Consider the following 50853-nt stretch of genomic DNA (forward strand, 5'->3'; position numbering starts at 1 on the left):
GGCGGCGCTCGCGGAGCGGCTCGGCGTGGTGGCCGACGCGGTGCTGCTGGCGTGCTGGCAGGTGCTGCTCGCGCGCCTGGCCGGCCAGCCGGAGCTCACCCTGGGCGCCGCCTGCGACGGCCGGCTCTACGAGGGGCTGGACCGGGCGATCGGCCCGTTCGCGCGGACCCTCCCGCTCGCCTGCCGCGTCGACGGCGCGCGGTCCTTCTCGGCCCTCTGCGCCGACGCGGCCGCCGCGGCGGCCGACCTCCACGAGTGGCAGGACTACTTCTACCAGGAGCCGGCCGGCGCGCCGCCGCGCCCCGGCTTCTACGCCGTGGGCTTCGAGTGGCGGACGCGGCCCTCTCCCGAGCCCGCGGGGGACGTGGTCTTCACGCTGGACGACGTCCACGCCTGCGCCGACCGCTTCTCGCTCCGCCTCTGCTGCGTGGGGGGAGCGGGGGAGACGCGGCTCGACTTCGAGTACGACGCCGGCGCGGTCGATCGGGACGAGGTGGAGCGGATCGCCGCGCGCTTCGCCGTCCTGCTGGAACGCGCCCTCGCCGCGCCCGACGCGCCGGTGGGGGAGCTCGACCTCCTCCCGGACGACGAGCGCGCGCGCGTCCTCGCCGTGCTCACGGGTCCGCCCGCCGACTTCGACGCGGAGCTCACGCTGCACGGGGCGTTCGAGCGCCAGGCGGAGCGCACGCCGGAGCGCGCCGCCGTCGTCCTGGGCGGGCGCGCGCTGAGCTTCGCCGAGCTGAACGGACGCGCCAACCGGCTGGCCCACGCCCTCCGGGCGGAGGGCGTGGGCCCGGAGGACCGCGTCGGCGTCCTGCTGGAGCGCTCGCCCGAGCTGCTGGTGGCGATCCTGGGCGTGCTGAAGGCCGGCGGCGCGTACCTCCCCATGGACCCGGCGTACCCGGCCGAGCGGCTGGCGCACATGGCGGCCGCCTCGGGGCTCCGCGCGCTGGTCACGCAGGCGTCGCTGGCGGACCGCCTCCCCGGCGCGCCCGCGACCCTCCGCCTGGACGCGGACGCGGAGCGGCTCGGCGCGCTGCCGGCGGAGAATCCCCGGGTGCCCGTCTCCCCCGAGGGCCTCGCGTACGTGATCCACACCTCGGGCTCCACCGGGCGGCCCAAGGGGGTGATGGTGCAGCACCGCTCGGCCGTGCACCTGGCCGAGGCGCTGGGGCGCTCGGTCTACGCGGGCCGGGACGCGCCGCTGCGGGTGGCGATGAACGCCCCGGCGGCGTTCGACGCGTCGGTCAAGCAGTGGATCCAGCTGCTCCGCGGCCACACGCTGTGCATCGTCCCGGAGGAGGACCGGCTGGACGCGCGCCGGCTGGCGGCGCGCATCGGCGAGTGGGGGATCGACGTGCTGGACTGCACCCCCACGCAGCTGCGCGCCCTCCTGGCCGCGGGGCTCGGCTCGGAGGGCGTCCCGGCGCCGCGGGTGATCCTGGTGGGCGGCGAGGCGGTCGACCCCGCGCTCTGGTCGCGGCTGGGCGAGCTGCCCCACACCGCCGTGTTCGACGTCTACGGGCCCACGGAGGCGACGGTGGACGCGACGGCCGGACGGGTGGAGGCGGGGAGCGGGCCGGCGCTCGGCCGGCCGCTGCCGAACGTCGCCCTCCGGCTGCTGGACGGCGCGCTCCGGCCGGTGCCGGTCGGCGCGGCGGGGGAGATCTGCATCGCCGGGCCCGGGGTGGCGCGCGGGTACCTGGGAGAGCCGGCGCGGACGGCGGAGCGCTTCGTCCCCGACCCCTTCGGCGGGCCGGGGGGGCGGATGTACCGCACCGGCGACCGCGCGCGGCTGTGGGCGGACGGCCGGCTGGAGTACCTGGGCCGCGCGGACGACCAGGTGAAGGTGCGCGGGGTCCGGCTGGAGCTGGGGGAGGTGGAGGCCGTGCTCATGGAGCACCCCGGCGTGGCGGCGGCGGCCGCCGCCGTGCGCGACCTGGGACGGGGCGACGCGGAGCTGGTCGCCTACTACGTCCCGCGCCCGGGCGCGGAAGGCGGGCTCCCCACGGAGCTGCGCGCCGCGCTGCGGGCCCGCCTCCCCGAGTTCCTGGTCCCCTCGCTGGTGGTCTCCCTCCCCGAGCTGCCGCGCACCACGAGCGGCAAGGTGGACCGCCGCGCCCTCCCCGACCCGCGCCCGCTGGCGGCCGTGCCGTCGGCCGCGCACGTGGCGCCGCGCGGCGAGCTGGAGCAGGCGCTCGCCGAGATCTGGCGCGAGGTGCTGGGGGTGGAGCGGGTGGGGATCCACGACCGCTTCTTCGACCTGGGGGGCAACTCGCTCCTCATCGTGCAGGTCTACGACCGGGTCACGGCGCGGCTGGGCGAGCGCATCTCCCTGGTCGAGCTCTTCCAGTATCCCACCATCGCCGCCCTGGCCGAGCGCCTGGGAGAGGGCGGCGCCCCGGCCGGCGGCGCCGAGGCGCCCTCCGCCGCCGTCGACGAGGCGGAGGCGCGCGCCGCGCGCCAGCGCGAGGCGATGGCGGCCCGCCGCCCGCCGGCCCTCGCCGGCGAAGCCTGAGCCGCACCGGAGCGAAAGAGAGCATGGACGCGATCGCCATCGTGGGGATGGCCGGGCGCTTTCCCGGCGCGGACGGCGTGGACGCCTTCTGGGCGAACCTCCGCGCGGGGGTGGAGTCGATCCGCCGCTTCCGCGACGACGAGCTGGAGCGCGCGGTGGACCCGGCGGAGCGCGCCGACCCGGCGTACGTCCCGGCCCGCGGCGTGGTGGAGGGGGTGGAGCTCTTCGACGCCCCCTTCTTCGGCTTCACCCCGCGCGAGGCGGAGCTCACCGATCCCCAGCACCGCCTGCTCCTGGAGGTGGCGTGGGAGGCGCTGGAGCACGCGGGGCTGCGGCCGCGCGGCTACGCCGGGTCCGTGGGCGTCTTCGCCGGGGCGGGGGGGAACAGCTACCTGGTCAACCACCTGGTCCCCGCCGGGCGGCTGGCGGGGACGGCCGGCGCCTTCCAGGCCTCGATCCACAACAAGAACGACCACCTCAGCACCCGCATCGCCTACAAGCTGGACCTGCGCGGCCCCGCCGTGACGGTGCAGACGGCGTGCTCCACCTCGCTGGTCGCCGTGGCGACGGCGTGCCAGGCGCTGGCCGACTGGCAGTGCGACGCGGCGCTGGCCGGCGGCTCCAACGTGGTGGTGCCGCAGCGCGCCGGGTACCTGTACCACGAGCACGGGATCGGCTCGCCCGACGGGCACTGCCGCGCCTTCGACGCCCGGGCGCGCGGGACGGTGGCGGGGAACGGGGCGGGGATGGTGGTCCTCAAGCGGCTCTCCGACGCCCTGGCCGACGGAGACACGGTGCACGCGGTGATCCGCGGGTGGGCGGTGAACAACGACGGGGCGGCGAAGGTGGGGTACACCGCGCCCGGGGTGGACGGCCAGGCCGCGGTGGTGGCCGCCGCGCAGGCGCTGGCCGGCGTCGCGCCCGAGACCATCACGTACGTGGAGGCGCACGGGACGGGGACGGCGCTGGGCGACCCGATCGAGGTGCGGGCGCTCACCCGCGCCTTCCGCCGCGCCACCCGGAAGACGGGCTTCTGCGCGCTGGGGTCGGTGAAGACCAACATCGGCCACCTGGACGCCGCCGCCGGGGTCGCCGGGCTGATCAAGACCGTCCTGGCGCTGGCGCACCGCGAGATCCCGCCGTCGCTGCACTTCACCTCTCCCAACCCGGAGATCGACTTCGCCGCCGGGCCCTTCCGCGTGGCCGCGGAGCTCGTGCCCTGGGAGGCCGACGGCGCGCCGCGGCGGGCCGGCGTCAGCTCGTTCGGGCTGGGCGGGACCAACGCGCACGTGGTGTTGGAAGAGGCGCCCGCGCCCCCGCCCGCCGCCCCGGCGCGCCCGCGCCAGCTCCTGGTCCTCTCCGCGCAGTCGGAGGGGGCGCTGGAGGAGGCGACCGGGCGGCTGGCGGCGTACCTCCGCGCCAACCCCGACGTCCCGCTGGCGGACGTCGCCTACACGCTGCAGGCCGGGCGCGAGCCCTTCGAGAACCGCCGCGTCCTGGTCTGCGCCGGCCGCGACGACGCCCTGGCCGCGCTGGAGACGCTCGCGCCGGAGCGGGTGCTGACCCGCGCGCAGAAGGCGGTCCGCCGCCCCGTCTTCTTCCTCTTCCCCGGCCAGGGGGCGCAGCACGCGGGAATGGCGCGCGAGCTCTACGAGGTGGAGCCGGTCTTCCGCGCCGCGCTGGACCGCGGGCTGGAGCTGGCCGCCCCGCACGTCGCGGCCGACCTGCGCGCCCTCCTCTTCCCGTCTCCCGACCGCGTGGAGGAGGCGGACGAGGCGCTGCGGCGGACCGAGAACGCGCAACCGGCGCTCTTCCTGGTGGAGCACGCGCTCGCGCTGCTCTGGCGCTCGTGGGGGATCGAGCCGGCGGGGATGCTGGGGCACAGCATCGGCGAGTACACGGCAGCCTGCCTGGCCGGGGTGATGGAGCTCGGCGACGCGGTGCGGCTGGTGGCGGCGCGCGGCCGGCTGATGGGGTCCGTCCCGCCGGGCGCCATGCTCTCCGTCCCCCTCCCCGAGGCCGAGGTGGCGGCGCTGCTGGGCGGCGAGCTGTCGCTGGCGGCGGTGAACGGCCCGGAGCTGTGCGTGGTCTCCGGCCCGCACGCGGCGGTGGAGCGGCTGAAGGAAGCGCTCGATGCCCGCGGCGTGGCCGCGCGAGGCTTGCGCACCTCGCACGCCTTCCACTCGTGGATGATGGACCCCGTGCTGGACGCCTTCCGCGCCGAGGCCGCCCGCACCCCGCTCCACCCTCCGCGCATCCGCTACCTCTCCAACCTCACCGGCCGGTGGATCACCGACGGCGAGGCCACCGATCCCGGCTACTGGGTGGAGCACCTGCGCCGCACCGTCCGCTTCGGCGACGGGGTGGAGGCGCTCCTCGCCGATCCCGACGCGGTCCTCTTGGAGGTCGGCCCCGGGCGCGCGCTGCGGAGCATGGCGCGCTGGCACCCGCGCAAGCTCCCCGGCCAGGTGATGGCCGCCTCGCTCCCCGCCCCCCGCGACGCCGCGGGCGACCACGAGTCGATGCTGCACGCCGTGGGACAGCTCTGGCTGGCGGGCGTCGAGCCGGACTGGGCGAAGCTGCACGGCGGGCCGCGCCGGAAGATCCCCCTGCCGGCGTATCCCTTCCAGCGCAGGCGCCACTGGGTGGACGCGCCCGTCGACGGCGCGCGCCCGGCCCCGGCCCGCCGCGCCTCCGGGGAGCGGGCGGAGCTGGCCGACTGGTTCCATCTCCCCACCTGGAAGGAGTCGGTGGGGCCCGCGGCGGCGCCGGACGCGGCCGCGCTGTGCGAGGCGGGCCCCTGGCTGGTGCTGGCGCCGGAGGACGGGGTGGGCGACCGGCTGGCGTGGCGGCTCCAGACCGCCGGCGCGGACGTCGTCCGGGTGCGCCCGGGCGACGCCTTCGCCCGGCTGGGCGACGACGTTTGGGCGGTGGACCCCCGGTCGGCCGAGGACTACGGGCGGCTCCTGGAGGAGCTGGCGGCGTCCGGCCGGCGGCCCCGGCGCGTGGCGCACCTCTGGGGCGTCGAGGAGACGGGGATCGACGCGGAGGACGGCGGGCTGGGCGCCCTCCTGGCGCTGGTCCGCGCGCTCGGCGCGGGGGGCGGCGGGGAGCTCGACCTCTGCCTGGTGACCGCGGGGGCGCAGGAGGTGGCGGGCGGCGGGGTGGAGCGGCCGGAGCGGGCGATGCTGGCCGGCGCGGCGCCGGTGGTGGCGCGCGAGCACCCGTCGATCCGCTGCCGCTCGGTGGACGTCGCCCTGCCGGGCGCCGACTTCGAGGCGGCGCGGCTGGTGGAGCGCCTGGCGTGGGAGATGACGGCCGGCGGCGGTGAGCCGCTGGTGGCGTACCGCGGCGGCCGCCGCTGGGTGCGCGCCTTCGAGCCGGTGGCGCTCCCGGCGCCGGCGCCCGGGCTCGCCGCGCCGCTCCGCCAGGGCGGCGTCTACCTGGTCACCGGCGGGCTGGGGGGGATCGGGCTGGAGCTGGCGGCGCACCTGGCGCGGACGGCGCGGGCGCGGCTGGTGCTGGTCGGGCGCTCCCTCTTCCCCGACGCGGCGGACTGGGACGCCTGGGTGCGCGGCCACGACGCGGCCGACCCCGTGCGGCGCACCATCGAGCGGCTGCGGGAGATCGAGGCCGCCGGCGGCGAGGTCCTGGTCCACCGCGCCGACGCGGCCGACCCGGGGGCCATGCGCGGCGCCGTCGCGGCGGCCGAGGCGCGCTTCGGGGCGGTGCACGGGGTGGTCCACGCGGCCGGCGTCCCCGGCGGCGGGCTGATCCGCACGCGCGCGGCGAAGGACGTGGCCGCGGTGCTGGCGCCCAAGGTGGGCGGCGCGCGGGTGATCGGGGAGCTCTTCCCCGAGCCCGGGCTGGACTTCGTGGCGCTCTGCTCGTCGCGGATGGCGGTGGCGGGGCGCGCGGGGCAGGCGGACTACGCGGCGGCCAACGCCTTCCTGGGCGCCTTCGCCCGCGCGTACCGGGCGCGGACGGGGACGCTTACGGTGGCCATCGACTGGCCGGCGTGGGAGCGGGTGGGGATGGCGGCGCGCGCGCGCGGCGGAGCGCCGGCGGCGCCCGTGCGCGTGGTGGGCCACCCGCTGGTGGACGCGTGCGTGGCGGAGGGCGCGACGCGCTCGGAGTTCGCCACCGCGATGTCGCCCGCGAGCCGCTGGGTGGTGGACGAGCACCGCATCGCCGGGCACGCGGTGGTCCCCGGCGTGGCGTACATCGAGATGGTGCGCGCGGCGCTGGGCGGCGGGCGCGGCCGGCCGGTCCGCTTCCGCGACGTCTTCTTCCTCACCCCGCTGCGCGTGCGCGACGGCGAGGTGCGCGAGGAGCGGCTGGAGCTGGAGCGCGAGGGCGACGGCTTCCGCTTCGCCGCGTGGAGCGGCGAGGGCGCCGCGCGGCGCGACCACGCGCTGGGCCGCGTCTTCCCGGGCGAGCCCGCCGCGCCGCCTCGTCTCGACCTGGGCGCCATCCGCGCCCGCTGCGGCGAGGAGCGCGCCGACGCCCGCGAGGACGACCGCGAGGACGACCTGGGCCCGCGCTGGCGGAGCATCCGCGGGCTGCGCCTGGGCGAGCGCGAGCTCCTCCTGGAGCTGGAGCTTCCCGCGGCGTTCGAGGCGGACCTGGAGGAGATGGACTTCCATCCCGCGCTCCTCGACCGGACGCAGGGGATCGCCAAGAACTTCCTGGCGGGGGCGGGCTACTGGCTCCCCTTCGGCTACCGGCGGCTGGACGTGCACGCGCCGATGACGCGCCACGTCTTCGCCTGGGCGCGCCTGCGCGACGGGGACGGCGGCGGCGAGACCATCACCTTCGACTTCACGCTGGCGAGCCCTGCCGGCGAGGTGCTGGTGGAGGTCGACGGCTTCGTGCAGAAGCGGATGAAGGACCCCGGCGCCGAGCTGCGCGCCCTGGCCGAGGAGGACGCCCGGGCCGCCGCGCCCGCGCCGGCTCCCGCGGGCTTCGGCATCCAGCCGGAGGAGGGGGTGGAGGCGTTCGCGCGCATCCTGGCCGCGGGGCTGGAGGGGGAGGTGGTCGTCTCGCCGGAGGACTTCGAGGCGTGGCGCGCCGGCTCCGCGGACGCGGCCGCCGCCGGCCCGGCCTCCGCCGCGAGCGACGCGGAGCCGGCTCCCGCGCGGGCGGCCGCTCCCGCGGCGGCGGGCGACGTCGAGCAGCGGCTGATCGAGGTCTGGCGGGAGGTGCTGGGGGTCGAGCGCGTGGGCGTGCACGACAACTACTTCGAGCTGGGGGGCGACTCGGTGCAGGCGATCCAGATCATCCACCAGGCGAAGCGGTGGGGGATCGAGCTCACCCCCGAGCAGTTCTTCCGGCACGAGACCGTCGCCGGGCTCGCCGCCGCCGTCCGCGCCGCCGCCGCCCCGCCGGCCGACGGCGCCGCCGCGGAGGAGCCCGCCGCCGCGCCCGAGCCCGCCGCGCCCGCCGTCGTCGCGCCCGCGGCGATCAGCGCGGCGGACCTGGACCGGCTCTCCGCGCTCATCCGCCGCGCCGACGAGCGCCGCGACGCCGATCCGCCGGTCCCCCATCCCGTCTGATCATCGCATCCGACCGCGATCAGCCAGACCGATCCTCCCCGACCCCGGATCGAAGCCGTCCGGGCGAATCGCCGAGTCCGCACCGACCTTCCCCACGACCCGAATCGTCACGCCCCCGCCGTCCCGGATGGAAAACGTAGAAAGCGTCTACCCGCTCGCGCCGATGCAGCAGGCCATCCTGCTGCACCGGCTCGAGTCTCCCGACCGCGACCAGTACGTCGAGCAGATCACCTTCGACCTGCACGGCGACCTGGACGCGGGGGCGCTGGAGCGCGCCTGGCGGCACGTGATCGCCCGGCACCCGGCGGCGCGGACGGCGTTCTTCTGGGAGGGGCTGGAGCAGCCGCTGCAGGTGGTCCGCCGCCAGGTGGAGACGTCCGTCGATCTGCGCGACTGGCGCGGCCTCCCCGCAGACGAGCGCGAGGCGCGCTTCCGCCGGCTGGTGGACGACGAGCGGCGGCGCGGCTTCGACGTGGCGCTCGCGCCGCTGATGCGGCTGGCGGGGGCGCGGGTGGCGGACGGGGCGTACCGCTTCGCGTGGAGCTGCCACCACCTGGCGCTGGACGGCTGGTCGGCCTCGCTCTTCCTGGGCGAGCTCTTCGCCGCCTATGAGGCCTTCGCCCGCGGCGGCGAGCCGGGGCTCCCCCCCGCGCCGCGCTTCGAGGCGTACGTGGCCTGGCTCCGCGGCCAGGACTTCGCCGAGGCCGAGGCGTACTGGCGCGCGGCGCTGGCCGGCGCCGAGCCGCGGCGGCTGGCGCTGGACGGCCCCGTCCCCCCGCCGGCGCAGCCCGACGGGCGGTACGGGATGATCTCGACCGTCCTCCCGGCCGAGGCGGCGGACCGGCTGCGCGAGGCCGCGCGGCGGCACCGGCTCGCGCTCAACACCGTCTTCCAGGGCGCCTGGGCGCTCGCGCTGGCCGACTACGGCGCCGGGCGCGACGTGGTCTTCGGCGCCACCGCCTCCGGGCGCCCCGCCGCCGTCCCCGGCGCCGAGGCCATGCTGGGCGTCTTCATGACCGTCGTCCCCGTGCGCGCGGCCGTCGACCGGGGCGCGCGCGCGGCGGAGTGGCTGCGGGCCCTGCAGGAGGCGCAGGGGCGCGCGCGGCCGCACGAGCACTGCTCCCCCGTCCAGCTGCAGCGGTGGAGCGGCCTCGCCCCCGGCGAGCCGCTGCTGGACACCATGCTCACCTTCCAGAACCTCCCCGGCGTGGGCACGCGCGCGCTGCGGGTGGGCCCGGTGGAGGTCCGCGCCTTCGCGAAGGTGCGCGAGGAGGAGGGCTTCGGCTACGGGCTGGTGCTGGAGGCGGTGCCGGGGGAGGAGGTCGAGCTGTACCTGACCTACGCCGAGGAGCGCTTCGGGCGCGAGTCGGCGGAGCACCTGGCCGAGCACTTCCGCGACCTGCTGGAGGAGATCGCCGCCGACGCCGGCCGCCCGCTCTCGGCGCTGCCGCGGATGACGGCGGCCGAGCGGCGGCGGGTGCTGGTGGAGTGGAACGAGCCCGGCCGCGCCGCCCCCGAGGCGCCTCGCACCCTGCACGGGCTGATCGAGGCGCGGGCCGCGCGCGACCCCGGCGCCCTCGCCGTGGCCTGCGACGGGCGGACGCTCGCCTACGCCGAGCTGGACGCGCGGGCGGACCGGCTGGCGCGCGCGCTCCGGGCGCGCGGCGCGGGGCCCGAGGTGCTGGTCGGCGTCTGCCTGGACCGCTCGGTGGAGTGCATCGTGGCGCTCCTGGGCGTGCTGAAGTCCGGCGGCGCCTACCTCCCGCTCGATCCGGGCTATCCCCGCGAGCGGCTCCGCTACCTCCTGGAAGACTCCGGCGCCCGCGTGGTGGTGACCGACTCCGCCGTGCGCGCCCGCGTCGTCGACCCGCTGGGGATCGCCCCCCAGGCCGTGCTGGAGATCGACGGGCTCGACGTCGAGAGCGACGGCGAAGGCGGCGGCGACGGCTCCGCGGCGGGCGGGGCGGGCCCGGGGCACCTGGCGTACGTGATCTACACCTCCGGCTCCACCGGGCGGCCGAAGGGGGTGATGGTGGAGCACGGACCCGCCGCCTCGCACTCCCTCCTCTTCGCCGAGCTGTACGGCATCGGCCCGGGCGACCGCTTCCTGCAGTTCGCCGCGATGGGCTTCGACGCGTCGCTGGAGCAGATCCTCCCGCCGCTCGCGGCCGGCGCCGCCGTGGCCATGCGCGGCGGCGAGCCGTGGCACGCGGGCGAGTTCTTCGCGCGCGCGGCGGAGCTCGGCGTGACCGTGGCGGACCTGACGGCGGCGTACTGGCGGCGCGTGGTGCAGGAGTGCGACGGCCGCCCCGCCCGCCCCGGCCCCCTGCGGCTGGTCACGGTGGGCGGCGAGGCCTTCCCGGCCGAGGCGGCGCCGGCGTGGGAGGAGGGAGCGTCGGTGCGCGTGGTGAACGCCTACGGCCCCACCGAGGCCGTGATCACCGCCACCGCGCACGACGTGGACCCCGGGGCGGACGCCGCCGGGCGCCTGGTGCCGATCGGCGGGCCGATCCCGCGGCGCTCCGTCTACGTCCTGGACGACGAGGGCGAGCCGGTGCCGCCGGGCGTGGTGGGCGAGCTGTACGTGGGCGGCCGGCTCCTGGCGCGCGGCTACCGCGGCCGGCCGGCGCTCTCCGCCAGCCGCTTCGTCCCCGACCCCTTCTCGGCCGAGCCGGGCGGCCGGATGTACCGCACCGGCGACCGCGCGCGCTGGAGCCCTCGCGGCGAGCTGGAGTTCCTGGGCCGCGTGGACGAGCAGGTGAAGATCCGCGGCCACCGCATCGAGCCGGGCGAGGTGGAGGGCGCGCTCCTGGAGCACGAGGGGGTGGCCGAGGCCGCCGTGGTGGCGCACCCGGACGCGCGCGGCGAGAACCGCCTGGTCGCCTACGTGGTGGCGGCCGACGGGGCGCCGGTCCCGCCGCGCGAGCTGCGCGCCTTCCTGCGCGAGCGGCTCCCGGAGACGATGGTGCCGGCCGTCTTCGTCCCCCTGGACGCCCTCCCGCTCACCCCCAACGGCAAGGTGGACCGCAAGGCGCTCCCCGCGCCCGCCGGAGAGGCGCAGCCGGCCGGGACGTACGTGGCGCCGCGCCGCGCCGCCGAGGGGGTGCTGGCGGGGATCTGGTGCGAGGTGCTGGGGGTGGAGCGCGTGGGCGCGGAGGACAACTTCTTCGAGCTGGGCGGCCACTCGCTGGTGGCCACGCGCGTGATCTCCCGCGTCCGCGAGGCGTTCGGGGTGGAGCTCCCGCTGCGCACCCTCTTCGAGTCGCAGACGGTGCGGTCGCTGGCGGCGCGCATCCAGGCGCTGGCGCGCGCCGGCGGCGGCGCCGAGCCGCCGGCCGTGGTCCCCGTCCCGCGCGAGGGCGAGCTCCCCCTCTCCTTCGCCCAGGAGCGGCTCTGGCTGGTCGACCAGCTGGACCCCGGGAGCTCCGCCTACAACGTGGCCGCGGGGCTGCGCATGCGCGGCGCGCTGGACGCCGCCGCCCTCGCCCGCGCGCTGGGCGAGGTGGTGCGCCGCCACGAGGTGCTGCGCACCACCTACCGCACCGGCGAGGACGGCCGCCCCTTCCAGGTGATCGGCCCGCCGCACGCCGTTCCCCTCCCGGTCGTCGACCTCTCGGAGATCGACGCGGAGGCGCGCGAGCCGCTGGCGCGGCGGCTGGCGCGCGAGGAGGCGCAGCGGCCCTTCTCGCTGTCGGCCGGCCCGCTGATGCGCTGCACGCTCGTGCGGCTGGGCGACGAGGAGGCGGTGGCGCTCTTCACCCTCCACCACATCGCCAGCGACGAGTGGTCGGCGGGGATCGTGGTGCACGAGGTGTCGGCGCTGTACGGCGCGTACCTCAGCGGCGAGCCGAGCCCGCTGGGCGATCCGCCGGCCGTGCAGTACGCCGACTACGCCGCCTGGCAGCGCGCCTGGCCGCGGGAGATGGTGGAGGCGCAGCTGGGGTGGTGGCGCGAGCGGCTGGCGGGGACGCCGCCCGCGCTGGCGCTCCCCTTCGACCGGCCGCGCCCGGCGCGCGTCCCCCACTGGGGGAAGCTGCGGACGCTCGACCTCCCCCCGGAGCTGGTGCGCGCGGTGAAGGCGCTCTGCCGCGCCGAGGGCGCCACGCTCTTCATGGCGACGACCGCGGCCTTCGCCGCGCTCCTGCGCCACCTGGCGGGGGAGGACGACCTGTGGATCGGCGCCAACGCCGCCAACCGCGCCCACGTCGAGACCGAGCGGCTGATCGGCTGCTTCGTCAACCAGGTGGTGCTGCGGGTGGACGCCTCGGGCGACCCCCCGCTCCGTGCGCTCCTGCGCCGCGTCCGCGAGGCCACGCTGGGCGCCTACGCGCACGAGGAGGTCCCCTTCGAGCAGGCGGCCGAGGCGGCGCACCCCGGGCGCTCCACGGCGCGCGACCCCCTCTTCCGCGTCAAGGTGGACTTCGTGGAGGAGCGCTCGCTGCGCGACCTGGACCTTCCCGGGGTGGCGCTCTCCCCGTTGGAGTCCGACGACACCCCCGTCCGCTACGACCTCCTCTTCGCCGCCGCCGACACCGGCGACGGGCTCGTCCTCTCGCTGAGCTACGCCCCCGTCCTCTTCGACGCCGCCACCGTCTCGCGCCTCCTGGACCACGTGGCCGCCGTCCTGGAGACGATGGCCGCGGAGCCCGACGCGCCGCTCAGCGCCGTCTCGGCGCGGCTGGCGGCCGACGAGGCGCGGGCGCGGGAAGCCAGCCAGGCGCGGCTGCGGACGGCGAGCCTGGAGCGGCTGGCGCTCAGGCGGGGCCGCACCCCTTCCCACCAACAGGCAGGCACGCCATGAGCGACAGCACCTCCCTCCCCGGGCGCGGCCCGGGCGGCCCCGGCAGCCTCCGCCGCAAGCCCGTGAGCGTGACGCAGGAAGCGCTGGTCCGCGCCGGGCGCCTGGACGGCTCCGGCGGCCCGCCGCTGCTGGTGACCCCCGCCGCCGAGCGGCTCCGGCTGGCCGAGTGGGCCGCCTCGGGGCGCGGCTGGATCGAGGAGCAGCTCCTGGCCCACGGCGCCCTTCTCTTCCGCGGCTTCACCGTGGGCGAGCTGGACGAGGTGGAGGCGTTCATGCGCGCGCTGACGGCCGACCTGCTGGCCTACACCTACCGCTCCACGCCCCGCACCCAGGTCAAGGGCTCGGTCTACACCTCCACCGAGTACCCGGCCGACCAGGTGATCCCCATACACAACGAGATGTCGTACACGCGCAGCTGGCCGATGAAGATCGCCTTCTACTGCGTGCAGGCGGCTCCGCGCGGGGGCGAGACGCCGATCGCCGACAGCCGGCGGGTGCTGGCGCGCCTGGACCCGGCGCTCGTCGAGCGCTTCGAGCGGCTGGGGGTCATGTACGTGCGCAACTACACGCGTCGGCTGGACCTCCCCTGGCAGGAGGTCTTCCAGACCGACTCGCGCTCGGAGGTGGAGGCGTTCTGCGCGCGCACCGGGATGAGCCACGAGTGGATCGCCGACGACCACCTGCGCACCTGGCAGGTGTGCCAGGCCACGGCGGTCCACCCCCGCACGGGCGAGGCGGTGTGGTTCAACCAGGCGCACCTCTTCCACGTCTCCAGCCTCCCGCCGGCGCTGCGCGACGCGCTCCTGGCCGAGTTCCCCGAGGAGGAGCTGCCGCGCAACACCTACTACGGCGACGGCTCCCCGATCGAGCCCGGGACGCTGGCGGCGATCCGCGCCGCGTGGGAGGCGGAGAGCGTGCGCTTCCCCTGGGAGGAGGGCGACGTCCTCCTGCTCGACAACATGATGTTCGCGCACGGCCGCGAGGCGTTCGAGGGCCCGCGCAAGGTGGTGGTGGTGATGGCCGAGGCCGGGGGCGAGCCCGCGGCGGCGGAGACAGCGGCGGCGGACGCGGCGGCGGGGGCGGTCTGAGCATGGACACGCAGCTCCAGGGATACCGCCTTTCGCCGCAGCAGCGGCGCCTGTTCGAGCGCTCGGCCGCGGACGGCGCCGGGGCGTTCCGGGTGCAGGCGTCGCTGCGGGTGGACGGCCCGCTGGACGAGGCGCGGCTGCGCGCCGCCGCGACGGACGCCGTGGCGCGGCACGAGGCGCTGCGCACCTCGTTCCAGCGCCTCCCCGGGATGGAGCTTCCGCTGCAGGTGGTGGGCGACGTCGTGGACCTCCCCTGGCCGCAGGCGGTGGAGCCGGCGCCGGGCGCGCCGGAGGATGAGGCGCTGGAGCGGCTGCTGGAGTCCGCGCGCCGGGCGCCCGCCGCGGCCGGCGTCGCGCCGCTGCGGCTGGACCTGGTCCGCTTCGGCCCGGAGCGGCACGCGCTCCTCCTCACCGCCCCGGCGGTGAGCGCGGACGCGGGGTCGCTGGACCTGCTCGCGCGCGAGATCGCCCGGGGGTACGCGGGCACCGCCGGAGAGGGGGACGATCCGCTGCAGTACGTGGACGCCTCCGAGTGGCTGAACGAGCTGCTGGAGTCCGCCGAGGCGGCCGAGGGGCGGCGCTACTGGGCGCAGCTGCGCGGCGCGGCGGCGGACGCGCGCCTGCCGTGGGAGAGGGCGGACGCGGAGGGCGCGCCCTTCGATCCGCGGGTGGTCCGCCTCGATCTCCCCGCCGCGCTCTCGGCGCGGATCGCGGACGCGGCGCGCGAGCGCGGCGTCCCGGCGGCGGCCTTCGTCCTCGCCGGCTGGCAGGTGCTCCTGGCGCGGCTCACCGGCGAGGCTTCGCCGGCGGCGGCGGTGGCGTACGACGGCCGGCACTACGCCGAACTGGCCGGCGCGGTGGGCCCCTTCGCCCGCTACGTCCCGTTCCCCTTCCGCCACGAGCCGGCGCGGCCGTTCTCCGCCGTGCTGGCGGAAGTCGCGGCGCGGTACGCGGAGCTGGAGACGTGGCAGGAATACTTCTCGTGGGACGACTTCGGCGCGGAGCGCGCCGCCGGGGAGCGCTTCTTCCCCTTCGCCTTCGAGGCCGCGCGCGGGCCGAGCTCCGTCGCCGCGGACGGGGGGCGGATCGACGTCGTCCCGGAGTTCTCCTGCACCGACCGCTCCGTCGCCCGGCTGCGGGTGGCCGACGCGGAGGGCGGGATGGCGGCGGAGCTGTACCACGACGCGTCGCGCCTGGCCGCGGGCGACGCGGAGCGGCTGGGGGATGCGCTCCTCGCTCTCCTCGCCGACGCGGCGGACGCGCCGGACCGCGCCGCGGGCGACCTGGAGATCGTCGGCGGGGCGGAGCGGCGGCGGCTGGAGGAGTGGGGCGGCACCGGGCGCCCGCTCCCGTCGGCCTCCGTCCCCGAGCGGATCGCGGCCCAGGCGGCGCGGACGCCGGACGCCGTGGCGGTGACGGGCGGCGGCCGGACGCTGACCTGCGCGGAGCTGGACGCGGCGGCGGAGCGGCTGGCGGTCCGCCTCCGCGCGGCGGGCGTGGGGCCGGAGGAGATCGTCGCCCTCCACCTGCCGCGCTCCCCCGACTTCGTGGTGGCGATCCTAGCCGCGTGGAAGGCCGGCGGCGCCTATCTCCCGCTCGATCCCGCCTGGCCCGCCGAGCGGGTGGCGGCGCTCCTCGCCTCCGCCCGCCCGCGCGCGGTCGTCACGGCGGGAGACGGCGCGGACGCGCTCGCCGGCGTCGCGTCCACGATCGTGCGCATCGACGCGGTGGACGCCGGGGAGGACCACGTCTCCGCCGGTCCCGCGCCGTCCGTGTCTCCCGAAAACCTCGCGTACGTCCTGTTCACCTCGGGCTCCACGGGCACGCCGAAAGCCGTCGCGGTCGAGCACCGGCAGCTGGCGGGCTACGTCGACGCCGCGGTCGCGGCGCTGGAGCTGGAGGAGGCCGAGAGCTTCGCGCTGGTCTCCACCTTCGCGGCGGACCTGGGGCACACGGCGCTCTTCCCCGCGCTCTGCCTGGGCCGCGCCCTCCACGTGGTCCCCGCCGACGCGGCGGCGGACCCGGGGGCGCTGGCGGCGGAGTTCGCGAAAGCGCCGGCGGGCGCGCTCAAGATCGTCCCGTCGCACCTGGGCGCGCTGCTGGCGGACCGCCGGGCGGCGATCCTCCCGCGCGCCCGGCTGGTGCTGGGCGGCGAGGCGCTTCCCTGGGGGCTGGTGGACGCCGTGCGCGCCCTCGCCCCCGGCTGCCGCATCTTCAACCACTACGGGCCCACGGAGACAACGGTCGGCGCCACCGTGTACCCGGTCGATCCGGACGCGCGGCCCGACGGCGCGGCGACGGTGCCGATCGGGCGGCCGCTGGGCGGCGCGCGCGTCCGGGTGCTGGACGAGCGGATGCGCGCCGTCCCCGCCGGCGTCCCGGGCGAGCTGTACATCGGCGGCGCCGGGGTGGCGCGCGGGTACCTGGGTCGGCCGGGGGCCACGGCGGAGCGCTTCGTCCCCGACCCGTCGGCGCCGGGCGCGCGGATGTACCGCACCGGCGACCGGGTGCGCTTCCTGGCCGGCGGCGCGCTGGAGTTCCTGGGGCGGCGCGACCACCAGGTGAAGGTGCGCGGCTTCCGGGTGGAGCCGGGGGAGGTCGAGGCCGCGCTGGAGGAGCATCCCGGCGTGGAGCGCGCCGTGGTGGTGCCGCTCGGCGAGGGGGGCGAGCTGCGCTTGGCCGCGTACGTGGTCCCCGGCGGCCCCGCCGCCGCCGTCCGCCGCTTCGCGCAGATGCGGCGCGCGCCGGCCACCCGGCGCCTGGCCTGGCACGAGCTGCCGAACGGGCTCACGGTCTTCCACCTCAATCCCGGCGAGACGGACTACCTCTACCGCGGGATCTTCGAGGAGCGGGAGTACTTCCGGCACGGGATCGCGCTCCCCGAGGACGCCACCGTCTTCGACGTGGGCGCCAACATCGGCCTCTTCTCGCTCCTGGCCGCGCGGCTCTCGCCGGGCGCGCGCATCTTCGCCGTGGAGCCGCTCCCCCCCATCGCCGAGATCCTGCGCGCCAACGCGCAGCTGCACGGGCTGAACGCCCGCGTGGTGGAGGCGGGGCTGGGGCGCGAGGAGGGGCGCGCCACCTTCGCCTTCTACCCGCACCTGAGCCTGGTCTCCGGGCGCTACCCCGACCGCGAGCGGGAGAAGGAGGTGGTGCGCGCCTTCGTCCGCGACCAGCTCCGCGCCGACGGGGGCGCCGGCCTCTCCGACGCCGCGCTCGAGGAGCTGCTGGACGAGCGCCTGGCCGCCCGCGACTACCCGGCGGAGATCCGCACCCTCTCCTCCCTCATCCGCGAGCACGGGGTGGAGAGGATCGACCTGCTGAAGGTGGACGTGCAGCGGAGCGAGCTGGAGGTGCTGGCGGGGATCGCCGACCATGACTGGCCGAAGATCCGCCGGGTGGTGATGGAGGTGCAGGACGTCGACGGCGAGGTGGAGCGGATCGCCTCCATCCTGCGCGGGCGCGGCTTCGGCGTCCGGGCCGAGCTGGCGTCGTCGCCCGAGGCGGCGCAGTACCTCCTGTACGCGGTGCGCGAGGGCGAGCCCGCCGTGGCCCCCGCGCGCGCGGCGGAGAACGGGCCAGAGTGGAGCCACCCGGAGGCGCTCGTGCGCGACGCCCGGCGCTTCCTGGCCGCGCGCCTCCCCGAGCACATGGTCCCGGCGCACCTGGTGGCGCTCGACGCGCTCCCGCTCACCGCCAACGGGAAGGTGGACCGCGCGGCGCTCCCCGCGCCCGAGCGCGAAGCGGGGCGCGCCGCCGTCCGCACGGCCCCGCGCACGGCGGCCGAGGAGGTGCTGGCGGCGATCTGGTGCGAGGTGCTGGGCACGGACGCGGTGGGGACGGACGAGGACTTCTTCGCGCTCGGCGGGCACTCGCTGATGGCCACGCGGGTGATCGCGCGGGTGCGCGAGGCGTTCGGGGCGGAGCTCCCGCTGCGCGCCTTCTTCGACGCGCCCACCGTGGCCGCGCTGGCCCGCGCGGTGGAGGCGCTGCGCGGGCCCGGCGCCGCGCCCGCCGCCCCGCCGGTGGTCCCCGTGCCCCGCGACGGCCCTCCGCCGCTGTCGTTCGCGCAGCGGCGGCTGTGGTTCATCGACCAGCAGGAGCCGGGGAGCGCCGTCTACAACGTCCCCGTGGCGCTCCGGCTGCGCGGGGAGCTCGACGACGCCGCGCTTGTCTGGGCGCTCGGCGAGGTGGTCCGTCGGCACGAGGTGCTGCGCACCACCTTCGGCGTGGACGCCGACGGCGAGCCGGTGCAGGTGATCGGCGAGGCGCGCCCGGTGCCGCTTCCCGTGGTCGACCTGTCGGCCGTGGAGGCGCCCGCCCGCGAGGCGCTCGCCGGGAGGCTGGCGCGCGAGGAGGCGGCGCGGCCGTTCGACCTGGCGCGGGGGCCGGTGCTGCGCTGCGCCCTGCTGCGGCTGGGCGCGGCGGACTCCGTCTTCCTCTTCACCATGCACCACTCCGCCAGCGACGACGCCTCGGCGGAGATCCTGGTGCGCGAGGTCTCCGCGCTCTACGGGGCGCGGGTGGCGGGCGGGAGCGCCGGCCTCCCCGACCTCCCCGTGCAGTACGCCGACTACGCGGTGTGGCAGCGCCGCTGGCTGGAGGGCGAGGCGCTGGAGCGGCAGATCGCCTACTGGCGGGGCCGGCTGGCCGGCGCGCCCACGGTCCTGGAGCTGCCGACGGACCGGCCGCGTCCGGCGGTGGCGGGCGACCGCGGCGGCGTCATCCGCTTCGCCGTCCCCGCCGCGGCCGCCGCGAAGCTGCGCGAGGTGGGGCGGCGCGAGGGCGCGACGCTCTTCATGACGCTGCTGGCCGCCTGGCAGGCGCTCCTGGCCCGCTACGGGGCGGGCGACGACGTGGTGGTGGGGACGCCGGTGGCCGGCCGCACGCGGCGGGAGACGGAGGGGCTGATCGGCTTCTTCGTCAACATGCTGATGATCCGCACCGGGGTGGAGGGAGACCCGGCGTTCCGCGAGCTCGTCGGGCGCGTCCGCGAAGGCGTGCTGGAGGCGCAGGCGCACCAGGACCTCCCCTTCGAGCGGCTGGTGGAGGCGATGGAGGTGGAGCGCTCGCTGGCGCACACCCCGCTCTTCCAGGTGGTGTTCACGCTGGAGAACCCGCGCGGCCCCGTCGGCCTGCCAGGGATCGAGGCCGAGCGGCTGGACGCCGGCGCCGCCACGACGACGTTCGACCTGGTGCTGCGCATGGCCGACGAGGGCGGGAGCCTCGCCGGCCACCTGACGTACCGGACGGACCTGTTCGACGCCGCCACCGCGGAGCGCGTGGCCGGGCACTTCGTCCGCCTCCTGGAGGGCGTCGCGGACGATCCCGGCCTGCGCCTCTCCGCCGTGGAGCTGATGGACGGCGCCGAGCGTCGGCGCGTGCTGGAGGAGTGGAACGCCACGGAGCGGGAGTACCCGCGCGACCTCTGCGTCCACCAGCTCTTCGAGGCGCAGGCCGCGCGCACGCCGCACGCGGCCGCGGTGGAGCTGGGCGGCGAGGTGCTGAGCTACGCGGAGCTGGAGGCGCAGGCCAACCGCCTGGCGCGCCGCCTCCGCCGCATGGGCGTGGGCCCGGAGACGGTCGTCGCCCTGTGCGTGGATCGCACGCCGGACCTGGTCGTCGGGATCCTGGGCATCCTCAAGGCGGGCGGCGCGTACCTCCCGCTCGACCCGGCGTATCCGCCCGAGCGGCTGCGCTACATGCGCGAGGACTCCGGCGCGCGGGTCCTCGTGGCGCAGCGCGCCCTGCTGGAGCGGGCCGGCGCGGAGGCGCTCGCCGACGACCGGTTGCTCCTTCTCGACGACGCTGGCCTCGCGGCCGAGGACGACTCGCGCGTCGCGACAGGGGTGCGGCCGGAGAACCTGGCGTACGTCGTCTACACCTCCGGGTCGACGGGCCAGCCCAAGGGCGCGGCGATTCGGCACGCCAGCCTCGTCAACTACCTCACCTGGTTCGGCGCCGAAGTGCTGGGCGGAGCCGCGTACGACCTGCCGCTGATCAGCCGCCTCTCCTTCGACGCGGCGGTGCGGCAGATCTACCCGCCGCTCCTCTCTGGCGGCCGGGTGCGGCTCCTCCCCGAAGCGGTGCTGCGGGAGCCCGTCGATCTCGCGAAGGCGCTGGACGGGCGCGAGCGCCTGGTCTTCGGCGGCGTGCCGTCGCTGTGGGCGATGCTGATGGAGCAGGTGGAGGCGGGGGACGCGGATCTCCCCGGGCTGGAGAAGGTGCTGCTGGGCGGCGAGGCGCTGAGCGAGGAGCTGGTGGCGCGGACGCTGGCGCGCTTCCCCGGCGTGGAGATCTGGAACCACTACGGACCGACGGAGGCGACGGTCAACACGACCGCGGCCCGGATCGACGGGACGCGGCCGATCGGCCTGGGGCGGCCGATCGCCAACGTGCGGCTGTACGTGGTGGACGGCGCGGGGCGGCCCGTGCCCGCCGGCGTTCCCGGCGAGCTCCTGGTGGGCGGCGAGGGGCTGGCGCGCGGCTACCTGGGGCGCCCGGGGCTGACGGCGGAGCGCTTCGTCCCCGATCCCTTCGGCGCGGAGCCGGGCGGGCGGCTGTACCGCTCGGGCGACCGGGTCCGCTGGACGGCGGACGGGGAGCTGGAGTTCGTGGGCCGCGTGGACGAGCAGGTGAAGGTGCGCGGCTACCGCGTGGAGCCGGGGGAGATCGAGGGCGCGCTGCGGCGGCACCCGGCCGTGCGCGAGGCCGCGGTGGTGGCGCGCGACGGCGGGCTCGTCGCCTACGTCGTGGCCGAGGGCGACTGGCCGGGCGCGGACGCGCTCAGGGCGCACCTCGCCGGGCGGCTTCCCGACTACATGGTGCCGGGCGCGTTCGTCGCCCTGGAGGCGCTCCCGCTCTCCCCGAACGGGAAGGTGGACCGGCGCGCCCTCCCCGCGCCCGTGCGCGACGCGACGGAGGACGGCGCGGACGCCGCCCCCCGCACTCCCGCCGAGGAGGTGCTGGCGGGGATCTGGTGCGAGGTGCTGGGGGTGGAGCGCATCGGCGCGGAGGAGAACTTCTTCGAGCTGGGCGGGCACTCGCTCTCGGCCACGCGCGTGGTCTCCCGCGCGCGGAAGGCCTTCGGGGTGGAGCTGCCGCTGCGCGCCCTCTTCGAGGAGCAGACGGTGCGGGCGCTGGCCGCGCGCGTGGACGCCCTGCGCGGCTCCGCCCCCGAGGCGGACGCGCCGCCGGTGGTCCCCGTCTCCCGCGACGGCGAGCTGCCGCTCTCCTTCGCGCAGCAGCGGCTCTGGTTCCTCCACCAGCTGGAGCCGGAGAGCGCGGCCTACAACGTCCCCGTGGCGCTCCGGATGCGCGGCCGGCTCGACGCCGGCGCGCTGTCGTGGGCGATCGCGGAGGTGGCGCGGCGCCACGAGGTGCTGCGCACCACCTTCCGCATGGGCGCCGACGGCGAGCCCGTGCAGGTGATCGGCGAGCCGGCGCCGGTGCCGCTGGCGGTGGTGGACCTGTCCGGCGTCGGCGCGGCGGAGCGGGAGGCGGAGGTGGAGCGGCGGATGCGCGAGGAGGCGGCGCGGCCGTTCGACCTTGCCCACGGCCCGGTGCTGCGCTGCACGCTCCTGCGGCTCGGCGCGGAGGAGGCGGTCGGCCTCTTCACCCTGCACCACATCGTGAGCGACGAGTGGTCGGCGGGGCTGCTGGTAGGCGAGATCTCCGCGCTGTACGCGGCGCGGGTGCGGGGGGAGGATGCGCGTCTCCCTGATCTCCCGGTGCAGTACGCGGACTACGCGGCGTGGCAGCGGGAACGGCTCCAGGGCGAGGTGCTGGAGCGGCAGCTGGGCTACTGGCGCGAGCGGCTGGCCGGCGCGCCCGCGGTCATCGACCTGCCGACGGACCGCCCGCGCCCGGCGGTGGCGAGCGAGCGGGGCGGCGCGTGGAGCTTCGCGGTGAGCCCGCGGCTGGCGGCGGCGCTGCGCGAGGTGGGCCGCCGCGAGGGCGCGACGCTGTTCATGACGCTGCTGGCGGCGTGGCAGGCGCTCCTGGCGCGCTACGGCGCGGGGGAGGACGTGGTCGTCGGGACGCCGGTGGCCGGGCGCACGCGGCTGGAGACGGAAGGGCTGATCGGCTTCTTCGTGAACATGCTGGTGATCCGCACCGGCGTGGAGCGGGATGCGACGTTCCGCGAGGTGCTCGGGCGGGTGCGCGAGAACGTGCTCGGGGCGCAGGCGCACCAGGAGCTTCCCTTCGAGCGGCTGATGGACGAGCTGGCGGTGGAGCGCACCCTGGCGCACACGCCGCTCTTCCAGGTGATGTTCGCCTTCCAGAGCCCGGTCACGGACCGGCTGGCGCTGGAGGGGCTGGAGCTCGAGCCGCTGCCGGCGGAGAGCGGGGCCACGCCCTACGACCTGTCGCTCGTGCTGGGCGAGGAGGGCGAGGGGCTGTCCGGCGCGCTGGAGTACCGCGCGGACCTCTTCGATCCGTCCACTGCGGAGCGGATGGCCGGCCACCTGGTGCGGCTGCTGGAGGCCGTGGCGGCCGATCCCGACGCGCGCCTCTGGGACGTCGACCTGCTCGACGAGGCGGAGCGGCGGCGGGTGGTGGAGGAGTGGAACGCGGCGGAGCCTCCCTCTCCCCGCGGCCGCTGCCTGCACGAGCTCTTCGAGCAGCAGGTCGCCCGCACGCGCGGCGCGGCGGCGGTGGTCTGGGAGGGCGGGAGCCTGACCTACCGCGAGCTGAACACGCGGGCCAACCGGATGGCGCGCTACCTCCGCCGCCTCGGAGTCGGCGCGGAGGTGGTGGTCGCGGTGTGCCTGGAGCGCTCGCCGGAGATGATCATCGCCATGCTGGCGGTGATGAAGGCCGGCGGCGCCTTCCTCCCGCTCGACCCCGCGTATCCCCGCGAGCGGCTGCTGTATCTCCTGGAGGACTCCGGCGCCCGCGTGCTGCTGACGGACACGGCGCTGCGCGAGCGGCTGGAGGACGGGATGGCGCCGCGGCGCACGATGGTGCTCTGCGTGGATGAGAAGCGGGAATCGATCGCGCGCCGCCCCGCGTGGAACCCCCACGGCCGCGTCGGCTCGCGCAACCTGGCGTACGTCATCTACACCTCCGGCTCCACCGGGCGGCCGAAGGGCGTGGCCGTCGAGCACGGGAGCGCGTCGGGCTACGCGGCGGAGATGGCGCGGCTGCTGGAGCTCGGGGAAGGGGAGCGGATGCTCCAGTTCGCCTCGCCCGGCTTCGACGTCGTGATCGAAGAGGTGTTCCCGGCGCTGGTGAGCGGCGCCGCCGTCGTCGTGAGCCGCGCGGAGCTGCTGCAGCCGGCGGAGCTGGCGCGGGTGATCGACGAAACATCCGTCAGCGTGATGGAGCTGCCGACCGCCTACTGGCACGAGTGGGTGCGCGCGATGGCGGAGGACGGGCTCCGTCTCCCGGCGACGCTGCGGCGGGTGCTGATGGGCGGCGAGCGCGTGCTCCCGGAGCGGCTGCGGCAGTGGCGGGAGATCGGCTGCGAGCTGGTCCACGTCTTCGGGCTGACGGAGACGACGGTCACCACCAGCATCCACCGCCTCCCGGCGGGCCAGGCGGGGGAGGGCGAGCTGCCGATCGGGCGGCCGATCGCGAGCCAGCGCGTCTACGTGCTGGACGAGGGGTTCCGGCCGGTGCCCGTCGGCGTTCCCGGGGAGATGTACATCGGCGGCGAGGGGGTGGCGCGCGGCTACCTGCGGCGCGCGGCGCTGACGGCGGACCGCTTCGTCCCCGATCCGTTCTCGGCCGACCGCGGCGCGCGGCTGTACCGCACGGGCGACCGGGCACGCTGGCGCGAGGACGGGGAGCTGGAGTTCCTGGGGCGCGTGGACGAGCAGGTGAAGGTGCGCGGCTACCGCATCGAGCCGGGGGAGATCGAGAGCGTTCTCGCCGGCCATCCCGCCGTGGGCGCGGCCGTCGTCGTGGCGCGCGAGGACGCGCCCGGCGATCGGCGGCTGGTGGCCTACGTGGTGGCGCGCGACGGCTCCGATCCCCGCGCCTCCGAACTGCGCGCCCACCTCTCCGGACGGCTCCCCGACTACATGGTCCCGGGCTCGTTCGTCGTCGTCGACCGCCTGCCGCTGACCCCCAACGGGAAGGTGGACCGCCGCGCGCTCCCCGCGCCCGAGCACGACCCGTCGCGCGACGAGGCGTACGTCGCCCCGCGCACCCCGGCGGAGGAGGTGCTGGCGGAGATCTGGGCGGAGGTGCTGGGGCTGGAGCGGGTGGGCGTGGAGGAGAACTTCTTCGCCCTGGGCGGCCACTCGCTCGTCGCCACGCGGGTGACGTCCCGCGCGCGGGAGGCGCTGGGCGTGGAGCTGCCGCTGCGGGCGCTCTTCGAGGCGCAGACGGTGGCCGGGCTCGCCGCGCGCGTGGATGCGCTGCGCGGCTCCGAAGCCGGGGTCGAGGCGCCGCCCATCGTCCCCGTCCCGCGCGACGGCGAGCTGCCGCTCTCGTTCGCGCAGCAGCGGCTGTGGTTCATCGACCAGCTGGAGCCGGGGAGCGCGGCCTACAACGTCTCCGTGGCGCTCAGGCTGCGCGGCGCGCTGGACGCGGAGGCGCTCGCCTGGGCGCTCTCCGAGGTGGTGCGGCGCCACGAGGTGCTGCGCACCACCTTCGCCACCGTGGACGGCCGCCCCGTGCAGGTGATCGGGCCGGCCGGGCCGGTGCGGCTCCCGGTGGCGGACCTGTCGAACCTGGGCCCCCGGGCGCGGGAGGCGGCGGTCGAGCGGCTGGCGCGGGCGGAGGCGGCGCGCCCGTTCGACCTGGCGCGCGGGCCGGTGCTGCGGTGCACGCTGCTGCGGCTGGCGCCGGCGGAGGCCGTCGGCCTCTTCACCCTGCACCACATCGTGAGCGACGAGTGGTCGGCGGGGCTGCTGGTGCGCGAGGTGTCCGCCCTCTACGCGGCGCGGGTGCGTGGGGAGGATGCCGATCTCCCCGACCTCCCCGTGCAGTACGCGGACTACGCGGCCTGGCAGCGCGACCGGCTGCGGAGCGACGTGCTCGACCGGCAGCTGGCCTACTGGCGCGAGCGGCTGGCGGGTGCGCCCGCGGTCATCGACCTGCCGACGGACCGGCCGCGCGCCGCCGTCGCCGGCGAGCGGGGCGCGAGGCACGCCTTCGCGCTCTCTCCGGAGCTGTCGCGCGCGCTCCGCGCGGTGGGCCGCCGCGAGGGGGCCACGCTCTTCATGACGCTCTTGGCCGCGTGGCAGGCGCTGCTGGCCCGCTACGGCGCGGGCGACGACATCGTCGTGGGCGCGCCGGTGGCCGGCCGCACGCGGCTGGAGACGGAGGGGCTGATCGGCTTCTTCGTCAACATGCTGGTGATCCGCACCGGCTTCGAGGGCGACCCCACCTTCCGCGAGGCGCTGGCGCGCGTGCGGGAGCGGGTGCTGGAGGCGCACGCGAACCAGGAGGTCCCCTTCGAGCGGCTGGTGGACGAGCTGGCGGCGGAGCGCAGCCTGGCGCACACGCCGCTCTTCCAGGTGGTGTTCTCGCTCGACCCCTCGGCCGGCGAGGAGGAGCTGCGGCTGGGCGCGGTGGAGATCGAGCCCCTGGAGTTGGAGGGCGGGACGGCCAAGTTCGACCTGGCCCTGGGCGTGGCCGAATCCGGCGGGCGGCTGCAGTGCTCGCTGAAGTACCGCACCGCCCTCTTCGACGCGTCCACCGTGGAGCGGATGAGCGGGCACCTGGTGCGCCTGCTGGAGGCCGTCGCGGCGGACCCCGACGCGCGCCTGTCGGGGGTGGAAGTGCTGGACGATGCGGAGCGGCGGCGGATGCTGGAGGAGTGGAACGCGACGGAGCGGGCGTATCCCCGCGACCTCTGCGTCCACCAGCTCTTCGAGGCGCAGGCCGCGCGCACGCCGCTCGCCGCCGCGGTGGAGCTGGGCGGCGAGGTGCTGAGCTACGGGGAGCTGGAGGCGCGGGCCAACCGCCTGGCGCGCCGCCTCCGCCGCATGGGCGTGGGCCCGGAGGCGGTCGTCGCGGTCTGCCTCGACCGCACGCCCGACCTCGTCGTGGCGGTCCTCGCCGTCCTCAAGGCGGGCGGCGCGTACCTCCCGCTCGACCCGGCGTATCCGCCCGAGCGGCTGCGCTACATGCGCGAGGACTCCGGCGCGCGCGTCCTCGTGGCCGAGCGCGCGCTGCTGGAGCGCGCCGGCGCGGAGGCGCTCGCGGACGACCGGGTGCTGCTCCTGGACGCGGACGACGCCGGCCTGGAAGCCGAGGACGATTCGCGCGTCGCGACCGGGGTGCGGCCGGAGAACCTGGCGTACGTGGTCTACACCTCCGGGTCCACGGGCCAGCCGAAGGGCGCGGCGATCCGGCACGGGAGCCTGGTGAACTACCTCACCTGGTTCGGCGCGGAGGTGCTGGGCGGTGGATCGTACGACCTGCCTCTGATCAGCCGCCTCTCCTTCGACGCGGCGGTGCGGCAGATCTACCCCCCGCTCCTCTCCGGCGGCCGGGTGCGGCTCCTCCCCGAAGAGGTGCTGCGGGAGCCCGCCGAGCTCGCGAAGGCGCTGGACGGGCGCGAGCGGCTGGTCTTCGGCGGCGTGCCGTCGCTGTGGGCGATGCTGATGGAGCAGGTGGAGGCGGGGGACGCGGATCTCCCCGGCCTGGAGAAGGTGCTGCTGGGCGGCGAGGCGCTGAGCGAGGAGCTCGTCGGCCGGACGCTGGCGCGCTTCCCCGGCGTGGAGATCTGGAATCACTACGGCCCCACGGAGGCGACGGTCAACACGACCGTCGCCCGGATCGACGGGACGAGGCCGGTGGGGCTGGGGCGGCCGATCGCGAACGTGCGGCTGTACGTGGTGGACCGGGGGATGAGGCCCGTGCCCGCCGGCGTTCCCGGCGAGCTCCTGGTGGGCGGCGAGGGGCTGGCGCGCGGCTACCTGGGGCGCCCGGCGCTGACGGCGGAGCGCTTCGTCCCCGATCCCTTCGGCTCCGTGCCCGGCGGGCGGCTCTACCGCTCGGGCGACCGGGTGCGCCGGCGCGCGGACGGCGAGCTGGAGTTCGTCGGCCGCGTGGACGAGCAGGTGAAGGTCCGCGGCTACCGCGTGGAGCCGGGGGAGGTCGAGGGCGCGCTGCGGCGGCACCCGGCCGTGCGCGACGCCGCCGTGGCGGTGCGCGGCGGGGCGCTGGTCGCCTACGTCGTCGCGGAGGGCGACTGGCCCGGCGCGGACGCGCTCAGGGCGCACCTCGCCGGGGGGCTTCCCGACTACATGGTCCCGGGCGCGTTCGTCGCGCTGGAGGCGCTCCCGCTCTCGCCCAACGGCAAGGTGGACCGTCGCGCCCTCCCGGCCCCGGAGGGCGGGGCGGAGCCGGGGGCGCGCTACGTGGCGCCGCGCAGCGCGGTCGAGGAGGTGCTCGCGATGCTCCTGGCCGACCTGCTCGGGATCGAGCGGGTGGGAGTGGAGGACGACTTCTTCTCGCTGGGCGGGCACTCCCTCACGGCCACGCAGTTCGTCACCCGGATCCGGCAGACGCTGCAGGTCGAGCTTCCGCTGCGCGCCCTGTTCGAGGAGCCCACCGTGGCGGGGCTGGCGCGGGTCATCGTCGAGCGGGAGCGCGAGCCGGGCCTCACCGAGCGCATGGCCCGCATCGTCCTCACCGTCCTCTCGATGTCCGACGACGAGGTGCGCCAGGCCGGGGCGGCCGCAGGACTCGCGGCCGCCGGCGCGGCGAGCTGACGCGGCCGGTCCGCGCGGCCACGCTACACCCACGAGCCCGTCCGGGCTCCTCCTCTTTCGAGCTCCGTTCCACCCAGCCCTTCCCATCGCACCCATGACGCTCTCGCTCGAACGACTGGCCCTGCTGCCGCACTTCTTCGGCCGGGAGGGGATCCGCGGGCCGGAGGACCTCGGGCTCATCCGGGTCGAGCGTACCGGCGAGCTGCCGCTCTCCTTCGCGCAGCAGCGGCTGTGGTTCCTCGACCAGCTGGAGCCGGGGAGCGCGGCGTACAACGTCCCCGTGGCGCTCCGGATGCGCGGCCGGCTGGACGCGGCGGCGCTGGCGTCGGCGCTCACGGAGGTGGCGCGGCGCCACGAGGTGCTGCGCACCACCTTCCGCGTGGGCGCGGGCGGCGAGCCGGTGCAGGTGATCGGCGAGCCGGCGCCGCTGCGCCTCCCGGTGGTGGATCTCTCGGCGGTGGACGCGGCGGCGCGCGAGGCCGTGGTGGAGCGGCTGGCGCGCGAGGAGGCGGCGCGGCCGTTCGACCTCGCCCGCGGGCCGGTGCTGCGCTGCACGCTGCTGCGGCTGGAGCCGGCCGAGGCGGTGGGGCTCTTCACCATGCACCACATCGTCAGCGACGAATGGTCGGTGGGGCTGCTGGTGCGCGAGGTGTCGGCGCTCTACACGGCGCGGGCGCGCGGGGAGGATGCGCGCCTCCCCGAGCTGCCGGTGCAGTACGCGGACTACGCGGCGTGGCAGCGCGACCGGCTGCAGGGCGAGCTGCTGGAGCGGCAGCTGGCCTACTGGCGCGAGCGGCTGGCGGGCGCGCCGGCGGTCATCGACCTGCCGACGGACCGCCCGCGCCCGGCCGTGGCGAGCGAGCGCGGCGCGCGGCACGCCCTCGCGCTCTCGCCGGCGCTGGCCGCGCGCCTGCGCGAGGTGGGCCGCCGCGAGGGGGCCACGCTCTTCATGACGCTGCTGGCGGCCTGGCAGGCGCTCCTCGCGCGCTACGGCGCGGGCGAGGACGTGGTCGTCGGCACGCCGGTGGCCGGGCGCACGCGGCTGGAGACGGAGGGCCTGATCGGCTTCTTCGTGAACATGCTGGTGATCCGCACCGGGGTGGAGGGCGATTCCACCTTCCGCGAGCTCCTGGGCCGGGTGCGCGAGAACGTGCTCGGGGCCCAGGCGCACCAGGAGCTGCCGTTCGAGCGGCTGGTGGACGAGCTGGCGGTGGAGCGCACGCTGGCGCACACGCCGCTCTTCCAGGTGATGTTCACCCTGCAGGCGCCCGCGGCGGACCGGCTGGAGCTGGAGGGGCTGGAGATCGAGGCGCTGCCGCCGGACAGCGGGGCCACGCCGTACGACCTGTCGCTGCTGCTGGGGGAGGAGGGCGAGGGGCTGGCCGGCGGGCTGGAGTACCGCGCGGACCTGTTCGACGCGGCGACCGTGGCGCGCATGGCCGGGCACCTGGTGCGGCTGCTGGAGGCCGTGGCGGCCGATCCCGACGCGCGGCTGTCTGACGTCGACCTGCTGGACGAGGCGGAGCGGCGGCGGGTGGTGGAGGAGTGGAACGCGACGGAGCGCCCCTCCCCGCGCGACCGCTGCGTGCACGAGCTCTTCGAGCGGCAGGTGGCCCGCACGCGCGGCGCGGCGGCGGTGGTCTACGACGGCGGGGTGCTCACCTACCGCGAGCTGAACGCGCGCGCCAACCGGCTGGCGCGCTACCTCCGGCGCATGGGCGTGGGCGCGGAGGTGGTCGTCGCGATCTGCCTCGAGCGCTCGCCGGAGCTGATCGTGGCGATGCTGGCGGTGCTGAAGGCAGGGGGCGCCTTCCTGCCGCTCGATCCCGCCTATCCCCGCGAGCGGCTGCTGTACCTCCTGGAGGATTCCGGCGCGCGCGTGCTGCTGACGGACACGGCGCTGCGCGAGCGGCTGGGGGACGGGGCTCCCCGGCGCACGACGGTGGTGTGCCTGGACGAGAAGCGGGAGTCGATCGCGCGCCGCCCCGCGTGGAACCCGCACGGCCGGGCCGGCGTCCGCAACCTGGCGTACGTCATCTACACCTCCGGCTCCACCGGCCGTCCGAAGGGCGTGGCCGTCGAGCACGGGAGCGTGTCCGGCTACGCGGTGGAGATGGCGCGGCTGCTGGAGCTGGGCGAAGGCGAGCGGATGCTCCAGTTCGCCTCGCCGGGCTTCGACGTGGTGATCGAGGAGGTGTTCCCCGCGCTGGTGAGCGGCGCGGCCGTGGTGGTGAGCCGTGCCGAGCTGCTGGAGCCGGCGGAGCTGGCGCGGGTGGTGGACGAAGCGTCGGTGAGCGTGATGGAGCTGCCGACCGCCTACTGGCACGAGTGGGTGCGCACGCTCTCCGAGGACGGGCTCCGTCTGCCGGGGACCCTGCGCCGCGTGCTGATGGGCGGCGAGCGGGTGCTCCCGGAGCGGCTGCGGGCCTGGCGGGAGACCGGATGCGAGCTGATCCACGTCTTCGGCCTGACGGAGACGACGGTCACCACCAGCATCCACCGCCTCCCGGCGGGCCAGGACGCGGGGGAGGGCGAGCTTCCGATCGGCAGCCCGATCGCCAACCAGCGCGTCTACGTGCTGGACGCGGGGCTGCGGCCGGTGCCCGTCGGCGTTCCCGGGGAGATGTACATCGGCGGCGAGGGGGTGGCGCGCGGCTACCTGGGACGGCGTGCGCTGACGGCGCAGCGCTTCGTCCCCGACCCGTTCTCCGCCGACCGCGGCGCGCGGCTGTACCGGACGGGCGACCGGGCGCGCTGGCGCGCGGACGGGGAGCTGGAGTTCCTGGGGCGCGCCGACGAGCAGGTGAAGGTGCGCGGCTACCGCATCGAGCCGGGGGAGATCGAGAGCGTCCTCACCGGCCATCCCGCCGTGGGCGAAGCCGTCGTCGTGGCGCGCGAGGACGTGCCCGGCGACCGCCGGCTGGTGGCGTACGTGGTGGCGCGCGACGGGACCCGGCCGGAGCCGGGCGCGCTGCGCGCGCACCTCTCCCGGCGGCTCCCCGACTACATGGTGCCGGGCGCGTTCGTGGTGCTCGACCGCATCCCGCTCACGCCGAACGGGAAGGTGGACCGCCGCGCGCTCCCCGCGCCCGAGCACGACCCGTCGCGCGACGAGGCGTACGCCGCCCCGCGCACGCCGACGGAGGAGGTGCTGGCGGGGATCTGGGCGGAGGTGCTGGGGCTGGAGCGGGTGGGGGTGGAGGAGAACTTCTTCGCGCTGGGCGGTCACTCGCTGATCGCCACGCGGGTGACGTCCCGCGCGCGGGAGGCGTTCCGGATCGAGCTGCCCCTGCGGGCGCTCTTCGAGGCGCAGACCGTGGCGGGGCTCGCCGCGCGCGTGGATGCGCTGCGTGGCGCGGGCGCCGGGGTGCAGGCGCCGCCGGTCGTCCCCGTCCCGCGCGACGGCGAGCTGCCGCTCTCCTTCGCCCAGCAGCGGCTGTGGTTCGTGGACCAGCTGGAGCCCGGGAGCGCGGCCTACAACATCCCCGTGGCGCTCAGGATGCGCGGCGGGCTGGACGCGGCGGCGCTCGCCTGGGCGCTCACGGAGGTGGTGCGGCGCCACGAGGTGCTGCGCACCACCTTCGGCGTGGGCGCGGACGGGCGAGCGGTGCAGCGGATCGCGGGTCCCGCGCCGGTGCCGCTGCCGGTGGTCGACCTCTCCGCGCTGGGCGAGGCGGAGCGCGAGGCCGCGGTGGAGGGGCTGGCGCGCGAGGAGGCGGCGCGGCCGTTCGACCTGGCGCGGGGGCCGGTGCTGCGCGGCGCGCTGCTGCGGCTGGAGCCGCGCGAGGCGGTGGGCCTCTTCACCATGCACCACATCGCGAGCGACGAGTGGTCGGTCGCGCTGCTGGTGCGCGAGGTGTCCGCCCTCTACGCCGCCCGGATCCGCGGCGAGGAAGCCCGTCTCCCCGATCTGCCCGTGCAGTACGCGGACTACGCGGTGTGGCAGCGGCGCTGGCTGGAGGGCGAGGTGCTGGACCGCCAGGTGGCGTACTGGCGCCGGCGGCTGGCGGGCGCGCCCGCCGTGCTGGAGCTGCCGACCGACCGCCCCCGTCCCGCGGTGGCGGGCCCGCGTGGCGCGAGCCACGGCTTCGCGCTCCGGCCGGAGCTGTCGCGCGCGCTGCGCGAGCTCGGCCGGCGCGAGGGCGCCACGCTGAACATGGCGCTGCTGGCCGCGTGGAGCTCGCTCCTCGGCCGCTACGGCGCGGGCGAGGACGTGGTCGTAGGGACGCCGGTGGCGGGACGCACGCGGCTGGAGACGGAGAGCCTGATCGGCTTCTTCGTCAACACGCTGGTCATCCGCACCGGGCTGGAGGGCGACCCCACCTTCCGCGAGGTGCTGGCGCGCGTCCGCGAGGGGGTGCTGGAGGCGCAGGCGAACCAGGACGTCCCCTTCGAGCGGCTGGTGGAGGAGCTGGAGGTGGAGCGCAGCCTGGCGCACACGCCGCTCTTCCAGGTGACGTTCTCGCTGGAGCAGCAGTCCGCGGGCGAGGGCGAGCTGCGGCTGGAGGGGACGGAGATCGAGCCCGTCGCCTCCAGCAGCGGCATCGCGAAGTTCGACCTCGCGCTGGGGCTGACGGAGCTGGGTGACCGCGTGGAGGGCGCGCTCGCGTACCGCGAGGAGCTCTTCGACGCCGCCACGGTGCGGCGGATGGCCGGGCACCTGGTGCGCCTGCTGGAGCAGGTCGCGGCGGACCCCGACGTCCGCCTGTCGGAGCTGGAGCTGCTGGACGAGGGCGAGCGGCGGCAGGTGCTGGAAGCGTGGAACCCGTCGGAGACCATCGTCCCCGAGGGCACGCTTCACGAGCGGTTCGCCGAGCAGGCGGCGCGCACGCCGCACGCGCCGGCGCTCACCTTCGGCGCCCAGACGCTGACGTACGCCGAGCTCGACGAGCGGTCCGGCCGGCTGGCGCGCCGCCTCCGCGGGCTGGGCGTGGGCCCGGAGACGGCGGTGGCGCTGTGCGTGGAGCGCTCGGCGGAGCTGGTGGTGGGGATCCTGGCCATCCTGAAGGCGGGCGGCGCGTACGTGCCGCTGGACCCCGGCTACCCGGCGGACCGGCTGCGCTACACGCTGGAGGACGCGCGCGCGCGGGTGCTGCTGACCCAAGCGGCGCTCCGCGCGCGGCTGGAGGAGGTGGCCCCGTCCATTTCCGTCGTCTGCCTGGACGTGGCCGAGCCCGGTGACGAGGCGGAATCGCAGCTGGACCCGGCCGGCGGCGCGGCGGCGCAGAACCTGGCGTACGTGATCTACACCTCCGGCTCCACGGGCCGTCCCAAGGGCGTGCAGGTCACGCACGGCCATGTCCTGCGCCTGATGCAGGCGACGGAGCCGTGGTTCGGCTTCGGCGGGGACGACGTGTGGACGCTCTTCCACTCCTCCGCCTTCGACTTCTCGGTGTGGGAGATCTGGGGCGCGCTCCTCTACGGGGGCCGCCTGGTGGTGGTCCCCTTCGAGGTCTCGCGCGCGCCGGACGAGTTCCGCGCGCTCCTGTCGCGCGAGGGCGTGACGGTGCTCAACCAGACGCCCTCCGCCTTCCGCCAGCTGATCGAGGCGGACCGGACGATGGGCGACGAGGCCGGTCCCCTGGCGCTGAAGTGGGTGATCTTCGGCGGCGAGGCGCTGTCGCTGGAGGCGCTGCGGCCATGGATCGAGCGGCACGGCGACGACCGCCCGCGGCTGGTGAACATGTACGGGATCACCGAGACCACCGTGCACGTCACCTATCGCCCGATCCGCCGGGAGGACGTGGAGCGCGGCGAGGCGAGCGTGATCGGCGTGCCGATCCCCGACCTGCGGCTCTACCTGCTGGACGGGGCGCTGCGGCCGGTGCCGCTCGGCGTGCCGGGGGAGATCCACGTCGGCGGCGCGGGCGTCTCGCGCGGCTACCTGGGGCGGCCCGCGCTGACGGCGGAGCGCTTCGTCCCGGACCCGTTCGGCTCCGTGCCCGGCGCGCGCCTCTACCGCTCGGGCGACCTGGCGCGGCGGCGGGGCGACGGCGAGCTGGAGTACCTGGGGCGCGGCGACCAGCAGGTGAAGGTGCGCGGCTTCCGCATCGAGCCGGGCGAGATCGAGCGCGTGCTCCTCAACCACCCCGCCCTGCGCGAGGCCGTGGTGACGGTGCGCGAGGACGTCCCCGGCGACCAGCGGCTGGCCGCGTACCTGGTGCCCGACTCCGAGCGCGCCGGCACCGTGGGCCGGCTGCTGCGGCTGCAGGCGGGCGGCCGCCTGGCCGGGCATCCGGTGAGCGTGATGCCCAACGGAATGCCGGTCGTGTCGCTGAACCCGCACGAAACCGAGTTCCTCTACCGCGAGCTCTTCGAGCAGGGCGGCTATCTCGGGGCCGGCGTCCACCTCCCGGCCGACGCGGTGGTCTTCGACGTGGGCGCCAACATCGGCCTCTTCACGGTCCAGGTGGCTCGGCTCCGCCCCGGCGCCACGGTCTACGCCTTCGAGCCGATCGCGCCCGTGTTCGAGGTGCTCTCGCTGAACGCGGAGCTGCACGGCGTCCGGTCGCGGCTCTTCCCGTGCGGCATCGCGGAGCGGCCCGGACGGGCGGAGTTCGCGTACTATCCCCACGCTTCCGTCCTCTCGGGCCAGCACGCGAGCGCGGCCGACGAGCGCGGAGTGGTGCGCTCGTTCCTGGTGGGCACCGCCGACGCGCCGGTGGACGCGGACGCGCTGGAGGAGCTGCTGGACGAGCGGCTCCGGGTGGAGCGCTGCGAATGCGAGCTGCGGACCCTCTCCGACGTGATCCGGGCCGAGGGCGTGCGCCGGATCGACCTGCTGAAGGTGGACGTGGAGAAGAGCGAGCTCGAGGTGCTGGAGGGGCTCGCCGACGAGCACTGGCCGCTGGTGCGGCAGGTGGTGCTGGAGGTGCACGACACCGACGGGCGGCTGGACCGGGTGCGCTCGCTCCTGGAGAGCCGCGGGTACGCGGTCGCCATCACCCAGGACAGCGCGCTCGCGGGCACGCCGCTCTTCGACGTGCGGGCCCGCCGCCCGGAGATCGCGGCCGAGGCCGCGGACGCGGACCCGGGCGCGGCCGGGGACGAGCGCTGGGAGGTGCCGGCCGAACTGGCGGCGACGGCGCGGCGCTGGTGCCGCGACCGCCTCCCGGACTACATGGTCCCCGGCGCGTTCGTCGTCCTGGACGCGCTCCCGCTGACGCCGAACGGCAAGGTGGACCTCCGCGCGCTCCCGGCGCCGGAGGGCGCGGCGGCCGGGCGCCCGTATGCGCCGCCGCGCACCGCGGCCGAGGAGGTGCTGGCGGAGATCTGGGGCGAGGTGCTGGGGGTGGAGCGCGTCGGCGTCGACGACAACTTCTTCGAGCTGGGCGGGCACTCCCTGATCGCCACGCGCGTGGTCTCGCGGGCGCGGCACGCCCTCGGGGTGGAGGTGCCGCTGCGCGCCGTCTTCGAGGCGCAGACGGTCCGCGCGCTCGCCGGGCGCGTGGAAGCGCTGCGCGGGACGGGGGAAGAGGCGCCGCCCATCGTCCCCGCCGGGCGCGACGGCGACCTGCCGCTCTCCTTCGCGCAGCAGCGGCTCTGGTTCATCGACCGGCTGGAGCCGGGGAGCGCCGCCTACAACCTCCCCGTGGCGCTCCGGCTGCGCGGCGAACTGGACGCCGGCGCGCTGGAGCGGGCGCTCACCGAGGTGGCGCGGCGCCACGAGGTGCTGCGCACCACCTTCAGCATGGGCGCGGACGGCCAGGCGGTGCAGGTGGTCCACGCTCCGGCGCCCGTGCGGCTGCCGGTCGTCGACCTGTCGGGGCTGGACGGGGTGGAGCGGGAGAGGTGGGCCGAGCGGCTGTCGACGGAGGAGGCGTCGCGCCCCTTCGACCTGGCGCGGGGGCCGGTGATGCGCTGCGCGCTGCTCAGGCTGGGCGCGGCGGACTCCGTCGTCCTCTTCACCCTGCACCACATCGCCAGCGACGGCTGGTCGATGGAGATCCTGCAGCGCGAGGTGACGGCGCTGTACGGGGCGTACGCGCGCGGCGAGGATCCGCGCCTCCCCGAGCTCCCCGTGCAGTACGCGGACTACGCGGTCTGGCAGCGGCGCTGGCTGGAAGGGGAGGTGCTGGAGCGCCAGGTGGCCTACTGGCGCGATCGGCTGCGCGGCGCGCCGGCCGTCCTGGAGCTCCCGCTCGACCGTCCGCGCCCCGCCGTGGCCGACGGGCGCGGCGCGAGCCACGGCTTCGCCCTCCCGGCGGAGCTGTCGCGGGCGCTGCGCGAGCTCTCCCGCCGGGAGGGCGCCACGCTGTACATGACGCTGCTGGCGGCCTGGCAGGCGCTCCTGGCCCGCTGCGGGGCGGGCGACGACGTCGTGGTGGGGACCCCGGTCGCGGGGCGCACGCGGCTGGAGACGGAGGGGCTGATCGGGTTCTTCGTCAACACGCTGGTCATCCGCACCGGGCTGGAGGGCGATCCCACCTTCCGCGACCTGGTCGGGCGCGTCCGCGAGCGGGTGCTGGAGGCGCAGGCGCATCAGGACGTGCCCTTCGAGCGGCTGGTGGACGAGCTGGACGTGGAGCGCAGCATGGCGCACGCGCCGCTCTTCCAGGTGCTCTTCACCTTCCGGCAGGCGGCGCCCGGCGACGGCGAGCTGCGGCTGGGTGGGGCGGAGATCGAGCGCGCCGCCGCCGACAGCGGGACGGTGCAGTTCGACCTCACGCTGGGGATGGGCGGCTCCGGCGACCGGCTGGCGGGGGCCATCTCCTACCGCGCCGGGCTGTTCGACGCGGCCACCATCGAGCGGATGGCCGGCCACCTGGTGCGCCTGCTGGAGCGGGCGGCGGCGGATCCCGGCGCGCGGCTCTCGGAACTCGAGCTGATGGACCAGGCCGAGCGCGGGGTGCTGGAGGGGTGGAACGCCACGGAGCGGGACCTGGGCGCGGACGTCTGCCTGCACCGGCTGGTGGAGGCGCAGGCGGCGCGCACGCCGGACGCCGTCGCCGTGGTCTTCGAGGGCGAGGCGCTGAGCTACCGGGAGCTGGACCGGCGCGCCAACCAGCTCGCGCACCACCTGCGGCGCCACGGGGTGGGCCCGGAGGTGCGGGTGGGGATCTGCGCCGAGCGGTCGCCGGAGCTGGTGGTCGCGCTCCTGGGCGTGCTCAAGGCGGGCGGCGCCTACGTCCCCGTCGATCCCGGCAACCCGGCGGAGCGCATCGCCTACATCCTCCGCGACTCCGCCGTTCCCGTCCTCCTCACCCAGGCGCGGCACCTGGACCGCCTCCCGCCGCTGGAGGCGCGGACGCTCTGCCTGGACGCCGGGTGGAGCGAGGTGGCCGGCGAGCCGGAGAGCGCGCCGGAGGCGGGGGTGACGCCGGACCACCTGGCGTACGTGATCTACACCTCCGGGTCGACCGGCCGGCCCAAGGGCGCGATGAACGCGCACCGCGGGGTGGTGAACCGGCTGCGGTGGGGGCAGGAGCGGTACGGGCTGGGCGCGGGCGACGCGGTGCTGCAGAAGACGCCGGTCACCTTCGACGTCTCCGGGTGGGAGTTCTACTGGCCGCTGATCGCGGGCGCGCGCCTGGTGCTGGCGCGGCCGGAGGGGCACCGCGACCCGGCGTACCTGTCGGAGGTGATCGGGCGCGAGCGGGTGACGGTGGTGCACTTCGTCCCGCCGATGCTGCGGGCGTTCCTGGAGGCCGGCGACCCGGCGCGCTGCGCGAGCGTGCGGCGGGTGTTCTGCAGCGGCGAGGCGCTGCCGCGCGACCTGGTGGAGCGCACGCTGGAGGCGCTCCCCGGGGCGGAGCTGCACAACCTGTACGGCCCCACCGAGACGGCGATCGAGGTGACGCACCACGACTGCGCGCCCGGCGCGGGCCCCGTGCCGATCGGGCGGCCGATCGCGAACACGCGGATGCACGTGCTGGACGCGGCGCTCCGCCCGCAGCCGCGGGGAGTGCCGGGCGAGCTGTTCATCGCCGGGGTGCAGGTGGGGCGCGGCTACCTGGGGAGGCCGGCGCTCACGGCGGCGGCGTTCCTCCCGGACCCGCACTCGCCGGAGCCGGGGGCGCGGATGTACCGCACCGGCGACCGCGCGCGCTGGCTCTCCACGGGCGAGCTGCAGTACCTGGGGCGCATCGACTTCCAGGTGAAGGTGCGCGGCTTCCGCATCGAACTGGGCGAGATCGAGAGCGTGCTCCTGCGGCACCCCTCCGTGCGCGAGGCCGTCGTGGCGGCGCGCGAGGACGGGCTGGGGGAGAAGTGGCTGGCCGCCTACGTGGTGGCCGAGCCGTGGCCGGGGGTGGAGGCGCTGCGCGCGCATCTCTCGGCGCGGCTCCCGGAGTACATGGTCCCGGGCGCCGTCGTCCCGCTCGACGCGCTCCCGCTCAGCCCCAACGGCAAGGTGGACCGGCGGGCGCTGCCGGCGCCCGAGCGCGCGGCGGAGCGTCGGTACGTGGCGCCGCGCACGGCGGCCGAGGAGGTGCTGGCGGAGATCTGGGGCGAGGTGCTGGGCGTGGAGCGGGTGGGGGTGGAGGACAACTTCTTCGGCCTGGGCGGCCACTCCCTGGTCGCCACGCGCATGGTGTCGCGGGTGCGGGAGGCGTTCGGCGTGGAGGTGCCGCTGCGCGCGGTGTTCGAGGCGCAGACGGTCCGCGCGCTCGCCGGCCGCGTGGCGGCGCTGCGCGGGACGCCGATGGACGTGCCGCCGGTCGTCCCCGTGCCGCGCGACCGCGAGCTGCCGCTCTCCTTCGCGCAGCGGCGGCTGTGGTTCATCGACCGCCTGGAGCCGGGGAGCGCCGCGTACAACCTCCCGGTCGCCCTGCGTCTGCGCGGGGAGCTCGATCCCGCCGGCCTGGCGTGGGCGCTCACCGAGATGGTGCGGCGCCACGAGGTGCTGCGCACCACCTTCGCCGTCGGCGCCGGCGGCGAGCCGGTGCAGGTGGTGCACGAGCCCGCCCCCGTGCGTCTGCCGGTGATCGACCTTTCCGCCGTCGATCCGGCCCGGCGCGGCGCGCTGGTCGAGCGGCTGGCGAACGAGGAGGCGGCGCGGCCGTTCGACCTGGCGCGCGGGCCGGTGCTGCGCTGCGCGCTCCTTCGTCTCGGCGATGCGGAGTCGGTGGTGCTCTTCACCATGCACCACATCGCCGGCGACGGCTGGTCGATTGAGATCCTGCAGCGCGAGGTGACGGCGCTGTACGACGCGTGGACGCGCGGTGAGGACGCGAATCTTCCCGAGCTGCCGGTCCAGTACGCCGACCACGCGGTGTGGCAGCGGCGCTGGCTGGAAGGCGAGGTGCTGGACCGCCAGGTGGCGTACTGGCGTCGGCGGCTGGACGGCGCGCCGGCCGTGCTGGAGCTGCCGCTGGACCACCCGCGGCCGGCGACGACCAGCGGGCGCGGCGCGAGCCACGGCTTCGCGCTCCCGCCGGAGCTGTCGCGGGCGCTGCGCGACCTGGGCCGCGGCGCGGGCGCCACCCCGTACATGACGCTGCTGGCAGCGTGGCAGGCGCTCCTGGCCCGCTACGGCGCGGGCGACGACGTGGTGGTGGGGACGCCGGTCGCGGGACGCACGCGGCTGGAGACGGAGGGGCTGATCGGCTTCTTCGTCAACACGCTGGTGATCCGGACGCGGCTGGAGGGCGACCCCACCTTCCGCGAGGCGCTGGCGCGGGTGCGCGAGGGGGTGCTGGAGGCGCAGGCGCACCAGGACGTCCCCTTCGAGCGCCTGGTCGACGAGCTGGAGGTGGAGCGCAGCCTGTCGCACACGCCGCTCTTCCAGGTGCTGTTCACCTTCCGGCAGGCGGCGCCCGGCGACGGCGAGCTGCGGCTGGGCGGGACGGAGATCGACACCCTCGCCTCCGACAGCGGGACGGCGAAGTTCGACCTCACGCTGGGGATGAGCGACTTCGGCGGGCACGTCGCGGGGTCCATCTCCTACCGCGCGGAGCTGTTCGACGCGGCCACGGTGGAGCGGATGGCCGGCCACTTCGTGCGCCTGCTGGAGCGCGCGGCGGCGGCCCCCGACCTCCGCCTCTCGGAGCTGGAGCTGCTGGGCGACGCGGAGCGGCGCCTGCTGCTGGAAGCGTGGAACCCGGCGGAGACGATCGTCCCCGAGCGCACCCTGCACGAGCGGTTCGTCCTGCAGGCGGCGCGCACGCCGGACGCGCCGGCGGTCACCTTCGGCGCCGAGACGCTGACGTACGCCGAGCTGGAGGAGCGGTCCGGCCGCCTGGCGCGCCGCCTCCGCGGGATGGGGGTGGGCCCGGAGACGGCGGTGGCGCTGTGCGTGGAGCGCTCGGCGGAGCTGGTGGTGGGGATCCTGGGCGTGCTGAAGGCCGGCGGGGCCTACGTGCCGCTGGACCCCGACTACCCGGCGGACCGGCTGCGCTACACGCTGGAGGACGCGGGCGCGCGGGTGCTGCTGACGCAGGCGGCGCTCCGCGCGCGGCTGGAGGAGGCGGCCCCGTCCATCTCCGTCGTCTGCCTGGACGCGGCCGAGACCGGTGACGAGGCGGAATCGCAGCTGGACTTGGCCGGCGGCGCGGCGGCGGAGAACCTGGCGTACGTGATCTACACCTCCGGCTCCACGGGCCGTCCGAAGGGGGTGCAGGTCACGCACGGCAGCGTCCTGCGGCTGATGCAGGCGACGGAGCCGTGGTTCGGCTTCGGGGAGAGCGACGTGTGGACGCTCTTCCACTCCTCCGCCTTCGACTTCTCGGTCTGGGAGATCTGGGGCGCGCTCCTCTACGGCGGCCGCCTGGTGGTGGTCCCCTTCGAGGTCTCGCGCGCGCCGGAGGAGTTCCGCGCGCTCCTGTCGCGCGAGGGCGTGACGGTGCTCAACCAGACGCCCTCCGCCTTCCGGCAGCTGATCGAGGCGGATCGCGCGACGGGCGAGGAGGCCGGTCCCCTGGCGCTGAAGTGGGTGATCTTCGGCGGCGAGGCGCTGTCGCTGGAGGCGCTGCGGCCGTGGATCGAGCGGCACGGCGACGACCGCCCGCGGCTGGTGAACATGTACGGGATCACCGAGACCACCGTGCACGTCACCTATCGCCCGATCACCCGCGAGGACGTGGAGCGCGGCGAGGCGAGCGTGATCGGCGTGCCGATCCCCGACCTGCGGCTCTACCTGCTGGACGGTTCGCTGCGGCCGGTGCCGCTGGGCGTGCCGGGGGAGATCCACGTGGGCGGCGCGGGCGTCGCGCGCGGCTACCTGGGGCGTCCCGCGCTCACGGCGGAGCGCTTCGTCCCCGATCCGTACGGCTCCGTGCCCGGCGCGCGCCTCTACCGCTCGGGCGACCTGGCGCGGCGGAGCGGCGACGGCGAGCTGGAGTACCTGGGGCGCGGCGACCAGCAGGTGAAGGTGCGCGGCTTCCGCATCGAACCGGGGGAGATCGAGGCGGCGCTGCTTCGTCATCCGGGAGTGCGCGAGGCGGTGGTGCTGGCGCGCGAGGACCGGCCCGGCGAGAAGCGGTTGGTGGCGTACGTGGTGGCGGACGCGTGGCCGGGCGCGGATGCGCTCCGCGCGCACCTCTCGGCGCGGCTTCCCGACTACATGGTCCCCGGCGCGCTGGTGGAGCTGGACGCGCTGCCGCTCACCCCCAGCGGCAAGGTGGACCGGCGGGCGCTGCCGGCGCCCGAGCTCGCGGCGGAGCGTCCGTACGTGGCGCCGCGCACGGCGGCCGAGGAGGTGCTGGCGGAGATCTGGAGCGCGGTGCTGGGCGTGGAGCGCGTCGGCGCCGAGGACAACTTCTTCGAGCTGGGCGGACATTCGCTGGTCGCCACGCGGGTGGTCTCGCGGGCGCGCCACGCCTTCGGGGTGGAGCTGCCGCTGCGCGCCGTCTTCGAGGCGCAGACGGTCCGCGCGCTGGCCGCGCGCGTGGAGGCGTTGCGCGGCTCCGAGGCGGAGGCGGACGCGCCGCCGATCGTCCCCGTCCCGCGCGAGGGCGAGCTGCCGCTCTCCTTCGCCCAGCAGCGGCTGTGGTTCGTGGACCAGCTGGAGCCGGGGAGCGCGGCCTACAACATCCCCGTGGCGCTCAGGATGCGCGGCGGGCTGGACGCCGTTGCCCTGGCCTGGGCGCTCACCGAGGTGGTGCGGCGCCACGAGGTGCTGCGCACCACCTTCGGCGCCACGGCGGACGGGCGGGCCGTGCAGCGGATCGCAGATCCCGCGCCGGTGCCGCTGCCGGAGGTCGACCTCTCCGCGCTGGACGAGGCGGAGCGCGAGGCCGCGGTCGAGCGGCTGACGCGCGAGGAGGCGGCGCGGCCGTTCGACCTGGCGCGGGGGCCGGTGCTGCGCGGCACGCTGCTGCGCCTCGACGCGGCGGAGTCGGTGGTGCTCTTCACCATGCACCACATCGCGAGCGACGAGTGGTCGGTCGCGCTGCTGGTGCGCGAAGTGTCCGCGCTCTACGCGGCGCGGGTGCGCGGCGACGAGGCCCGTCTCCCCGACCTCCCCGTGCAGTACGCGGACTACGCGGCGTGGCAGCGGGAGCGGCTGCGGGGCGAGCTGCTGGAGCGCCAGCTGGGCTACTGGCGCGAGCGGCTGGCGGGCGCCCCCGCCGTGCTGGAGCTGCCGGCCGACGGCCCGCGCGGCGCGGTGGCCGGCAGCCGCGCCGGGACGCACGGCTTCGCGGTGCCGGAGGCGGTGGGCGCCGGGCTGCGCGCGCTCGGCCGCGGCGAGGGGGCCACGCTCTTCATGACGCTGCTGGCCGCGTGGCAGGTGCTGCTCGGCCGCTACGGCGCGGGCGAGGACATCGTCGTCGGCACGCCGGTGGCCGGGCGCACGCGGCTGGAGACGGAGGGGCTGATCGGCTTCTTCGTCAACATGCTGGTGATCCGCACCGGGCTGGGCGGCGACCCCGCCTTCCGCGAGGTGCTCGGGCGGGTGCGCGAGGGGGTGCTGGAGGCGCAGGCGCACCAGGACGTCCCCTTCGAGCGGCTGGTGGACGAGCTGGCGGTGGAGCGCAGCCTGGCGCACACCCCGCTCTTCCAGGTGCTGTTCACCCTGGAGAACGCCGACCCGGCGGAAGAAGGGCGCCTGCGCCTCCCCGGGATCGAGGTGGAGGCGCTGGGCGCAGCCTCGCAGGCGGCGCGGTACGACCTCACCCTGCGGCTCACCGCGGAGGGCGACCGGATCTCGGGCTCGGTGGCGTACCGCACCGACCTCTTCGAGGCGGAGACGATCCGGCGGCTGGCCGGGCACTTCGTCCGCCTCCTCGAGGAGGCCGCAGCGGAGCCCGGGCGCCCCCTGTCGCGGCTGGAGCTGCTGGGCGAGGCCGAGCGCCGCCAGCTGCTGGTGGAGTGGAACGAGACCGACCTCCCCCTCCCGGAGGACCGCTGCGTCCACGAGGGGTTCGAGGAGCAGGCGCGGCGCACGCCGCACGCCGTGGCGGTGGAGTGCGAGGGGCGGAGCCTGACCTACGCGGAGCTGAACCGCCGCGCCAACCGGCTCGCGCACCTCCTGCGGCGCCACGGCGTCCGCCCCGACGAGCGGGTGGCGCTCTTCCTGGAGCGCTCGCTGGAGCTGGTGGTGGGGCTCCTGGGCGTGCTGAAGGCCGGCGCCGCATACCTCCCGCTGGAGGTGGAGTATCCGCCCGAGCGGGTGTCGTACATGCTGGCCGACTCCGCCGTGCGGGTGGTCCTCGCCCACGGCGCCGCGGCGGACCGCCTCCCGGAGTCCGGCTGCACCGTGCTGCGCCTGGACGCGGAGATGGAGATCCCGGCGCCGGGAGCGGACGGCGGAACGTCCGACGACCATGATCCGCGGCCGGCGGCGCTGCCCGGGAACCTGGCGTACGTGATCTACACGTCGGGCTCCACGGGCCAGCCGAAGGGCGTCGGGATCGAGCACCGGCAGATCCTCAACTACGTCCACGGGGTCTCGCGCCGCCTGGGGATCGACGGCCAGGCCAGCGCCGCCATGGTGCAGCCGCTGACGGTGGACTCGTCGCAGACGGTCATCTTCCCCTGCCTGGCGACCGGCGGGCGGCTGCACGTGGTCCCGCGCGAGCGCGCCGTCGACCCCGTCGCCCTGCGCGACTGCCTCCGCGCGAACCCGGTCGACCTGCTCAAGATCGCCCCCTCGCACCTGGCCGCGCTGCAGGCGGTGGACGACTGGCGCTCCCTCCTCCCCCGCCGCTGGCTGGTGATCGGCGGCGAGGGATCGAAGGCGGCGTGGGTGGACGAGCTGCGCCGGGCCGCGCCCGAGGTCGCCCTCTTCAACCACTACGGACCCACCGAGACCACCGTCGGCGTGCTGATGCACCGGGCCGGCGCGGCGGCGCCCGGCCGCCGGCCGATCGCCACGCCCACCGGGCGGCCGCTGGCCAACACCCGCGTCTACGTCCTGGACGGCGCCATGGAGCCCGTTCCCGCCGGGGTGGCGGGGGAGCTGTACGTGGGCGGCGCCAGCGTGGCGCGCGGCTACCTGGGCCGCCCCGCGCTCACGGCGGAGCGCTTCGTCCCCGACCCCTTCGGCGCCGTGCCGGGCGGGCGGCTGTACCGCACCGGCGACCGCGTCCGCTGGCGCAGCGACGGCGAGCTGGAGTTCCTGGGGCGCCTCGACTTCCAGGTGAAGATCCGCGGATACCGCATCGAGCCGGGGGAGATCGAGGCCGTGCTGCGCCGGCACCCCGCCGTGCGCGAGGCCGTGGTGGTGGCGCGCGAGGACGCCCCCGGCGACCGGCGGCTGGCGGCCTACGTGGTCGCGGACGGAGACCCCGGCGCCGGCGCGCTGCGGCAGCACGCGCAGGCGCACCTGCCGCCGTACATGGTCCCCTCCGCCTGGGTCTTCCTCCCCGAGCTGCCGCGCACCGAGCACGGCAAGCTGAGCCTCCGCGCCCTCCCCGCCCCCGACGCCCAGCCGGCCGCCGGCTCCGTGGCGCCGCGGACGGCGATGGAGGAGACGCTGGCGGGGATCTGGGCCGAGGTGCTGGGGATTGAGCGGGTGGGGGTGCACGACACCTTCTTCGAGCTGGGCGGCGACTCCATCCTGAGCATCCAGGTGGTGGCGCGCGCCCGCCGCGCCGGCCTGCGCATCACCCCCCGCCAGCTCTTCGAGCACCCCACCGTCGCCGGGCTGGCGGAGGTCGCCGTGGCGGTGGACGACCGCCCCGCCCCCGGCGCGGCGGACGGGAGACTGGTGGCGCCGGGCGACGCCGCCGCGCGGCTCGGGCCCGACGCCGAGGACGCCTATCCGCTGGTCCCGCTGCAGGAGGGGATGCTCTTCCACACCCTCTACGAGCCGGGGACCGGGGCGTACGTGTCGCAGTTCCGCTACGACCTGCACGGCGAGCTCGACGTGGAGGCGTTCCGCCGGGCCTGGCGGGGCGCGGCCGGGCGGCACACCGTGCTCCGCACCGGCTTCACCTGGGAGGGCGTCCCCGAGCCGCTGCAGGTGGTCCGCCGCGAGGTGGAGGTGCCGCTCCTGGTAGAGGACTGGCGCGGCGTGGAGGCCGGGGAGCGGGCCGCGCGCCTGGACGCCTGGCTCGCCGCCGACCGCGCCCGCGGCTTCGACCCCGCGCAGGCGCCCCTGATCCGGATGGCGCTCTTCCGCACCGGCGAGGCCGACCACCACCTGGTCTGGACGCACCACCACCTGGTGCTGGACGGGTGGAGCGTGATGCTGCTGCTCCGCGACGTGGTGGCGCTCTACGGCGCGCACGCCGCGGAGCGCGAGCCGTCGCTCCCGCCGGCGCGGCCGTACCGCGACTACGTCGACTGGCTCGGGCGGCAGGACCCCGGCCAGGCGGAGCGGTACTGGCGCGAGGCGCTGGCGGGGTTCCGCTCCCCCACGCCGCTGGGAATCGAGCGGGCGGGGGGCGCGGGGGAGGGCGGCCACGGCCACCTCGACCTGCGGCTGGGGCGCGCCGAGACCGGGGCGCTGCAGGCCTACGCGCGCCGCCACGGGCTCACCCTCAACACGCTGATGCAGGGGGCGTGGGCGCTCCTCCTCTCCCGCTACTCCGGCGAGGCGGACGTGGTGTTCGGGGCCACGCTCTCCGGGCGGCCGGCGGAGCTGGCGGGGGTGGAGGAGATGGTGGGGCTCTTCATCAACACCCTCCCGGCGCGGGTGCGGGTGGCCGAGGAAGAGCCGGTGGCCGACTGGCTGCGGCGGCTGCAGTCGGAGCAGGCGGAGCTGCGCGAGCACGAGCACTCCCCGCTGGCGCAGGTGCAGCGCTGGAGCGAGGTGCCGGCCGGCACCCCGCTCTTCGAGACCATCCTCTCCTTCAACAACTACCTCCCCGGCGCGTCGTCGCCGGGCGGCGAGGGCGGCGGGCCGCTCCGCATCGAGGGGCGCGCGGGGCTGGACCAGACCAACTACCTGCTCACCGTCACGGCCGGGCTGGACGACGTGCTGAGCGTGCGGGCGGGATACGACGCGGGCCGGCTGGACGGCGAGGCCGTGCGGCGCCTGCTCGCCCACTTCGGCCGCGCGCTGGAGCGGATCGCCGCCTCCGGCCCGGAGCTGCGCCTCTCGGAGATCGAGCTGCTGGACGATGCGGAGCGGCGGCGGGTGCTGGAGGAGTGGAGCGGGGCGGGGGAGGAGATCCCCGCCGGGTGGTGCCTGCACGAGCGCTTCGCCGAGCAGGCGCGGCGCACGCCGGGCGCGGTGGCCGTGGAGTGCGAGGGGCGGCGCCTCACCTACGCCGAGCTGGACGCGCGGGCCGGGCGGGTGGCGCGGGCGCTCCGGCGCCGGGGCGTGGGCCCCGAGGAGCGCGTGGGCGTCTGCGCGGAGCGCTCGCTGGACCTGGTCGTCTCGCTGCTGGCGGTGCTGAAGGCGGGGGCGGCCTACGTCCCGCTGGACCCGGGGTACCCGGCGGAGCGGCTGGCCTACATGGTGGCCGACGCGGGGGTGCGGCGGGTGCTGGCGCAGGGCGGGCACGGGGCGGAGCTGGCGGGGAGCGGCGCGGAGCTGCTGGAGGTGGAGCGCCTCGCGGAGGAGCCGGAGGGCGAGGCCCCGGCCGACGCGCCGGCCGCGCCCGACAACCTGGCGTACGTCATCTACACGTCGGGGTCGACGGGGCGGCCGAAGGGGGTGATGATCACCCATCGCCACGTGGCGCGGCTCTTCGCGGCCACCGGGCCCTGGTACGGCTTCGGGGCGGACGACGTGTGGACGCTCTTCCACTCCTTCGCCTTCGACTTCTCGGTGTGGGAGATGTGGGGCGCGCTGCTGCACGGCGGGCGGCTGGTGGTCCCCTCCTACGAGGTGAGCCGCACCCCCGAGGCGTTCCACGCGCTGGTGCGCGACGCCGGGGTGACGGTGCTGAACCAGACCCCCTCGGCCTTCCGCCAGTACGCGCGGGTGGAAGGGGAGGCCGCCGCGCGGGGCGAGCCGCGGGCCGAGGCGCTCCGGCTGGTGGTCTTCGGGGGCGAGGCGCTGGAGATGAGGTCGCTGCGCCCGTGGTACGCCCTGCGGGAGGAGGACCGCCCGCGGCTGGTGAACATGTACGGGATCACCGAGACCACGGTGCACGTCACCTACCGGCCGCTGGGGGTGGGCGACCTGGAGGGGGGGAGCGTGATCGGCGCGGCGATCCCGGACCTGCGGCTCTACGTGCTGGACGCGCGGCTGCGGCCGGTGCCGGCGGGCGTCCCCGGCGAGCTGCACGTGGGCGGCGCCGGGCTCGCGCGCGGCTACCTGGGGCGCCCGGGGCTGACGGCGGAGCGCTTCGTCCCCGACCCGTTCCGCGGCGGGGGAGGGCGGCTGTACCGGACCGGCGACCGGGTGCGCTGGAGCGCGGACGGGGAGCTGGAGTTCGTGGGCCGCGTGGACGAGCAGGTGAAGGTGCGCGGCTTCCGGATCGAGCCGGGGGAGATCGAGGCGGTGCTGGCCGGGCACCCGGCCGTGGGGGAGACGGTGGTGCTGGCGCGCGAGGACGCGCCCGGCGACCGGCGGCTGGTGGCGTACGTGGTGGGGCGGGAGGGTGCCGAGCCGCGGCCGTCCGAGCTGCGCGCGCACCTCTCCGGGCGGCTCCCCGACTACATGGTCCCCTCCGCGTTCGTGGTGCTGGACCGCATGCCGCTCACCCCCAACGGCAAGGTGGACCGCCGGGCGCTCCCCGCGCCCGAGGCCGCGCGGCCGGAGGCGGGGGCGGGGTACGCGGCGCCGCGCACCTGGGCCGAGGAGGTGCTGGCGGGGATCTGGGCCGAGGTGCTGGGGGTGGAGCGGGTGGGCGTCCACGACAACTTCTTCGAGCTGGGCGGCGACTCCATCCTTTCCATCCAGGTGGTGTCGCGCGCCCGCGCGGCGGGGCTGCGGATCACCCCGCGGCAGCTCTTCGAGCACCCCACGGCGGCGGAGCTGGCCGCCCGCGCGGGGGTGGAGGGCGCCGCCGACGCCGAGCAGGGGCTGGTGGAGGGGCCGGTGGAGCTGACGCCGATCCAGCGCTGGTTCTTCGACCGGGCGCTCCCGGCGCCGCACCACTGGAACATGTCGGTGCTCTTCGAGGTGCGGCGGCGCCTGGACCCCGCGGTCCTGGAGCGGGCGGTGGCGCGGGTGGCCGCGCACCACGACGCGCTGCGCATGCGCTTCTGGCGCGAGGGCGGCGAGTGGCGGGCGGAGAACGGCGGGGCGGCGGCGGGGGAATGGACGAGCCGCGTGGACCTGGCGGGGCTGGACGAGGCGGAGCAGAGCGGGCGGATCGAGGCGGAGGCCGAGCGGCTGCAGGCGAGCCTCTCGCTGGAGCGGGGGCCGCTGCTGCGCGTGGTGCTCTTCGACCGCGGCGCCGAGCGGAGCGGCCGCCTCCTGGTGGTGGTGCACCACCTGGTGATGGACGGGGTGTCGTGGCGCGTGCTGCTGGAAGACCTGCAGCAGGCGTACGAGCGGCTGGCCCGGGGCGAGGCCGCGGGGCTCCCGCCCAAGACCACCTCGTTCCGGCGCTGGGCCGCCCGGCTGGCGGAGCACGTGGCCGCGGGCGGCTTCGCGGACGAGCTCCCCTACTGGCTCGCGGAGGCGCGCCGGGGGGTGCCGGCGCTCCCGGTGGACTTCCCCGGCGGGGCCAACCCCGAGTCGCGGACGCGGCAGGCGCGGGTCGCGCTGGAGGCCGAAGAGACGCGGCGGCTGCTGCAGGAGGTGCCGCGCGCCTACCGGACGCAGATCAACGACGTGCTGCTGGCCGCGCTGGCGCGGGTGCTGGGGCGCTGGACGGGAGACGAGCGCGTGCTGGTGGACGTGGAGGGGCACGGCCGCGAGGAGATCCTGGACGGGGTGGACCTGTCGCGGACGGTGGGGTGGTTCACCACCATCTACCCGGTGCTCCTGGACCTGCGCGGCCGCGAGGGCGAGGGCGAGGCGCTGAAGGCGGTCAAGGAGCAGCTGCGCGCCGTCCCCAACCGCGGGATCGGCCACGGCGCGCTGCGCTGGCTGGGCGCCCCCGAGGTGCGCGAGTCGCTGGCGGCGATGCCCCGGGCGGAGGTGCGCTTCGAGTACATGGGGCAGTTCGACGGGAGCCTGCGCGAGGAGGGGCTGCTGGGGCTGGCCCCGGAGTCGGCGGGGACGGGCACGGACCCGCGGGGCGAGCGCCCCTACCTGCTGGTGGTCAACGGCGCGGTCCTGGGCGGGCGGCTGGAGGTGAGCTGGAGGTACGGCGAGGGGGTGCACCGCCGGGAGACGGTGGAGGCGCTCGCGCGCGAGTACGCGGCCGAGCTCCGGGCGCTGGTCGCCCACTGCACGTCGGACGGGGCCGGCGGACGCACGCCGTCGGACTTCCCGCTCGCGCGGCTCTCGCAGGACGAGGTGGACCGGGTGGTGGGGAACGGGCGCGAGGTCGAGGACGTGTACCCGCTGGCCCCGCTGCAGGAGGGGCTCCTCTTCCACACGCTCTACGAGCCGGGGAGCGGGGCGTACGTGGGGCAGTTCGGCTACCGGCTGCAGGGCGAGCTGGACGTGGAGGCGTTCCGGCGCGCGTGGAGCGGCGTGGTGGAGCGGCACGCGGCGCTCCGGACGGGCTTCACCTGGGAGGGCGTCCGCGAGCCGCTGCAGGTGGTGCGGCGCGCGGTGGAGGTGCCGCTCCTGGTGGAGGACTGGCGCGGGGTGGACGCGGACGAGCAGGCCCGGCGCCTGGACGCCCGGCTCGCCGCCGACCGCGCCCTGGGCTTCGACCCCGCCCGGCCCCCGCTGATGCGCCTGGCGCTCTTCCGCACGGGCGACGCCGCGCACCACCTGGTCTGGACCTGCCACCACCTGCTGCTGGACGGGTGGAGCATGCCGCTCGTCCTCCGCGACGTGGTGGCGCTCTACGGCGCGCACGCGGCGGGGCGCGACCCCGCGCTCCCGCCGGCCCCGTCGTACCGCGGCTACATCGCGTGGCTCGAGCGGCAGGAGCTGGGGGGCGCGGAGCGGTACTGGCGCGCGGCGCTGGCCGGGTTCCGCTCTCCCACGCCGCTGGGGATCGAGCGGGGGCAGAGCCGCGGGACGGGCGGGTTCGGGCGGCGCGAGCTGCGGCTGGGGGCCGGCGAGGCCGGGGCGCTGCAGGCGTGGGCGCGCCGCCACGGGCTGACGGTGAACACGCTGGTGCAGGGGGCGTGGGCGCTCCTCCTCTCCCGCTACTCCGGCGAGGCGGACGTGGTGTTCGGGGCCACCGTCTCCGGGCGGCCGGCGGAGCTGGCCGGGGTGGACGAGACGGTGGGGCTCTTCATCAACACGCTCCCGGTGCGCGTGCGGGTGGGCGAGGACGAGCGGATGGTGGACTGGCTGCGCGCCCTGCAGGCCCGGCAGGCGGAGCTGCGCGAGCACGAGCACTCCCCGCTGGCGCAGGTGCAGCGCTGGAGCGAGGTGCCGGCCGGCACGCCGCTCTTCGAGACCATCTTCGCCTTCGAGAACTATCCGCGGCGGGAGGCGCCGCTGGAGGAAGGGGGGCGGGCGCGGCTCGAGGTCGAGATCCAGGAGAGCGTCGAGCAGAGCGACTACCCCTTCGCCATGACCGTCACGCGGGACGCCGGCCTCACCTTCCGCACCGTGTTCGACCGCGGCCGGTACGAGGACGAGGCGGTCGCGCGGCTCCTCGGCCACCTCGCCGGGCTGCTGGACCGGATCGCGGCCTCCGGCCCGGAGTTGCGCCTGGCCGACGTGGAGCTCCTGGGCGGCGCGGAGCGCCGGCGGGTGCTGGAGGAATGGAACCGGACGGAAGCCGGGTACCCCGCGCACCGCTGCATCCACCATCTCTTCGAGGAGCAGGCGGAGCGGACGCCGGACGCCGTGGCCGTGGTCAGCGGGGAGGAGTCGCTGACCTACCGCGCGCTGGACGAGCGGGCGAACCGGCTG

6 protein-coding genes are annotated in these 50853 nt (G+C 76.6%); all 6 read left to right on the forward strand.

Translation table 11 applies throughout. The features are described 5' to 3' along the window. Positions 1-2518: amino acid adenylation domain-containing protein (locus VF746_20230; GenBank protein ID HEX8694765.1), on the forward strand; the 2518-nt coding region annotated here is incomplete at its 5' end. A gap of 23 nt (positions 2519-2541) precedes the next feature. Next, positions 2542-8073, forward strand: coding sequence for a beta-ketoacyl synthase N-terminal-like domain-containing protein (locus tag VF746_20235; GenBank protein HEX8694766.1), 5532 nt, complete (start codon positions 2542-2544; stop codon positions 8071-8073). A 127-nt stretch (positions 8074-8200) separates the two neighbouring features. Further along, positions 8201-12874 (forward strand): amino acid adenylation domain-containing protein, encoded by a 4674-nt coding sequence (locus tag VF746_20240; GenBank protein HEX8694767.1) that lies wholly within the window; start codon positions 8201-8203, stop codon positions 12872-12874. Beyond that, positions 12871-13962, forward strand: coding sequence for a TauD/TfdA family dioxygenase (locus VF746_20245; protein HEX8694768.1), 1092 nt, complete (start codon positions 12871-12873; stop codon positions 13960-13962). The genes VF746_20240 and VF746_20245 overlap by 4 nt, the downstream gene beginning before the upstream one ends. A 2-nt stretch (positions 13963-13964) precedes the next feature. Beyond that, positions 13965-27638: an amino acid adenylation domain-containing protein gene (locus VF746_20250; protein ID HEX8694769.1), complete on the forward strand. Its 13674-nt coding sequence runs from the start codon at positions 13965-13967 to the stop codon at positions 27636-27638. 94 nt (positions 27639-27732) lie between these two features. Next, positions 27733-50853: non-ribosomal peptide synthase/polyketide synthase (locus VF746_20255; GenBank protein ID HEX8694770.1), on the forward strand; the 23121-nt coding region annotated here is incomplete at its 3' end.

Origin of the sequence: Longimicrobium sp., assembly GCA_036389795.1 — a bacterium.
In the GTDB taxonomy this organism is placed as follows: Bacteria; Gemmatimonadota; Gemmatimonadetes; order Longimicrobiales; family Longimicrobiaceae; genus Longimicrobium.

Bases quoted from the DNA above. Each gene is read 5' to 3' on its own strand.
- VF746_20240 (HEX8694767.1), top strand. From the start codon at position 8,201: ATGGAAAACGTAGAAAGCGTCTACCCGCTCGCGCCGATGCAGCAGGCC.
- VF746_20235 (HEX8694766.1), top strand. From the start codon at position 2,542: ATGGACGCGATCGCCATCGTGGGGATGGCCGGGCGCTTTCCCGGCGCG.
- VF746_20245 (HEX8694768.1), top strand. From the start codon at position 12,871: ATGAGCGACAGCACCTCCCTCCCCGGGCGCGGCCCGGGCGGCCCCGGC.
- VF746_20250 (HEX8694769.1), top strand. From the start codon at position 13,965: ATGGACACGCAGCTCCAGGGATACCGCCTTTCGCCGCAGCAGCGGCGC.